Origin of the sequence: Mycobacterium sp. KBS0706, from assembly GCF_005938675.2 — a bacterium.
In the GTDB taxonomy this organism is placed as follows: domain Bacteria; phylum Pseudomonadota; class Alphaproteobacteria; order DSM-16000; family Inquilinaceae; genus Inquilinus.
The window spans coordinates 55,477-111,270 of record NZ_VCCH02000001.1 but is presented as its reverse complement, the minus strand read 5'-3'; the positions used below and the strand labels follow the sequence as shown (position 1 = coordinate 111,270).

Annotated in this window: 50 protein-coding genes (2 of these 50 cut by a window edge); 25 read left to right on the top strand and 25 right to left on the bottom strand. The window is 69.7% G+C overall.

Annotated elements, in window-relative coordinates; genetic code table 11:
• Both FFK22_RS00500 and FFK22_RS00495 read left to right on the top strand, forming a co-directional pair.
• Positions 1 to 588: the 3' portion of a DUF4893 domain-containing protein gene (locus FFK22_RS00500; RefSeq protein WP_186002234.1), read on the top strand. It extends 6 nt beyond the left edge of the window; 588 of the gene's 594 nt are visible here — the last part of the coding sequence; its start codon lies off the left edge, out of view; it ends in the stop codon at positions 586 to 588.
• 80 nt (positions 589 to 668) lie between these two features.
• Positions 669 to 2,789, top strand: coding sequence for a mechanosensitive ion channel domain-containing protein (locus tag FFK22_RS00495; RefSeq protein WP_138887671.1), 2,121 nt, complete (start codon positions 669 to 671; stop codon positions 2,787 to 2,789).
• Between the two features lie 23 nt (positions 2,790 to 2,812).
• Here the strand turns inward: FFK22_RS00495 and FFK22_RS00490 are convergent, their stop codons facing one another.
• The 4 genes from FFK22_RS00490 to FFK22_RS00475 are packed head-to-tail and all read right to left on the bottom strand — an operon-like array spanning position 2,813 to position 8,123.
• Positions 2,813 to 3,244, bottom strand: coding sequence for a DUF4279 domain-containing protein (locus FFK22_RS00490; protein WP_138887672.1), 432 nt, complete (start codon positions 3,242 to 3,244; stop codon positions 2,813 to 2,815).
• Positions 3,245 to 3,302: 58 nt separating this feature from the next.
• Positions 3,303 to 4,841: a SpoVR family protein gene (locus FFK22_RS00485; RefSeq protein ID WP_138887673.1), complete on the bottom strand. Its 1,539-nt coding sequence runs from the start codon at positions 4,839 to 4,841 to the stop codon at positions 3,303 to 3,305.
• On the bottom strand, positions 4,838 to 6,151 hold the full coding sequence (locus tag FFK22_RS00480; RefSeq protein WP_221938278.1) for a YeaH/YhbH family protein: 1,314 nt from the start codon (positions 6,149 to 6,151) through the stop codon (positions 4,838 to 4,840). The genes FFK22_RS00485 and FFK22_RS00480 overlap by 4 nt, the downstream gene beginning before the upstream one ends.
• A 25-nt stretch (positions 6,152 to 6,176) precedes the next feature.
• Positions 6,177 to 8,123, bottom strand: a complete 1,947-nt coding sequence (locus FFK22_RS00475; RefSeq protein ID WP_138887674.1) for a PrkA family serine protein kinase — start codon at positions 8,121 to 8,123, stop codon at positions 6,177 to 6,179.
• A gap of 593 nt (positions 8,124 to 8,716) precedes the next feature.
• Between FFK22_RS00475 and FFK22_RS00470 the strand changes: the two genes are divergently transcribed.
• From FFK22_RS00470 to FFK22_RS00460, 3 genes are all read left to right on the top strand, one after another.
• Entirely contained in the window at positions 8,717 to 9,598 is an 882-nt protein-coding gene (locus FFK22_RS00470) for a LysR family transcriptional regulator (protein ID WP_138887675.1), read from the top strand.
• A gap of 80 nt (positions 9,599 to 9,678) precedes the next feature.
• Complete coding sequence (locus FFK22_RS00465; RefSeq protein WP_186002233.1) at positions 9,679 to 10,353, top strand: AzlC family ABC transporter permease; 675 nt, start codon at positions 9,679 to 9,681, stop codon at positions 10,351 to 10,353.
• A gap of 48 nt (positions 10,354 to 10,401) precedes the next feature.
• Positions 10,402 to 10,728, top strand: a complete 327-nt coding sequence (locus tag FFK22_RS00460; RefSeq protein WP_138887677.1) for an AzlD domain-containing protein — start codon at positions 10,402 to 10,404, stop codon at positions 10,726 to 10,728.
• Here FFK22_RS00460 and FFK22_RS00455 read toward each other — a convergent pair.
• A complete protein-coding gene (locus FFK22_RS00455; RefSeq protein ID WP_138887678.1) occupies positions 10,725 to 12,395 on the bottom strand; it encodes a thiamine pyrophosphate-binding protein in 1,671 nt (556 codons plus the stop codon). The genes FFK22_RS00460 and FFK22_RS00455 overlap by 4 nt on opposite strands.
• 133 nt (positions 12,396 to 12,528) lie before the next feature.
• Between FFK22_RS00455 and FFK22_RS00450 the strand changes: the two genes are divergently transcribed.
• A complete protein-coding gene (locus FFK22_RS00450; RefSeq protein ID WP_138887679.1) occupies positions 12,529 to 13,539 on the top strand; it encodes a serine hydrolase in 1,011 nt (336 codons plus the stop codon).
• A 143-nt stretch (positions 13,540 to 13,682) separates the two neighbouring features.
• Positions 13,683 to 14,132, top strand: a complete 450-nt coding sequence (locus tag FFK22_RS00445; RefSeq protein ID WP_138887680.1) for a Dps family protein — start codon at positions 13,683 to 13,685, stop codon at positions 14,130 to 14,132.
• Between the two features lie 60 nt (positions 14,133 to 14,192).
• On the opposite strand, the gene FFK22_RS00440 is transcribed toward FFK22_RS00445, so the two are convergent.
• Entirely contained in the window at positions 14,193 to 15,767 is a 1,575-nt protein-coding gene (locus FFK22_RS00440; protein WP_138887681.1) for a calcium-binding protein, read from the bottom strand.
• Between the two features lie 170 nt (positions 15,768 to 15,937).
• Positions 15,938 to 16,837 carry a LysR family transcriptional regulator gene (locus FFK22_RS00435; RefSeq protein WP_138887682.1) on the bottom strand — a complete coding sequence of 300 codons (900 nt, stop codon included), beginning with the start codon at positions 16,835 to 16,837 and terminating at the stop codon, positions 15,938 to 15,940.
• Between the two features lie 124 nt (positions 16,838 to 16,961).
• On the opposite strand from FFK22_RS00435, the gene FFK22_RS00430 reads away from it, so the two are divergent.
• Together FFK22_RS00430 and FFK22_RS00425 are read left to right on the top strand one after the other, a co-directional pair.
• Entirely contained in the window at positions 16,962 to 17,792 is an 831-nt protein-coding gene (locus FFK22_RS00430) for an oxidoreductase (protein ID WP_138887683.1), read from the top strand.
• A 237-nt stretch (positions 17,793 to 18,029) separates the two neighbouring features.
• On the top strand, positions 18,030 to 19,442 hold the full coding sequence (locus tag FFK22_RS00425) for an APC family permease (RefSeq protein WP_138887684.1): 1,413 nt from the start codon (positions 18,030 to 18,032) through the stop codon (positions 19,440 to 19,442).
• Here FFK22_RS00425 and FFK22_RS00420 read toward each other — a convergent pair.
• From FFK22_RS00420 to FFK22_RS00395, 6 genes are all read right to left on the bottom strand, one after another.
• Positions 19,439 to 19,774, bottom strand: coding sequence for a helix-turn-helix transcriptional regulator (locus FFK22_RS00420; RefSeq protein ID WP_138887685.1), 336 nt, complete (start codon positions 19,772 to 19,774; stop codon positions 19,439 to 19,441). The genes FFK22_RS00425 and FFK22_RS00420 overlap by 4 nt on opposite strands.
• Positions 19,775 to 19,810: 36 nt before the next feature.
• Positions 19,811 to 20,623, bottom strand: a complete 813-nt coding sequence (locus tag FFK22_RS00415; protein WP_138887686.1) for an ABC transporter permease — start codon at positions 20,621 to 20,623, stop codon at positions 19,811 to 19,813.
• Between the two features lie 5 nt (positions 20,624 to 20,628).
• Complete coding sequence (locus FFK22_RS00410; protein WP_138887687.1) at positions 20,629 to 21,861, bottom strand: ABC transporter permease; 1,233 nt, start codon at positions 21,859 to 21,861, stop codon at positions 20,629 to 20,631.
• A gap of 209 nt (positions 21,862 to 22,070) precedes the next feature.
• Positions 22,071 to 23,108: an ABC transporter substrate-binding protein gene (locus FFK22_RS00405; RefSeq protein WP_138887688.1), complete on the bottom strand. Its 1,038-nt coding sequence runs from the start codon at positions 23,106 to 23,108 to the stop codon at positions 22,071 to 22,073.
• A 48-nt stretch (positions 23,109 to 23,156) separates the two neighbouring features.
• A complete protein-coding gene (locus FFK22_RS00400; protein WP_138887689.1) occupies positions 23,157 to 23,912 on the bottom strand; it encodes an SDR family NAD(P)-dependent oxidoreductase in 756 nt (251 codons plus the stop codon).
• A 123-nt stretch (positions 23,913 to 24,035) separates the two neighbouring features.
• Complete coding sequence (locus FFK22_RS00395; protein ID WP_138887690.1) at positions 24,036 to 26,006, bottom strand: bifunctional DedA family/phosphatase PAP2 family protein; 1,971 nt, start codon at positions 26,004 to 26,006, stop codon at positions 24,036 to 24,038.
• A gap of 168 nt (positions 26,007 to 26,174) precedes the next feature.
• Here FFK22_RS00395 and FFK22_RS00390 point away from each other — a divergent pair, with 168 nt between their 5' ends.
• The gene (locus FFK22_RS00390; protein WP_186002232.1) at positions 26,175 to 26,927 is read left to right on the top strand and encodes a ChaN family lipoprotein; all 753 of its coding nucleotides are present in this window, start codon (positions 26,175 to 26,177) and stop codon (positions 26,925 to 26,927) included.
• 393 nt (positions 26,928 to 27,320) lie between these two features.
• On the top strand, positions 27,321 to 28,481 hold the full coding sequence (locus tag FFK22_RS00385; RefSeq protein ID WP_138887692.1) for a hypothetical protein: 1,161 nt from the start codon (positions 27,321 to 27,323) through the stop codon (positions 28,479 to 28,481).
• A gap of 10 nt (positions 28,482 to 28,491) precedes the next feature.
• Here FFK22_RS00385 and FFK22_RS00380 read toward each other — a convergent pair whose 3' ends face one another.
• The 3 genes from FFK22_RS00380 to FFK22_RS00370 form a co-directional block, all read right to left on the bottom strand.
• Positions 28,492 to 28,839 carry a VOC family protein gene (locus FFK22_RS00380; RefSeq protein WP_138887693.1) on the bottom strand — a complete coding sequence of 116 codons (348 nt, stop codon included), beginning with the start codon at positions 28,837 to 28,839 and terminating at the stop codon, positions 28,492 to 28,494.
• A 61-nt stretch (positions 28,840 to 28,900) separates the two neighbouring features.
• Entirely contained in the window at positions 28,901 to 29,233 is a 333-nt protein-coding gene (locus tag FFK22_RS00375; RefSeq protein ID WP_138887694.1) for a hypothetical protein, read from the bottom strand.
• A 70-nt stretch (positions 29,234 to 29,303) separates the two neighbouring features.
• A complete protein-coding gene (locus tag FFK22_RS00370; protein ID WP_138887695.1) occupies positions 29,304 to 30,209 on the bottom strand; it encodes a LysR family transcriptional regulator in 906 nt (301 codons plus the stop codon).
• A gap of 117 nt (positions 30,210 to 30,326) precedes the next feature.
• On the opposite strand from FFK22_RS00370, the gene FFK22_RS00365 reads away from it, so the two are divergent.
• Both FFK22_RS00365 and FFK22_RS00360 read left to right on the top strand, forming a co-directional pair.
• On the top strand, positions 30,327 to 30,959 hold the full coding sequence (locus FFK22_RS00365; RefSeq protein ID WP_186002231.1) for a glutathione S-transferase family protein: 633 nt from the start codon (positions 30,327 to 30,329) through the stop codon (positions 30,957 to 30,959).
• Positions 30,960 to 31,114: 155 nt separating this feature from the next.
• On the top strand, positions 31,115 to 31,444 hold the full coding sequence (locus tag FFK22_RS00360; RefSeq protein ID WP_138887697.1) for a multidrug efflux SMR transporter: 330 nt from the start codon (positions 31,115 to 31,117) through the stop codon (positions 31,442 to 31,444).
• On the opposite strand, the gene FFK22_RS00355 is transcribed toward FFK22_RS00360, so the two are convergent.
• The gene (locus FFK22_RS00355; RefSeq protein WP_138887698.1) at positions 31,441 to 32,289 is read right to left on the bottom strand and encodes a LysR substrate-binding domain-containing protein; all 849 of its coding nucleotides are present in this window, start codon (positions 32,287 to 32,289) and stop codon (positions 31,441 to 31,443) included. The two genes, FFK22_RS00360 and FFK22_RS00355, sit on opposite strands and share 4 nt — an antisense overlap.
• Positions 32,290 to 32,392: 103 nt before the next feature.
• Between FFK22_RS00355 and FFK22_RS00350 the strand changes: the two genes are divergently transcribed.
• Genes FFK22_RS00350 through FFK22_RS00340 form a run of 3 tightly spaced genes read left to right on the top strand, consistent with a single transcriptional unit; the run spans position 32,393 to position 34,997 of the window.
• Complete coding sequence (locus FFK22_RS00350) at positions 32,393 to 33,025, top strand: FMN-dependent NADH-azoreductase (protein WP_138887699.1); 633 nt, start codon at positions 32,393 to 32,395, stop codon at positions 33,023 to 33,025.
• A 42-nt stretch (positions 33,026 to 33,067) separates the two neighbouring features.
• The gene (locus FFK22_RS00345; RefSeq protein ID WP_138887700.1) at positions 33,068 to 33,895 is read left to right on the top strand and encodes a class I SAM-dependent methyltransferase; all 828 of its coding nucleotides are present in this window, start codon (positions 33,068 to 33,070) and stop codon (positions 33,893 to 33,895) included.
• A gap of 58 nt (positions 33,896 to 33,953) precedes the next feature.
• Entirely contained in the window at positions 33,954 to 34,997 is a 1,044-nt protein-coding gene (locus FFK22_RS00340) for a DMT family transporter (RefSeq protein ID WP_138887701.1), read from the top strand.
• A gap of 43 nt (positions 34,998 to 35,040) precedes the next feature.
• On the opposite strand, the gene FFK22_RS00335 is transcribed toward FFK22_RS00340, so the two are convergent.
• A complete protein-coding gene (locus tag FFK22_RS00335; RefSeq protein ID WP_138887702.1) occupies positions 35,041 to 35,961 on the bottom strand; it encodes a LysR family transcriptional regulator in 921 nt (306 codons plus the stop codon).
• 107 nt (positions 35,962 to 36,068) lie between these two features.
• On the opposite strand from FFK22_RS00335, the gene FFK22_RS00330 reads away from it, so the two are divergent.
• From FFK22_RS00330 to FFK22_RS00310, 5 genes are all read left to right on the top strand, one after another.
• Positions 36,069 to 36,698, top strand: a complete 630-nt coding sequence (locus FFK22_RS00330) for a glutathione S-transferase family protein (RefSeq protein ID WP_138887703.1) — start codon at positions 36,069 to 36,071, stop codon at positions 36,696 to 36,698.
• Positions 36,699 to 36,897: 199 nt separating this feature from the next.
• The gene (locus FFK22_RS00325) at positions 36,898 to 39,000 is read left to right on the top strand and encodes a pyridoxamine 5'-phosphate oxidase family protein (protein ID WP_138887704.1); all 2,103 of its coding nucleotides are present in this window, start codon (positions 36,898 to 36,900) and stop codon (positions 38,998 to 39,000) included.
• 90 nt (positions 39,001 to 39,090) lie between these two features.
• Positions 39,091 to 39,696 carry a hypothetical protein gene (locus FFK22_RS00320; RefSeq protein ID WP_138887705.1) on the top strand — a complete coding sequence of 202 codons (606 nt, stop codon included), beginning with the start codon at positions 39,091 to 39,093 and terminating at the stop codon, positions 39,694 to 39,696.
• Positions 39,693 to 40,280 (top strand): DUF4352 domain-containing protein, encoded by a 588-nt coding sequence (locus FFK22_RS00315; RefSeq protein WP_138887706.1) that lies wholly within the window; start codon positions 39,693 to 39,695, stop codon positions 40,278 to 40,280. The genes FFK22_RS00320 and FFK22_RS00315 overlap by 4 nt, the downstream gene beginning before the upstream one ends.
• Positions 40,277 to 40,864 carry a hypothetical protein gene (locus tag FFK22_RS00310; RefSeq protein WP_138887707.1) on the top strand — a complete coding sequence of 196 codons (588 nt, stop codon included), beginning with the start codon at positions 40,277 to 40,279 and terminating at the stop codon, positions 40,862 to 40,864. Before FFK22_RS00315 ends, FFK22_RS00310 begins: the two co-directional genes overlap by 4 nt.
• A gap of 13 nt (positions 40,865 to 40,877) precedes the next feature.
• Here FFK22_RS00310 and FFK22_RS00305 read toward each other — a convergent pair whose 3' ends face one another.
• Positions 40,878 to 42,185, bottom strand: a complete 1,308-nt coding sequence (locus FFK22_RS00305) for a hypothetical protein (protein WP_138887708.1) — start codon at positions 42,183 to 42,185, stop codon at positions 40,878 to 40,880.
• A 173-nt stretch (positions 42,186 to 42,358) separates the two neighbouring features.
• Here FFK22_RS00305 and FFK22_RS00300 point away from each other — a divergent pair, with 173 nt between their 5' ends.
• The 3 genes from FFK22_RS00300 to FFK22_RS00290 all read left to right on the top strand — a co-directional run bounded on the left by FFK22_RS00300 (position 42,359) and on the right by FFK22_RS00290 (position 50,347).
• Entirely contained in the window at positions 42,359 to 43,690 is a 1,332-nt protein-coding gene (locus FFK22_RS00300; RefSeq protein WP_138887709.1) for an MdtA/MuxA family multidrug efflux RND transporter periplasmic adaptor subunit, read from the top strand.
• 274 nt (positions 43,691 to 43,964) lie between these two features.
• On the top strand, positions 43,965 to 47,078 hold the full coding sequence (locus FFK22_RS00295; protein WP_138890004.1) for an MdtB/MuxB family multidrug efflux RND transporter permease subunit: 3,114 nt from the start codon (positions 43,965 to 43,967) through the stop codon (positions 47,076 to 47,078).
• Complete coding sequence (locus FFK22_RS00290; RefSeq protein WP_138890003.1) at positions 47,075 to 50,347, top strand: efflux RND transporter permease subunit; 3,273 nt, start codon at positions 47,075 to 47,077, stop codon at positions 50,345 to 50,347. Before FFK22_RS00295 ends, FFK22_RS00290 begins: the two co-directional genes overlap by 4 nt.
• An 81-nt stretch (positions 50,348 to 50,428) precedes the next feature.
• Here the strand turns inward: FFK22_RS00290 and FFK22_RS00285 are convergent, their stop codons facing one another.
• The 4 genes from FFK22_RS00285 to FFK22_RS00270 all read right to left on the bottom strand — a co-directional run bounded on the left by FFK22_RS00285 (position 50,429) and on the right by FFK22_RS00270 (position 53,977).
• On the bottom strand, positions 50,429 to 51,118 hold the full coding sequence (locus FFK22_RS00285) for a DUF1326 domain-containing protein (RefSeq protein WP_138890002.1): 690 nt from the start codon (positions 51,116 to 51,118) through the stop codon (positions 50,429 to 50,431).
• 378 nt (positions 51,119 to 51,496) lie between these two features.
• On the bottom strand, positions 51,497 to 52,639 hold the full coding sequence (locus tag FFK22_RS00280) for a lactonase family protein (protein WP_138890001.1): 1,143 nt from the start codon (positions 52,637 to 52,639) through the stop codon (positions 51,497 to 51,499).
• Positions 52,640 to 52,793: 154 nt separating this feature from the next.
• Positions 52,794 to 53,540, bottom strand: a complete 747-nt coding sequence (locus FFK22_RS00275; protein ID WP_138890000.1) for an SDR family oxidoreductase — start codon at positions 53,538 to 53,540, stop codon at positions 52,794 to 52,796.
• Positions 53,541 to 53,566: 26 nt separating this feature from the next.
• Positions 53,567 to 53,977, bottom strand: a complete 411-nt coding sequence (locus tag FFK22_RS00270; protein WP_306770055.1) for a DUF2255 family protein — start codon at positions 53,975 to 53,977, stop codon at positions 53,567 to 53,569.
• A 103-nt stretch (positions 53,978 to 54,080) separates the two neighbouring features.
• Here FFK22_RS00270 and FFK22_RS00265 point away from each other — a divergent pair, with 103 nt between their 5' ends.
• Positions 54,081 to 54,974: a LysR family transcriptional regulator gene (locus tag FFK22_RS00265; protein ID WP_138889999.1), complete on the top strand. Its 894-nt coding sequence runs from the start codon at positions 54,081 to 54,083 to the stop codon at positions 54,972 to 54,974.
• A 16-nt stretch (positions 54,975 to 54,990) separates the two neighbouring features.
• Here the strand turns inward: FFK22_RS00265 and FFK22_RS00260 are convergent, their stop codons facing one another.
• Together FFK22_RS00260 and FFK22_RS00255 are read right to left on the bottom strand one after the other, a co-directional pair.
• The gene (locus FFK22_RS00260) at positions 54,991 to 55,371 is read right to left on the bottom strand and encodes a putative quinol monooxygenase (protein WP_186002230.1); all 381 of its coding nucleotides are present in this window, start codon (positions 55,369 to 55,371) and stop codon (positions 54,991 to 54,993) included.
• A 5-nt stretch (positions 55,372 to 55,376) separates the two neighbouring features.
• Positions 55,377 to 55,794, bottom strand: partial view of a carboxymuconolactone decarboxylase family protein gene (locus FFK22_RS00255; RefSeq protein WP_138889998.1) — the 3' portion only. The gene runs 338 nt beyond the window's last position; the window shows 418 of its 756 coding nt (coding positions 339-756); the start codon falls outside the window, past its right edge — the gene reads right to left on this strand; the stop codon is at positions 55,377 to 55,379.

Here is a 55,794-nt window from a genome sequence, read left to right as displayed (position 1 = left end):
CGTCGCGCATGGCTTCCGCTGGTCCTGGTCCTGGCCGGCATCGGTCCCGCCTGGGCCGACGGCACGCTTTCGGGCAAGCTGTCGGCCGATGACCGGCAGCGGCTCGAAACCTTCGACTCCGTGCGCGGCGAGGCGATCGGCGCCGCCCGCGAGAGCGACGACAAGGCGGCACTGGCCACGCTGGGCCAGATCCTGTCCGGCAAGCCGGAGACGGTCCGCGGCGCCACCGACCTCGCCGGCGACTGGCGCTGCCGGGTGGCGAAGCTGGGCGGCAACCTGCCGCTCGTGGTCTATGACTGGTTCCGCTGCCGGATCACCGACGACGCGGCCGGGCTGCGGCTCGACAAGGTCTCCGGCTCGCAGCGCACCGCCGGCACCTTCTACGACGACGCCAATGCCGAGCGGCTGACCTATGTCGGTTCGGCCTATTACGGCTATGAGGGCAAGCCGAAGCCCTATGGCCGCGACGCGGAGCGCGACCAGGTCGGCTATCTGGTCCGGGTCGGGCCCGACCGGCTGCGGCTCGAATTCCCGTCGCCGCGCTTCGAATCCCAGTTCGATATCATGGAGCTCGAGCGCGCCCGCTGACGATCCCGATCGATGCGGCTGTCGCTTCGTTGCATGTGGGCCCTATCATCGGCCGAAATCGGCTGAAGGTCTGTCCCGCCATGCGTCGCCTTGTGACCCTGTTCGTCCTCCTGCTCGGGCTGGGCGCCGCCGCTCCCGCCCTGGCCCAGGCACCGGCCCAGCCCAGCCCGGACAAGCTGCGCAGTCTGGCCGAGCTGCTGCAGGATCCGGAGATCCGTGGCTGGCTGCAGGCCCAGGTCGCGGCGCCCGCCGCGGCCCCGGCAGAGGCCGGGCCGGTGGCCGCCCCGGCGATGGCGGCGGGGATGCAGCAGGGCATGGCCGGCGGCATCGAGGCGACGCGCGGCTTCCTGCGGTCGCTGATCGCCGCCTCTCCGACGCTGCCGGCAGAGCTCGCCGCCGCCTGGCGGACCCTGACGGGGCAACTGATGGAGCGGGGGCTGGCCTGGACGGTCCTGTCCCTGGCCGTGTTCATCGGCCTCGGCTTCGGCGCCGAGAAGCTGTACTGGCGCCTGTCCGCCCGGTTCCGGCGGCGTCTGATCGGCACCCAGCTCGACACCCTGCACGGCCGGCTGCAGGCGGTGTGGCTGCGCTCGGTCTACGGGCTCGGCCTGATCTTCGCCTTCGCCCTCGGCAGCATCGGCGCCTTCCTGCTGTTCGACTGGCCGCCGCTGCTGCAGGAGATCGTGCTGTCCTACCTGCTGCTGGTGCTGATCGTGCGGGTGACGCTGGTGCTGGGCCGCATCATCCTGGCGCCGGGGGCGGAGAAGTTCCGGCTGGTGCCGATGGCGACGCCGACCGCGCATTACTGGTTCATCTGGTCGGCGATCCTGGTCGGCTGGTTCTTCTTCGTGCAGTTCACCCTAGGCGTGCTGGCGATGCTGGGGCTGCGGCTGGAATCCTGGTACCTGGTCGGGCTGGCCTGCGGCGTGGTGCTGCTGGGGCTGACCCTGACCGCGCTGTGGCGCGCCCCGACCTTCGACGGCCGCGACCGCATCGGCCATGACCACCGGATCGGCACCTGGCTGCTGACCCTCTACATCGTCGGGGTGTGGCTGGCGCTGTTCACCGGCTCGGTCGCGCCGTTCTATGTCGGCGTCATCCTGCTGCTGCTGCCGATCGCCATCCGCGGCACCCATCTCGCGGTCAAGCATGTGCTGCGCCCGCCGGGAGCGGCGGCGGCGGAGGAGGTGCCGTCGATGCTGGCAGTGTCGCTCGAGCGCGGGCTGCGCGCCCTGCTGGTGATCGGCGGGGCGCTGACGATCGCCGGCGTGCTCGGCCTCGACCTCAGCACCCTGACCATGCGCGACACGCTGGCGACGCGGTTGCTGCGCGGCGCGATCAACGCCGCGATCGTGTTCCTGGTGGCGGATTTCGCCTGGCACCTGCTGCGCGCCTGGCTGGACCAGCGCATCGTCGCCGCCAACACGGCCGGGCTCGGCTCCGGCGACGACGCTCGGCGCAGCGCCCGGCTGCGCACCCTGCTGCCGATCCTGAAGAACGTGCTGTTCGTGGTGCTGGCGGTGATGGCCGGGCTGATCGCCCTGGCGGCGCTGGGGGTGGAGATCGGGCCGCTGGTCGCCGGCGCCGGGGTGGTCGGCCTCGCCGTCGGCTTCGGCGCCCAGACCCTGGTGAAGGACGTCATCTCCGGCATGTTCTTCCTGTTCGACGATGCCTTCCGCATCGGCGAGTACATCGAGAGCGGCAGCATCCGCGGCACGGTGGAGGGGTTCTCGCTGCGCTCGCTCAAGCTGCGCCACCACCGCGGCGCGCTGCACACCATCCCGTTCGGCGCGCTGGACAAGATCACCAACTACTCGCGCGACTGGGTGATCGACAAGATGACGGTCTCGGTCACCTACGACACCGACCTCGACCGCATCAAGCCGATCGTCAAGGAGATCGGCAAGACGCTGCTGGCCGATCCCGAGATGGCGCCGCACATCCTGGAGACGCTGAAGATGCAGGGGGTGGAGCAGTTCGGCGACTTCGCCGTCCAGATCCGGCTGAAGATGATGACCAAGCCGGGCGAGCAGTTCGTGATCCGGCGCCGGGCCATGGCGATGCTCAAGAAGGCCTTCGACGCCAACGGCATCGCCTTCGCCTTCCCAACCGTCACCGTCGCCGGCGGCGGGGCGGCTGCGACCTCGGCCGTGGCCCAGCACGCGCTGGACCGGGCCAAGCCGGCGGGGGAGGCGGGGTAGGGGCGCTCGGCTCCAGCTGACGGTTACTCCTCGTCGTTATCGGGTTCGGGATTTCCGTAGATATCGAAGTCGAGGATCAGGCCCCGGGAGCCGACCAGCACCAGGGTCTCGGGCTGGAGCTCGATCCCTTCGTTGGACTTGTCGAGGAACAGGCCGCAGAAGATGTCGGCCTGGAAGCGGGCCGACAGGTCCCGCCACACAGCGAGGTCCTGGCTCAGGGGCGACAGCAGCTCGGCGATCTGACCGTCGAGATCGCCGGGGCTCCGTTTCTCCGTCCAGAGACGCCAGGAGCCGGTGCGCTCAACCTTCTCGGCTTGGGCGCCCCTGCTCCAGTAGCTCTCTCCCTTTCTGCGGCCGATGCTCGGCTCTGATCCGAGCAGGCGGGTCAGCTTTTCCGGATCGAGGTCGTCACCGAAGAACCGCAGCGAGGCGGCGGATTCGCTCAGCCGGGCCATGTCCGGCGCTCTCGTCTGGCGGTTCGCATATCCTGGGGACGCAGCGTCGCGGGCATCCTCAGAAGAACGTTGGCCGGGCGCTGGCGGAATGCTCCTTCAGCACGGCGTTGCTGGCCGGGTCGATCTCCTTCAGCAGCACGTCGTAGCCCCACAGGTCGGCCAGATGCTGCAGCACCTGCCTGGTGTCGCTCTCGGCCAGCAGGATGCCGTTGACGACGCTGTGATGCACGATCAGGCGGCGGTCGCCGGCGAGGTCGACATCCACCACCTGGACGTCCGGATCGACCCAGGCGACATCGTAGTGCCGGGCCAGCGCCCGGCGGATCCGGCGGTAGCCGCCCTCGTCGTGGATCGCGTCGACCCGCAGCTCCGGCTGGCCGGAATCATCCAGCAGGTGGAACATCCGCCACTGCCGGATCAGCCGGGGGCTGAGGAACTGCGAGACGAAGCTCTCGTCGCGATAGTTCGCCCAGACATCCTGCAGCACGCCGGCGGCGTCGCCCTTCCCGGCGATGTCCGGGAACCATTCGCGGTCCTCGTCGGTCGGGTCGACGACGATCCGCTCGATGTCCTGCATCATCCCCAGGCCGAGGGCGTAGGGGTTGATGCCGTTGTAGTGCTGGTCGTTGAATTCCGGCTGGTACACGACGTTGGTGTGCGACTGCAGGAACTCCAGGAAGGCGCCGTCGTTCAGGGCGCCCTGCTCGTGCAGCGTGGTCATGATCTTGTAGTGCACCCAACAGGCGCAGCCCTCGTTCATCACCTTGGTCTGCGACTGCGGGTAGAAATACTGCGCCACCAGCCGGACGATGCGCAGCAGCTCGCGCTGCCAGGGCTGCAGCCGCGGCGCCGATTTCTCCAGGAAGTAGAGGATGTTCTCCTGCGGCAGCTCCAGCAGGGCGCGGCGGCGTTCCTCGCTCAGCACCGGCCCGGAGGACTTGGCCGGCGCGTTCGGCAGGGTCCGCCACAGGTCGTTGAACACCTCTTCCTGATACTGCAGGCGCTCCTTGGCCCGCCGCTCCTCGGTCTTCAGGTCCGGCCGGCGCGGCCGCGGATAGCGGTGCACGCCATGGCTCATCAGCGCATGGGCGGCGTCCAGCAGCTGCTCGACCGCCATCTGGCCGTAGCGCTCCTCGCATTGCGCGATGTAGCTCTTGGCGAATTCGAGATAGTCGAGGATGCCTTCGGCGTCGGTCCACTGCTTGAACAGGTAGTTGGTCTTGAAGAAGGTGTTGTGGCCGAAGGCGGCATGGGCGATCACCAGCGTCTGCAGGGTCGCCGTGTTCTCCTCCATGATGTAGCTGATGCAGGGGCTGGAATTAATCACCAGCTCATAGGCCAGGCCGCGCAGCCCCTTGCGGTACAGCACCTCGTTCTGGGCGAACTGCTTGCCGAAGGACCAGTGCTTGTAAAACAGCGGCATGCCGATCGAGGAATAGGCGTCCAGCATCTGCTCGGCGGTGATCACCTCGATCTGGTTGGGGTAGGTGTCGAGCTTCAGCTCCTTCGCCGTCCGTTCGACCCGGTCGTAGATCCGCTGGATGGTGCCGAAGTCCCAGTCGGTGCCGGGATAGAGCAGCGCATCATCCGCCATCATTCGGCCCCCACGCCGACGTCGCGACGCTGGAACAGCTCGCGGAACACCGGATAGATGTCGCGGCGGTGCCAGACCTTGCGCATGGCGAAGGGCGCATCGGCCTTCCGCACCCGGTCGTAGGTCTGCCACAGGTCGGTCTGCCGCGGCACCACGCCGGAGGACATCGGGTCCTCATCTCGGCCGACCTCGAGATAGGCGAAGTACTGGCACAGCGGCAGGATCCCGTCGCTCAGCAGGGCGGCGGATTTGGCGCTGTCGCTCGACAGGTTGTCGCCGTCCGAGGCCTGGGCGGCGTAGATGTTCCAGTCCTCCGGCCGGTAGCGCTGGGCGACGATCGACGCCATCATCTCGAGCGCGGTGGAGACCACCGTGCCGCCGCTCTCGGTCGAGTAGAAGAACGTCTCCTCATCCACCTCCTCGGCCTGGTGGGTGTGGCGGATGAAGACGATCTCGACATGCTTGTAGCGGCGCTTGAGGAACAGGTGCAGCAGCGCGAAGAACCGCTTCGCCAGGTCCTTCATGTGCTCGGTCATCGAGCCGGAGACGTCCATCAGGCAGAACATCACCGCCTGGGCCACCGGCTTCGGCGTTGCCTCCAGCCGGCGGTAGCGCAGGTCGACCGGGTCGATATAGGGGATGCGCCGGGTGCGCTGCAGCAGGTGGTCGAGCTGCTCCTGCAGCTGGTCGATCCTGTCCTGATCGGCGTCGGCCTCGCCCTCCAACGCCGTAATCTCGGTCTCGATATCCTTGATCTCGCCGGATTTCGGTCGGCGCAACGCGATCCGCCGGGACATCGCCCGCTGCATGGTGCGCGTCACCGCCAGGCTGGCGGGCGGGCCGCTGGTGGAATAGCCGGCGCGCCGCCAGCCGACGCTTTCGGACGCGACCAGCTTGCGCTTGGCCAGGTCGGGCAGCTCCAGGTCGTCAAGGAAGAGCTGGAGATACTCTTCCTGCGACAGCACGAAGCGGAACTCGTCCTGGCCGTCGCCGTCAGGTGCGCCCTCGCTGCCGCCACCGCCGCCGCCGCGCTTCGGCCGCTGGATGGTGTCGCCCTCGACGAACTCCTTGTTGCCGGGCAGCACATGGTCGCGCATGCCGCCGGAGCTGGAGCGGTGCAGCCGCGGCTCGTTCACGCCGGTGACCGGGATCGCGATCTCGCCGCCCTGCTCCAGATCCTTGATGCTGCGCTCACGCGAACTGTCCCGGACCGCCCTCTGCACCAGGGCTTTGGCCCGGCGCAGGAAGCGCTGGCGGTTGACGAGGCTCTTGCCGCCCGGATTGAGCCGCCGGTCGATGATGTGCATGGACATCGTGCGTCGCTTCCGACCTCCGTCCTCAGCCTGCTTGCTTCACCCGCATGTACCATTCGACCAGGCGCCGGACCTGCCGCTCGGTGTAGCCGCGGCTGACCATGCGCAGGACGAACTCCTCGTGCTTCTTCTCAGTGTCGCCGTCCTTCTTGGAGCCGAAGCTGATCACCGGCAGCAGCTCCTCCACCTGGCTGAACATCCGCCGCTCGATCACGTCGCGGATCTTCTCGTAGCTGGTCCAGCTCGGGTTGCGGCCCTCGTTCCCGGCGCGGGAGCGCAAGGCGAACTTGACCACCTCGTTGCGGAAGTCCTTCGGGTTGGCGATCCCGGCCGGCTTCTCGATCTTGGTCAGCTCCTGGTTCAGCAGGTCGCGGTTCAGCAGCTGGCCGGTGTCCGGGTCCTTGAAGTCCTGGTCCTCGATCCAGGCGTCGGCGTAGTCGACATAGCGGTCGAACAGGTTCTGGCCGTAATCGTGATATGATTCCAAATAGGCCTTCTGGATCTCATGGCCGATAAATTCGGCGTAGCGCGGCGCCAGATCGGCCTTCAGGAACTCCAGGTAGCGCTTCTCGGTCTCGGCCGGCAGCTGCTCGCGCCGCACCATCTGCTCGACCACATAGATCAGGTGCACCGGGTCGGCGGCGACCTCGCTTGTGTCGTGGTTGTAGGTCGCGGCCAGCGCCTTGAACGCGAAGCGGGTGGAGACCCCGTCCATGCCCTCGTCGACGCCTCCGGCGTCCTTGTATTCCTGCAGGCTGCGGGCGCGGGGGTCGACCTCGCGCAGGCTCTCGCCGTCATAGACCCGCATCTTGGAATAGAGGTTGGAATTCTCGTGCTCGTGCAGCCGCGACAGCACCGAGAAGCGGGCCAGCATCTCCAGCGTGCCGGGGGCGCAGGGGGCGTCCGCCAGCTTGGAGCCGCGGATCAGCTTGTCGTAGATCTTCTGCTCCTCGGTCACCCGCAGGCAATAGGGCACCTTGATCACGTAAATCCGGTCGATGAAGGCTTCGTTGTTCTTGTTGTTCTTGAAGCCCTGCCACTCGGACTCGTTGGAATGCGCCATGATGATGCCGGTGAACGGCAGGGCGCCGATGTTCTCGGTGCCGACGTAGTTGGCCTCCTGCGTCGCCGTCAGCAGCGGGTGCAGCATCTTGATCGGGGCCTTGAACATCTCGACGAATTCGAGCAGGCCCTGGTTGGCCCGGTTCAGGCCGCCGGAGTAGCTGTAAGCGTCCGGGTCGTGCTGGGGCAGGGTCTCCAGGCTGCGGATGTCGACCTTGCCGACCAGCGAGGAGATGTCCTGGTTGTTCTCGTCGCCCGGCTCGGTCTTGGCGATGCCGATCTGGCGCAGCCGCGACGGCTGCAGCCGCACCACCTTGAAGCGCGAGATGTCGCCGCCGAACTCGTCCAGCCGCTTCAGGCACCAGGGGCTGACCAGCCCGGTCAGGCGCCGGCGGGGGATGCCGTAGCGCTCCTCGAGCTCGGCACCCATCGTCTCCGGGTTGAACAGACCGAGCGGGCTCTCGAAGATCGGGCTGATGTCGTCGCCGGCCTTCAGCGCATAGATCGGATGGATCTCCATCAGCGCCTTGAGCCGTTCGGCCAGCGACGACTTGCCGCCGCCGACCGGCCCGAGCAGGTAGAGGATCTGCTTGCGCTCCTCCAGCCCCTGGGCCGCGTGCAGCAGGAAGCTGACGATCCGCTCGATCGTCTCCTCCATGCCGTAGAACTCGGAGAAGGCCGGGTAGACCCGGATGGTGCGGTTCATGAAGATCCGCCCCAGCCGGGCATCGCGAGCGGTGTCCACGATTTCCGGCTGGCCGATGGCGGCGAGCAGCCGTTCCGGCGCGCTCGCATACATCATCGGGTCGCTGCGACACCCTTTCAGGAAGTCTTCGAGCGACATCTCCGCCGCGCGGCGGGCCTCGTAGGACTTCGCATAGCTGGTGAAGAGATCGTCGGTCGGTGCCATTGCCACCCGCCAAAGGTTGGAGGATCGAGATTCACCATCCGCAGCTTCTGGACGTCTGTTTCCGGCTCATGATGCGTTGGAATTTGCGGCGAGAATCAGGTGGTTGCCGGGGTGCAGCCTCGCCGCCGCTGCTCACAGACCCGACAGGGGCTGCGCAGTTCGGACTCCGGTGAGGCGTAATATCTGGCACTACCCCTTCTCCACCGCTCGCTCTGGTTATCAATATAGGACTGAACCTGACCGATAATACTACTGCTTTGAATTTTATCTGGGCCCGGTGCCTCATTCGTCGAGGTCTTGAAGCGGCCTGCCATCCGGACCGTATGATACCGTCGATGGTACCAGGGTATGCCCAGTTCCCGAGAAAGGCGATGCGGCTTTTCGGCCGACTCGCCTTAAGCACGATATAAGCCATTTTATAATCGAGAATCGCGATTGTTTGGCTTGAAATCAGTCGCTCGACCGATCGATAAGGTGGGCATGGAGGATCGGGTGGAAGCTCCCATGGCGCTCACGGCGGCTGTGACGCCGAGTTCCCGAGTCGCATCGCTCCGGTCTTCCGGTCGCCCGTCCCGCTGCGCTGGGGTGGGCGCATGACCCTGGAGCAGCTCCGGATCTTCGTCGCGGTCGCCGAGCATCTGCATGTCACGCGTGCGGCGCAGGCGCTGAACCTGACCCAGTCGGCCGCCAGCGCCGCGGTCCAGGCGCTGGAGGCGCGCCACGCCACCAGGCTGTTCCACCGGGTCGGGCGCGGCATCGCCCTGACCGACGCCGGCGCCGCCTTCCTGCCGGAAGCGAGGGCGGTGCTGGCCCGCGCCGCTTTGGCCGAGCGCGCGCTGGACGATCTCTCGGGGCTGCGCCGCGGCGTCCTGGCGCTGCACGCCAGCCAGACCATCGGCAATTACTGGCTGCCGCCGCTGATGCACAGGTTCCGGACGGTGCATCCCGGCCTCCAGCTCGACCTCGTCATCGGCAACACCACCCAGGTGGCCGAGGCGGTGCGCGAGGGCCGGGCCGATATCGGCTTCGTCGAAGGCGACCTCGACCTTGCCGGCTTCGAGCATTCCAGCGTGCCGGGCGACCGGCTGGTGCTGGTGGTCGGCACCGGCCATCCCTGGGCTAGCGAGAGGATGGTGGCGCCGGCCCGCTTCGCCGACAGCCCCTGGGTGCTGCGCGAGCGCGGCTCCGGCACCCGCCAGGTGTTCGAATCGGCGCTCGAGCGGCTCGGGGTCGACCCCACGACGCTGCCGGTGGCACTCGAGCTGGCCAGCAACGAGGCGGTGCGGGCGGCGATCGAGGCCGGGGCCGGGGCGGGGGTGCTGTCCAGCCTCTCGGTCGAATCGGGGTTGCGCTTCGGCACGCTGCACCAGCTGGACCCGCCATTCCCGGCCCGCCGCTTCCGGGTGCTGCGCCATCCGGACCATTACCGCAGCAAGGCGGTGGAGGCCTTCCTGAAGATGCTGGAGCTGGACTAGGGCCGGCGGCGTCGCGCCGCAGACCCTCCATGCTGGATCGACATGCCGGCGGCGGGGATGGCCGTCCTAAAAGCGAGTCCATGCCCGACCGGACCCGTGCCTATGCCTCGCCCCGCGCCGCCTTCCGCGGCGGGATGCGGGACGTGCTGGGCGCACCGCTGCTGGTGCTCGGCGCCTCCTATCTCGGCTTCGGCTCGCTGGTGCGGGCCAGCGGGCTCGGCCTGCCGGTCGGGCTGCTCTCGACCCTGACCGGCTGGGCCCTGCCGGGCCAGATGGTGCTGATCGAGGCCTATGCCGTCGGCGCCTCTCTGCTGGCCATGGTCGCGGCGGTGGCGCTGGTCAATGTCCGGCTGCTGCCGATGACGCTGGTGCTGCTGCCCGGGCTGCGCGTGCCGGGCCGGCCGCGCTGGTGGGACTATGCCGCCGCCCATCTCGTCGCCGTCACCGGCTGGGTCCAGGGAATGCGGGTCTGCCCGACCCTGCCGCCGGAGCAGCGGCTGCCCTATTTCGTCGGCTTCGCCGGCATCCTGTGGGCGTCCTGCGTCGCCTGGACCGTGGTCGGCTTCTACCTGGTCACGGCGGTGCCGGCCGCGGTCTCGCTCGGCCTCGTCTTCCTCAACCCGCTCTACTTCATCCTGGTGCTGACCGCCGATCTCAGGAACCGGGCCCGGCTCGGCGCCATGGTGCTGGCGCGGCGCTGGGGCCGCCGCTGTACCGGCTCGATCCGGAATGGGGGCTGCTGGCCACCGGGCTGATCGCCGGCACCGTCGCCTTCCTGGCCGACCGGCTGTGGCGGCGCCGCCATGGCTGAGGCTCTGCCCTGGCTGATGCTGCTCGGCGCCGCGCTCGCCACCTATGTCTGGCGGGCGCTCGGGGTCTATCTCGGCGGCCGGGTGCGCGAGGGCGGGGCGCTGCTCGACTGGGTCGGCTGCGTCGCCTACGCCATCCTGGCCGGGCTGATCGCGCGCATGATCCTGCTGCCGGCCGGGCCGCTGGCCGCGACCTCGATGGCGGAGCGGGCCGGCGCCACCGCGCTCGGCCTCGCCGTGTTCCTGCTGTTCCGCCGCAACGTGCTGCTCGGCGTCGGCGCCGGGGCAGGGGCGCTGACGCTGATGGCCGGCTGGGCCTAACCCTTCGCCTGCTGCGCGGTCGCGCGGATCTGACTCAGGCTGGCGCGCGGCGTGATCGCCTCGGGGTCCAGCTTGATCCAGATCAGGGCCGGCCGGCCGGCGGCGACTGCCCGCTCGAAGGCCGGCGCGAAGTCCTCGGTCCGCTCCACCGTTTCGGCATGGGCGCCATAGGCCTGGGCCAGCTGCGCGAAATCCGGGTTCTGCAGGCCGGTGCCGCTGATCCGGGCCGGGTATTCCCGCTCCTGATGCATGCGGATCGTGCCGTACATGCCGTTGTCGATCACCAGAAACACCACCGCGGCGTTGTACTGGGCCGCGGTCGCCAGCTCCTGCCCGTTCATCAGGAAGCAGCCGTCGCCCGCGGCGGCGATCACCACGCGCTCCGGATGCTGCAGCTTGGCGGCGACGCCGGCCGGCACGCCGTAGCCCATCGAGCCGTTGGTCGGCGCCAGCTGGGTGCGCCAGCCGCGGTAGCGGTAGAAGCGGTGGAACCAGGTGGCGTAGTTGCCGGCGCCGTTGCAGATCATGGCGTCGGCCGGCAGCCGGCCGACCAGCCAGCGTACGATCTCCGACATCTGCACCGAACCGGGCGACACCACCGGCTGCTGCCAGGCCTCGTAATCGGCGCGGGCGCCGCGCACCCAGTCCTGCCGGGCCTGGATGTCGCCGGCCGGGGCCAGGCCGGCCAGCGCCGCGGCGACGGCGGCGGAGTTGGCGTTGATCGCCAGCTCCGGCTGGTACACCCGGCCCAGCTCCTCCGCCCCAGCATGGATATGCACCAGCCGCTGCGCCGGCACCGGCAGGGACAAAAGGGTGTAGCCGCCGGTGGTCATCTCGCCCAGCCGGGCGCCCAGCACCACCAGCAGGTCGGTGGTCTTCACCCGTTCGGCCAGCTTCGGGTTGGGGCCGATGCCGACATCCCCGACATAGTGGGTATGGTCGTTGTCGACATAGTCCTGGCAGCGGAAGGACACGGTCAGCGGCACCTCCCAGGCCTCGGCGAAGGCCTGGATGTCGGCGCGGGCCTGCTCGCTCCACCCGCCGCCGCCGATCAGCAGCAGCGGCCGCTTCGCTTCGGACAGCAGGTCGCGCAGCCGGGCCAGGACCTCGACGCCGATGCCGGTCTCGACCGGGGTGCCGGGGCGAACATCCGGCGCATCGGTCTGCTCGACCAGCATGTCCTCCGGCAGCGCCAGCACCACCGGGCCGGCCCGGCCGGAGGTGGCGGTGTAGAAGGCGCGGGAGACGAATTCCGGCACCCGGTCGGCATCGTCGATCTGCGCCGCCCATTTGGTCATCGAGCCGAACACCTTGCGGACATCGACCTCCTGGAAGGCCTCGCGCTCGAACATGTCGCGGCCGACCTGGCCCATGAACACGATCACCGGCGACGAGTCCTGCTGCGCCACATGGATGCCGACCGAGGCGTTGGTGATGCCGGGGCCGCGGGTGACGAAGCAGATGCCGGGCTTGCCGGTGGCCTTGGCATAGGCGTCGGCCATGTAGGCGGCGCCGCCTTCCTGGCGGCACACCACCAGCCTGATCTCCGGCACGTCGTGCAGCGCGTCGAGCACGGCCAGGTAGCTCTCGCCCGGGACGCAGAAGATGGTGTCGACGCCGTTCAGGCGCAGGGTGTCGACCAGGGCGCGGGCGGCGGTGCGGGACATGATGGCGACCGTTTCTTATGGGCGTTGCGCTGCCGGTCTAGCATGCGGCTCGCGGTCGTCCAACCCGCCCCGGTCTTGCCGCCCCGCCGCCCCCGTGCTCTAACGACGCCGTCCGCCCCGACGAGCCGTGTCCATGAGCCTCGAGACCCTCGCCGACCATGCTTTCGCTCCCGTGGCCCTGGCCCTGGAGGATGGCCGGATTCCGGGTGCGGCTCTCGGCATCGCCACCGCCGACGGCCAGCGCGCCCTGCGCTGGGGCGGCGTCGCCACCACTCTGCCGAAGCCCGAGGCGCTGCAGCGCGACACCTCGTTCGACCTGGCCAGCCTGACCAAGGTCATCGTCACGGTGACCGAGATCCTGCGGCTGGTGGAGGAGGGGGTGCTGGATCTCGACGACCCGCTGGCCAAGCACCTGCCGGATGCAGCGCCGCTGCATGGCGCCATCCCGCTGCGCCGGCTGATCGACCATTCCAGCGGCCTGCCGGCGCAGGAGCGGATCTATCTCTGGCCCGGCCCGGCCGACCAGCGCCGCACCGCGGTGATCCGCAAGCACTGGCCGGTGAAGACCGAGCCGGTCTATTCCGACATCAACTACATGCTGCTCGGCTTCGTGGTCGAGCGCTGGCGCGGCGTCGCCTTCGGCCAGCTGCCGGTCGGCACCGGCCTGTCCTTCGCGCCGGTGCCGGCGCAGTCGGCGGCGACCGAGGTGTGCGCCGTGCGCAACCGGCTGCTGCGCGGCGAGGTGCATGACGAGAACGCCTGGTCGCTGGGCGGCGCCGCCGGCCACGCCGGGCTGTTCGGCACCGTCCGCGGCGTGCTCGACTTCGCGCTGGAGCTGCTGCGCGGCCGGCTGCTCAGCCCGGCGGCGATGGTCGAGCTGAGCGCGCCGCAATCGACCCCCGGCCGGGCGCTGGGGTGGGAGCGGCGCCATCCCGGCTGGAAGGGCGGCAGCCTGTGCTCGCCGCGCACCATCGGCCATCTCGGCTTCACCGGCACCGGCCTGTGGATCGACCTCGACCGCGGCATCGCCTGGACGCTGCTGACCAACCGGGTGCATCCCAGCCGCGAGGTCGAAACCGGCATCCAGGACCTGCGCCTGTCGGTCGGCAACCGCATCGCCGCGCGCTGGCGCGACTGGGCCTGACGGTCCTGCAATTTCCGATCATCAGGATCCCTTCCCCCAAACCAACGGATAGGTTGGAACTCGCGGCGGGGGATTCCATTCTATGAACCGTAGCGCCGGACCCGAGTCAGGGCCGATCGCTTCCCAAAACGAGGAGAAGGGTGATGAGCAAGGCCTCCAATACACCGGTCGTGGACGCGCTGAAGCAGGTGCTGGCCGATACCTACGCCCTCCAGATCAAGACCCAGAACTATCACTGGAACGTGGAAGGCCCGCAGTTCCGCTCGCTGCACCTGATGTTCGAGGATCAGTACAAGGAGCTGTTCGCGGCGGTGGACGACGTGGCGGAGCGGATCCGCGCCCTCGGCGAATATGCGCCTGGCAGCTTCAAGGCCTTCTCGGAGCTGACCAAGGTGTCGCCGCCCAAGGACGGGATCGACGGCCCGGCCATGGTCAAGGACCTGGTCAAGAGCCACGAGCTGCTGTCGGAGCAGGCCAAGGCCGCCCTGGCGGTCGGCGAGAAGGCGGGCGACGATTCGACCGTCGACCTGCTGACCGACCGGATCACCTATCACGACAAGACCGCCTGGATGCTGCGCGCCACTGCGGCGTAAGCGGCTCCGGCATCCGTCGGACAGAAAAGGCCCGGACCGGGAGGTCCGGGCCTTTTCCGATCAGAGCACGAAGTCGGCGGCGGTCAGCGCGGTGGCGGTGACCACGTCGATCGCCATATCGGCGACCCGGTCGCCATCGCGGTCGCCGTAGACGCTCGACAGACTGTCCCCGGCGACGATGATCAGCTCGCCGGCGAGGCCGGTGAAGGCGCCGCCCGCGGTGAAGCTGAACTTCCCGTTCCAGGAGCCGTCGGCACCGATGCTCCGCAGGTTGATACAGTCCCCCTCGGCCGCGGAGAAATCCTCGATCCGGTCGCGGCCGGCGGCGTCCACGGTGCTGTCGCTGAACACCCGGTAGACGAAGGTGTCGGCGCCGGCACCGCCGGTCAGCACATCCGCACCATACTCCGCGTCCAGGCGGTCGTTGCCGCTGCCGCCGAGAAGCGTGTCGTCGCCGCCGGCGGCGACCAGCCAGTCCGCGCCGTCCCCGCCTTCCATGCGGTTGGCGTACCCGGTACCGCCGAGCGTGTCGTCGAAGGCGGACCCGATCAGGTTCTCGACGTCGCGGATCTCGCAGGTCCGATAGGTCGGCTCGCCGTCGATCCGGACATGCACCCCGGCCGCCGCGTCGGCGAAGGTGACCGTGTCGATGCCGTCCCCGCCGATGAGCAGGTCCTTCCCACCATGGCCGTTGAGCAGGTCGTCCCCGGCCTGGCCATAGAGGATGTTGATCCCGGCATCGCCGGACAGCACGTCGTCATGGGCCGACCCGCGGATATTCGCGATCCCGGCATAGGCGTCGCCCGCCGCATCGCCGCCCGATGTGGCGCCGGTCGCGAGATCGATCGTCACCGCGGCGGCCGAATGCCGGTAGGACGCCGTGTTGCTGCCGGCGCCGCCGTCGAGCCTGTCGGCCCCCGCGCCGCCCTCGAGGATGTCGTTCCCGGCCTCGCCCGACAGGGCATCCGCGCCGGTGCCGCCATAGAGCGCGTCGAGGCCGTCCCCGCCGGCGAGCGTGTCGTCGCCCTCAGCACCTTGGAGCCGGTCGTCGCCGCCGCTGCCGGTCAGGATGTCGTCATGGGCCGATCCGAGCACCCTCTCGATTCCGGTCAGGACGTCGCCGAGCGCGTCACCCGCACTGCCCGTCCCGGTCGCGAGATCGACGTTCACCCCGGTCGCGCTGGTGTGGTACGAGGCCCAGTCCGCCTGGTCGGCGCCGCCGACCAGCGTGTCGGCGCCGGGGCCTCCGACCAGGATGTCATCGCCCCAGCTGCCGTCGAGGTGGTCGTCGCCGCTGTGGCCGTAGAGCACGTCGGCGCCGACGCCGCCCAGGAGCGTGTTCGCCCCGCTGTCGCCGGCCAGCCTGTCGTCGAAATAGGACCCCGTCAGTCCTTCGATGCCGCTGAGACTGTCGCCCTCGGCATCCCCGCCGGTCGCGGTCCCGAGCAGCAGGCTGACGGAAACGCCGCCGCCGGACTGCTGATAGGACGCCGTGTCGATCCCGGCCCCGCCCTCGATCCGGTCGGCGCCGGCGCCGCCGTCGAGCGTGTCATCGCCGCCATAGCCGTAGATCGAATCGTCGGTCTCGGTGCCGGTCAGGACATCGTCCTGCTCGGTTCCTTCGATAATCGCCATGTCGTTCCCCCTTCGCAGGGCGGCACCGGATATCGTGAGCGGTCGGCGCCGCTGAAATCTTCCGAGAGGATTTTGCAGAAGATTCTACCAGGAGTCCTGAGCTTAAATTCTATCCAAGGGATCAATAATTCTGCAATGAAACGGTTTCATAGCGGCTGTCCCCGGGTTCGTCAGGCTTCCGGCCATTCCTCGCGCGCCATGTCGATGAACGCCCGCAGCCCCAGCGGCAGCTGCCGCCGGCTGGGGTAGTAGAGGAAGAAGCCGGGGAAGTCCGGGCACCAATCCTCCAGCAGGCGGACAACCCGCCCGTCGGCCAGGGCCGGGGCCGCCACCGCCTCGAACACGCAGGCGATGCCGGCGCCGTCCACCGCCGCCCGCAGCATCAACTCCTGGTCGCCCAGCGTCAGCGGACCGTCGGCCTCGACCTCCAGCGCCTCGCCATCCTTCTCGAACTCCCAGCGGAAGAAGGCGCCGCTGTGGAAGCGGTAGCGGATGCAGTCGTGCCCCTTCAGCTCATGCGGAGTCCGGGGCCGCTCGCGGCCATCGAGATAGTCCGGCGCGGCGATGATGGCCCAGCGCTGGCGCGGGCCGAAGCGGACGGCGATCATGTCCTGCTCCAGGCTCTCGCCGAAGCGCAGCCCGGCGTCGAAGCCGCCGGCGACGACGTCGACCAGGTCGTCATCGGCGACGATCTCCAGCCGCATCTGCGGATAGGTCCGGACGAAGCGCGCCATGATCGGCGCCAGCACCATCCGCGCCGCCTGGTGGGCGGCGTTGAGGCGCAGCGTGCCGGCCGGCACGTCGCGGAACGCGTTGACCTCCTCCAGCGCGTCGCCCAGGTCGCGGAACATCGGCTGCAGCCGCTGCAACAGCCGCGCCCCGGCATCGGACGGCGCGACGCTGCGGGTGGTGCGGTTCAGCAGGCGCACGCCCAGCCGCTCCTCCAGGTCGCGCAGCAGGTGGCTGACGGCGGAGGGCGAGACGCCCAGCTCGGCCGCGGCGCGGCGGAAGCTGCGATGGGTCGCCACGGCGACGAAGGCGGACAGGCCGGGGAAGTCGATCCGGGCCATGCATTGCTGACCTTTTCTCAATGACCAATGGAAGATTGAGCGGGTTATTGTTCAATCCGCCAGCCCTTAAATTCGAAACCACGGACGGCCCGCGGGGCGGTCCGGCATCTCGAAGGAGGGCATCATGAAGGTCTGGTTCATCACCGGGGCGTCGCGCGGCATCGGCGCCGAAATCACCCAGGCGGTGCTGGACGGCGGCGACGCCGTGGCGGCGGCCGCGCGGGACGCCAAGGCGATCACCGGGCGCTTCGGCGATCATCCCAGCCTGCTGCCGCTGGCGCTCGACGTCACCGACGAGGCCCAGGCCCAGGCGGCGGCGAAGGCGGCGGTCGAGCGCTTCGGCCGGATCGACGTCCTGGTCAACAATGCCGGCTACGGCCTGCTCGGCGCTGTCGAGGAGGCGGATGCCGGGGAGGTCGAGCGGCTGTTCGGCACCAATGTCTTCGGCCTGCTGGCCGTGACCAGGGCGGTGCTGCCGCAGCTGCGCCGCCAGCGCTCAGGTCACATCCTCAACATCTCCTCGGTCGGCGGCTACCAGGCCTATCCGGGCTGGGGCGTCTACGGAGCCACCAAATTCGCGGTCGAGGGGCTGACCGAGGCGCTGGCGGCGGAGCTGGCGCCGCTCGGCATCCACGCCACGGTGGTCGAGCCCGGCTTCTTCCGCACCAACTTCCTGGACGGCAGCTCGCTGATCCGGACCCGGGCCGAGATCGCCGACTATGCCGAGACGGTCGGCCGGATGCGCGACTTCGCGGCCGGGCACAACTACCAGCAGCCAGGCGACCCGAAGAAGCTGGCCCAGGCGCTGCGCCAGGTGGTCGCCGCCGACGCCCCGCCGGTGCGCCTGCCGCTCGGCCGCGACACGGTCGAGCGGATCGAGGCCAAGAACGCCTTCGTCGCCCAGGAGCTGGGGCAGTGGCGCAGCCTGGCGGAATCGACCGGCTTCGAGGATTGAACACAGCGCAGTCGAACTGAGGAATTGCCACCTCACTTCCTGTCATTGCCGGGCTTGAGACGGCAATCCAGAGGGTCTCGACAGCTTCTGGATGCCTGGGTCGAGCCCGGGCATGACAGTAAGGGGAGAATCCTTCTTCTTCTCTTCTGTCCTGGAGATCATCGGCTTCCACGGCGACATTCCTGGGGAAATGCTGTTTCATGCATATCCGCATACGATCGTCGGAAGGGGGAATTGATGGTCGATATCGCCAAGGACGCCGGCAGAACGCCGGCCGTGGAGCCGAGCCTGCACCGGGTGATGGGCCCCTGGCTGCTGCTGCTGTTCATCGTCGGCGACATTCTCGGCACCGGCATCTACGCCCTGACCGGGCAGGTGGCGAAGCAGGTCGGCGGCGTCGTCTGGCTGCCCTTCCTGGTGGCCTTCGCCGTCGCCCTGGTCACCGCCTTCAGCTATCTCGAGCTGGTGACCAAGTACCCGCGTGCCGCCGGCGCCGCGCTGTACACGCACAAGGCGTTCGGCATCCATTTCATCACCTTCATCGTCGCCTTCGCGGTGATGTGCTCGGGCATCACCTCGGCGTCGACCGCCTCGCGCGCCTTCGCCGCCAACCTGTCCAACGCCTTCGCCCTCGGCCTGTCGCCCGGCGGCGTCACCCTGATCGGCCTGGCCTTCATGGCGGTGGTGGCGATCGTCAACTTCCGCGGCGTCGGCGAAAGCGTGAAGGCCAATGTCGTGCTAACCCTGGTCGAGCTGACCGGCCTGCTGATCATCATCTGCATCGGGCTGTGGGCGATCGGGGCCGGAGAGGGGGACGTGTCGCGCGTCACCCAGTTCGGCACCACCGACCGCGGCGTGTTCTGGTCGGTGATCGCCGCCACCACCCTCGCCTTCTTCGCCATGGTCGGCTTCGAGGATTCGGTCAACATGGCCGAGGAGTGCCGCGAGCCGAGCAGCATCTTCCCGAAGGTGCTGCTGGCCGGGCTGTGCATCACCGGCGTGATCTATGTGCTGGTGTCGATCTCGTCGATCACCCTGGTGCCGCCGGAGCAGCTGGGCGAGGGCGAGACGCCGCTGCTGAAGGTGGTGCAGGCCGGCGCGCCCGGCTTCCCGCTGGAGATCTTCGGCTTCATCACCATGTTCGCGGTCGCCAACAGCGCCCTGATCAACATGCTGATGGCCAGCCGGCTGGTCTATGGCATGAGCCGCGAACGGGTGCTGCCCAATGTGCTCGGCCGGGTCCATGCCGGGCGGCGCACGCCCTATATCGCCATCGGCTTCACCACGCTCCTGGCCTTCGGCCTGATCGGCTTCGTCGGCGGCGTGCCGGCGCTGGGCGGCACCACGGCGCTGCTGCTGCTCTGCGTCTTCACCGTGGTCAATGTCGCCGTGCTGGTGCTGCGCCGCGACCCGGTCGAGCACAGCCATTTCCGCACCCCGACGGTCCTGCCGGTGGTGGGCGCCGCGACCTGCGCCTTCCTCGCCGGTCCCTGGACCGGGCGCAACCCCGAGCAATACGTCATCGCCGGCATCCTGCTGGCGATCGGCGTCGGCCTCTGGGTCGTCACGGTGCTGATCAACCGCGCCACCGGCCAGACGGCCGGCGACCCGGCAATGGAGGATATCGGCGGGGTCGGGCCGGTGAACTAAGGGGAGGGCTCGTCCGGCGCGGCGGCGAGGAAGTCGCCGAGCCGGTCCAGCTTGTGCTCCCAGCTCAGCCGCCGGTCGCTGAGCCATTGCTCGGCCGATTGCAGCGCCGCCGGCTCGATCCGGCAGGTGCGCACGCGGCCGATCTTCTCCGACCGCACCAGGCCGCTGGCCTCCAGCACCGCCAGATGCTGGACCACGGCCGACAGCGACATGGCGAAGGGCCTGGCCAGCTCGCTGACCGAGGCCGGGCCGCGGCTCAGCCGCTCCACCATCACCCGCCGGCTGGGGTCGGCCAGGGCCTGGAACATCAGGTCGAGGGGATGCTGAAGCATGCGCTTCAGTACTCCCGACGCTACGGGGCCGGCAAGTCAGCGCCGGGCCCGCAGCCTTTCGCCGCGGCGGCGCAGCGCCTCGATCGCGACCAGCATCAGGGTCGAGACCACGATCAGCACGCTGGCGGCGGCGGTGATGGTCGGGGTGATGCTCTCGCGGATGCCGTTGAACATCTCGCGCGGCAGGGTGCGCTGGCCCGGCCCGGCCAGCAGCAGCGCCACCACCACCTCGTCGAAGGAGGTGACGAAGGCGAACAGCGCCCCCGACACGACGCCGGGCAGGATCAGCGGCAGCGTCACCCGGTAGAATACGGTGGTCGGCCGGGCGCCGAGGCTGGAGGCGGCGCGCGGCAGGTTGCGGTCCAGCCCCTGCAGCGTGGCGCCGACGGTGATGACGACGAAGGGCGCGGCCAGCGCGGTGTGCGCCAGGATCAGCCCGGCATAGCTGTTGGTCAGCCCGACCGCGGCGAAGGCGAAGTAGAGGCCGACGGCCACGATCACCACCGGCACGATCATCGGCGACAGCAACAGGCCGGTCAGCAGGCCGCGGAAGCGCAGCGGCGCGTGGTTCAGCCCCAGCGCCGCCGGGATGCCCAGCGCGGTCGCCAGCACCGTGGTGGCGCCGCCGACGATCAGGCTGTTGGCCAGCGCCCCCATCCAGCGCTCGGACTCGAAGAACTCCTCGAACCAGCGCAGCGACACGCCGTCCAGTGGATAGACCAGGAAGGAGCCGCCATTGAAGGACAGCGGCATGATCGCCAGGATCGGCGCGATCAGGAACAGCAGCGTGGTGCCGCCGGTCAGCCACAGCAGCGCGCGCCAGAAGCGCAGGCTTTCGAAGATCCGCATGGCGGTCAGCCCAGCCGCATGCGGTCGGCGCCCACCAGCCGGGCATAGACCGCGTAGAGGGCGAGGGTGGCGACCAGCAGCAGGAGGCCGAGGGCCGAGGCCATGCCCCAGTTGACCGTGCTGGTGGTGTAGAAGGCGATGAACCAGCTGATCATCTGGTCCGCCGGCCCGCCGACCAACGCCGGGGTGATGTAGTAGCCGAGCGCCAGGATGAAGACGAGCAGGGCGCCGGCGCCGATCCCCGGCAGGGTCTGCGGCAGGTAGACCCGCAGGAAGGCGCCGACCGGCCGGGCGCCGAGCGAATAGGCGGCGCGCAGATGCGCCGGCGGGATCGAGCGCATGACACTGTACAGCGGCAGGATCATGTAGGGCAGCAGCACATGGGTCATGGCGACCAGCACGCCGACCCGGTTGTAGACCAGCTGCAGCGGCTCCCCGGCCAGGCCGAGCCCGGTGATGATCTCGTTGACCACGCCGTTGGTCTGCAGCAGCACCACCCAGGCGGTGGTGCGGACCAGCAGCGAGGTCCAGAACGGCAGCAGCACCAGGATCATCAGGATGTTGGCGATCCGCGGCGGCCGGGTCGCCAGCAGATAGGCCACCGGGAAGCCGATGACCAGGCACAGCGCGGTGACCGACAGCGCCACCAGGAAGGTGCGCAGAAACACGTCGCGATAGATCGCCTCGTCGGGCGGGGAGGCGAGGACCGTCCCGGCGGCATCGCGGCGCAGGTCCAGCGCCGCCAGCAGGTAGAAATCGGTGGTCGGCCCGGCGGCGCGGGCGATGGCGCCCCAGATCTCGGGGCTGCCCCAGGCCGGGTCGAGGGCCGTGAAGGTCTCCTGCCAGCTGCCTTTGGGTGAGTCGGGCAGCTTGCGCGCGGTGTTGGTGATGACCGTGCGGTAGCCGTTGCGGTCGTAGTTCAGGCGGCGCGCGGCCGTCGGCAGGGTCTTGTCGGCGCGCGCCTGGGCCAGGTCGGCGGCCAAGGCGGCGAAGGCGTCCTCGCCCGGCAGCCCGTCGCCGTGCCAATCGGCCAGGGCGGCGACGGTGCGTGGCATCACCGGGCCCACGTCGCGGTCGTCGATCGCGCGCCACAGCATGCCGGCGATCGGCGCCACGAAGACCAGCAGCAGGAAGGCGATCAGCGGCGCCAGCAGCAGCCACGCCTCGATCCGCCGCCTGCGCCCGGCCCGCCGCAGCGACCGCCGGATGGTAGTGCCGTCTTCGGCGAGGGCGGTCATGACAGCATCCCTGCGACGAGCGGAACGTATTGCCTCTCCCGCCTGGCGGGAGAGGTCGGGCTCGCGCAGCGAGACCGGGTGAGGGCTGGCCCAGGCCTCGACGAACTCCCCTCACCCGGAGCCGCTTGCGCGGCTCCGACCTCTCCCGCAAGCGGGAGAGGCAATGTGAGCTTCACGACGGAGGTCTTCACCGATCTTCGACCGGCCACCTACTTCGCAGCCCAGGTGTTGAAGCGCTCGGTCAGGCTGTCGATGTTCTCCAGCCAGAACTCGGCGTTCAGCTCGACCGCCTGGGACATGTTGGCCGGGTTGGTCGGCAGGCCGGGCAGGTATTCCGCCGCGATCAGCGGCGTCGCCGCCTTGTTGGTGACGCCGTAGGTGATCTTGGTCGGCAGCTTGGCCTGGTTCTCCGGCTTGCCCATATAGGCCAGGAACTTGGTGGCGGCGTCGACATTGGGCGAGCCCTTCAGGATCACCCAGCTGTCGATGGTGAACAGGCTGCCGGTCCAGACGATCTTGAAGTCCTTCTTGTCGGCGGTGTTGGCGGCGGCGATGCGGCCGTTATAGGCGGTGGTCATCGCGACGTCGCCGGCCGCCAGCATCTGCGGCGGCTGGGCGCCCGCGGTCCACCAGATCAGGTTCGGCTTCAGCTCGTCGAGCTTGCGGAAGGCGCGGTCCACGCCCTCCGGCGTCGCCAGCACCTTGTAGACATCGGCCGGGGCGACGCCGTCGGCCATCAGCGCGATCTCGAGATTGGTCTTCGGCCCCTGGCGCATCGCCCGCTTGCCCGGGAACTTCTTGACGTCCCAGAAATCGGCCCAGCTCTTCGGCCCGTCTTTGAACTTGGCGCCGTCATAGGCGAGGATGAAGTTGTAGACGATGGCGCCGACGCCGCAATCGTTCACCGCCGCCGGCAGATAGGCGTCGCGGCCGCCGATCGCGTCCCAGTTCAGCGGCTGGAACAGGCCTTCCTCGCAGCCCAGCGCCAACTCCTCGGATTCGACCTGGACCACGTCCCAGCTCGAATCGCCGCCCTCGACCTTGGCGCGCAGCACGCCGATGCCGCCGTCCCAGCTTTCGTCATGCATGGGGTTGCCGGCGGCCTTGAACGGCTCGAAATACAACTCGCGCTGTGCATCCTGATAGGCGCCACCCCAGGACACCACGGTCAGGTCGCGGGCCATGGCGGGCGCGGCAATGCAGGCCGCCAGCACTGCCGCGGGCAGGAGGCGGGTGAAACGGATCATGACGGACACTCCCTGTTTTCTTGTTCCGCCGAGGCGGCGGCTTAGCGCTCAGACATGCTGGCCGCCGTTGATGTGCACCTCGGCCCCCGTAATGTAGGACGACCCGGAGGTGCAAAGGAACATGATCGTTGCGGCGACCTCCTCCGGCTTGCCCAGCCGCTTCATCGGGATCTCGCTGTCGACCATCGCCTCGGTGCCCGGCGACAGGATCGAGGTGTCGATCTCGCCCGGCGCGATCGCGTTCACCCGCACGCCATGGGCGCCGAACTCATGCGCCATCTCGCGGGTCAGGGCGGCCAGCGCCGCCTTCGAGGTGGAGTAGGCCGGGCCGGCGAAGGGATGCACCCGGCTGCCGGCGATCGAGGTGACGTTGATGATCGTCCCCTTGGCCGCGCGCAGCGGTTCGAACAGGCCGCGGGCCAGGAGGGCGGTGGCGAACAGGTTGACGTTGAACACGTGGGTCCAGGTCGCATAGTCGGTGGTCAGCACGCCCATGCGCTTGCCGCCCGCCAGCTTGGGCGAGATGCCGGCATTGTTGACCAGGGCGTCCAGCCGCCCATGGGGCAGCCGCGACCGCAGGGCGGACAGGCCCTGCTCGATCCCGTCCAGGTCGGCGAGGTCGAGCTGGACGTGGTCCTCCTCGCCCGCATGCCACGGGCAATCCTTGGAGAAGGCTTGGCGCGAGACGGTGATCACCCGCCAGCCGGCGGCGCTGAAGCGCTTCACCGTGGCATGGCCGATGCCGCGGCTGGCGCCGGTCAGGATCAGGGTCTTCGGCTCGTCCGTCTGGGCCGTGCTGGACATGACTGTACCTGGAGTGATGAGGTCGATCCCTGAGAACGGATCGCATCGCAATCATGCGGCGCGGCGCCGCATCCGTCCAGGGGCGGGGAGGCATGGCTGCCGCTACCGCATGCCGCAGTCCGATCAGGGCTGGGCCAGCACCAGCCCAGGCGCCGGCTCCTGCGCATTCGGCAGGCGCGACAGCTCGGGCAGCTCCGGCAGCGGCGCCTCGTCCTCGGCGTCGATGGCGCTGACCAGGCCGAGCGGGTGGTGGATCATCTCGATCCCGGGCGCCGCCAGCAGGATCGGCCCGCCGCCCTCCAGCGCATAGCCCGAGCGCCACAACCGCAGCACCTGGCGCCCGGCGCCGTCCGGCTCCGGCCGGATCAGGGTCAGCACCGGCATCCGCCCGTCTTGCAGCACCGGCGGCACCGGCAGGGCGCGGGCGTCGGCGGCGTCGTCGAGGAAGCGGGCCGCGGTGGCGACGCTCCAGCCCGGTGGGGCGATCCAGCCGGCGGGTGCGAGGGCGGCGGCCAGCGCATCCGGCGGCCCGGCCCATTGCAGCAGGAAGGGCTGCTCGGCCTCGCCCCCCAGGTCGATGCGGTGCGGCGGCAGGCGGCGCCAGCCCTCGGCCCGCCAGTCCGCGGCCGGGATCGTCACGGTCGTGTCGCGGATGACATACATCGCCGCGGCGCCGTGGTAGCCGGTGGCGACATGGGCGCCGCCGGCGACGATGAGGGCCAGCAGCAGCGCGACGGCGAAACGGCGCGGCCGGATCCGCTGGGGGTCCGCCCGGCGGAAGGCCATGGCGAAGGCGATCGTCATGCCCAGTCCGAAGATCAGCCCGGCCGCGACGTCGGACGGCCAATGCGCCGCCAGATAGACGCGCGAGGCGCAGACCAGCCCGATCAGCGCCGCGGCGATGCTCAGCGGCACCAGCTGCCAGCGCCCGGGCAGGCCGCGCGCCACCAGCCAGCCCAGGATGCCGAACAGCACGGCGGAGAAGGCGGCGTGGCCGCTGGGGAAGCTGAAGGCGTCGGCACCGTTGTACAGGTCGGTCGGCCGGGGGATCTGCAGCCGGCCCTTCACCAGCGGCACGAAGCCGGCGGTGACGGCGATGGCGATGGCGACGCCGCCGGCCCGGTGCCAGGCCCGGTGCAGCAGCAGCCAGGCGATCGCGGCGATCACCAGCGCGGTGACGGTGGTGCCGTCGCCCAGCATGGTCACGACGGTCAGCGCCGCATCGCCCCAGGGCGTGCGCAGCGCCTGGACGAAGCCGCTGATCGCGCCGTCGGCCCGGGCCATCCCGCCATGGGCGGCGACCAGGCGCAGCAGGTTGACGAAGCCGGCGACCAGCACCAGCACCACGAGGCCCAGCGCCGCCATGACTCGCAGGTCCGGCTCCTCCGGGTCGGCGAGCCGGGCCAGCAGGCGGGCCGGGCGGCTGCCGCGGGCCACGGCCCAGCGGTGGACCGCATGCTGGGCCCAGCCGAGCAGCGGCACCAGCCGGCGCCAGACCCAGCGGGTGACGACGACCAGCAGCCACAGGCTCAGCGCCAGCACCGCCAGCATCGCCACCAGCCGGCCGCTGACCGCACCGAGCGCGCCCAGCGACGCTCCCAGCAGCGCGCCGCCCAGGATATGGGCCGGCGCCCAGACGATCGCCGAGGCGATGTTGACGACGTAGAACAGCCGCGGCCTCAGGCCCAGCGCGCCGGCCACCATTGGGATCATCGGCCGCAGCATCGGCAGGAAGCGGCCCAGCGCAATGCTCTTGCCGCCGTGCCGGTGGAAGAACGCCTCGCCGCGGGCGATCAGTGCCGGGTACCGGCTCATCGGCCAGGCGCCGAGGATGGTGCCGCGATAGCGCCGTCCCAGCTCGTAGGACACGCCGTCGCCGACGATCGCCCCGGCCGTTGCCCAGACCAGCATCGGCGCCAGCGGCAGGTGGCCGAGCCCGACCACGGCGCCGATGCCGATCAGGATCGGCGAGCCGGGGATGAACAGCCCGATCACCGCCACCGATTCGGTCAGGGCGATCAGGAAGATCAGGAGGCCGGCCCAATGCGGGTGCTGGCCGATGAACTCGATGACCGCCTGCGCGATATCGGTCATGCCTCTGCCGTTCGAATCGTCATCCCGACTCCTTGCCTCGAACCGGTGTCATAGCTCGCGATTCCGACGGCCGGACGCAACCCCGCCGGTCGTCATGGCGAAGCGGTTGCCGTCGGCGGCGAAGGCTGCCACATGAGACGGGTGTCGGAGGGAGCGGAAGAAATGGCGATGAGGGGGAGGATCCAGGCCCTGGCGCTGGTCGGGCTGCTCGGCTGGTCCGTGGCCGGCTGCGCCACGCCCGCCCCGGCCCGGCCTGACGGCGGCGTCGTGCTGCTCGGCGAGACCCATGACCGCGTCGCCGATCATCATTGGCAACTGCAGCGGATCGCGGCGCTGCGCGAGGAGCAGCCGGGCCTCGCCATCGGGCTGGAGATGGTGCCGCGCAGCCGCCAGGCTGCGCTCGACGCCTGGATCGCGGGCGAGCTGGACGAGGCCGCCTTCCTGCGCGAGGTCGACTGGGACCGGTCCTGGGGTTTCGATTTCGGCCTGTACCGGCCGATCTTCGCCTTCGCCCGGATGCACCGGATCCCGCTGATCGCGCTGAATGTCGACCGCGACGTGGTGCGCGCGGTCGGGAAGGAGGGGTGGTCGGCGCTGCAGGCCTGGCCGGACCTCGATCTCGGCCGGCCGGTGGCGCCGTCGCCGGACTACAGTCGGTATCTCGCCGCCGCCTTCGCCGGCCATGGCCGGGCGGCGGAGGGCGATGCCCTCAACCGCGGCTTCCGCCGCTTCGTCGACATTCAGCTGCTGTGGGACCGGGCGATGGCCGCGCGCATCGCCGAGGCTCGGGCGACGGGGACCCCGCTGGTCGTGGTGCTGGCCGGCAGCGGCCATGTCCGCGACGGCATCCCGCGCCAGCTGCGCGACCTCGGCTACGCCAGCACCGCTCTGGTGGCGCCGGACGCCGCGGCCGGGATCTGATCTCAGTTTGCGCCGATCGGAACGAATGCCCCTTCACCGTCATGGCGAGCCCCGGAGGGGCGTGGCCATCCAGCCGCACGGAACCCTGGATGGCCACGTCGCTGCGCTCCTCGCCATGACGGCTTTGGGTTGGCCAAGAGCCGTTCTTCACGAAATCCGGTATGCGTCCACATCCCCCATACTGCCCGAATTGTGACATGAAGTTAGGGGATCGTCTGGTCCGGTTGCTGTGAATATTGAAAGGCGACTGGCTTGATTATCCTCCGTCAAAGTGAATCCGGTTCACTTTTCAGCAGGACGACTGTCTCAATTTGGCCGAAGGGTCTGGCCTTTCTGGCCGCCGCCGCCCTGGCCCTGCACCTCGCGGCCGCGCCGGCCCTGGCCGCGACGCCGTTGGAGCTGACGCAGAAGCACCTCTATGCCGGCTCGATCGCCGAGGGCGAGAAGGCCCTGGCCGCGATCCTGGCGAAGAAGCCGGACGATGCCGAGGCGATCGCCGGGCTCGGCCTGGTCCGCCTGGCCAAGGCGACGGAGCGTTTCAGCCAGACCCTGTACCGCTACGGCTTCCGGCCGCCGGAAGATTCGATGGTGTCGGTGCCGCTGCTGACCATGCCGGTGCCGCCGAATCCGAACCCCGAGGTGATCCGCTACCAGGACGCCCGCGCCATCCTGCAGGCGCTGGTCGACGATCTCGACGCGGTCGACCGTACGCTGCAGCCGTTGGGCGACCGGCCGGTGAAGCTGTCCGTCGCCATGGGGCGGGTGAAGCTCGACCTCGCCGGCAACGGCCGGGGCGAGGCCACGCTCTACGACGTGTACAGCGCCGTGCTGCTGGGCGGCCAGGGCGACCCCGCCAATGCCGGCAAGCTGGTGATCGCCTTCGACACCGGCGACGTGCTGTGGCTGCGCGCCTATACCCATGTGCTGCGCGCCGGCGCCGAGTTCCTGCTGGCGCGCGACTGGCACCGCAGCTTCGACGCCGCCGCGCATCTCCTGTTCCCGCGGCCGGAGTCGCCGCTGGCCGCGGCACTGACTCTGCCCACCCAGGGCATGTTCCTGGGGGCGGAGGACGGGCGGATCGCCGACATGATCGCCTGGGTCCATCTCTTCAACTGGCCGGTGGTGGAGCCCGACCGGCTGCCGCGGGCGCGCGAGCATTTCCTGGCCGCGGCGAAGCTGAGCCAGGAAATGTGGGCGTCGATCCGGGCCGAGACCGACGATGACCGCGAATGGCTGCCGAACGCCAGGCAGGCCAGCCTGATCCCGGGCATGAGCATCACCGATGAGCGCATCGACACCTGGCTGGCGCTGATGCAGGAATCCGAGGCGATCCTGAACGGTGACAAGCTGCTGCCGCATTGGCGCTTCGACCAGGGCTTCAACCTGCGCCGCCTGCTGGAGTCTTCGCAGCCCTTCGACCTGGTGCTGCTGCTGACCGGCACCGACATGGTGCCCTATCTCGAGGACGGCCCGGTCAGCGACCGCTCGTTCTGGGAACAGGCGACCGGCGCCTTCGAGGGCGAGTTCCTCAGCTTCGCGGTGTGGATCAACTGAGCCCGCGGGCTCAGTGCGTCAGGATGTTGACCAGCCGGCCGAACGGGTCGCGGACATAGAAGCGGCGCACGCCCCAGGGCTCGTCGGCCGGGCCGTATTCGATCGCCAGGCCCATCGCCAATGCCTTTCGGTGTGTGGCGTCGACGTCGTCGACCTCGATCGAGATGTCCGGCACCGGGGTGCCGGAGCCGCCCTCGCTCATCACGCTGAGCTGCGGCGTCATCGTTGCGTCGGCGGTGAAGGTCAGGATCCAGCCCATGTCCATGGCCAGTTTCAGGTCCAGCAGGTCGCCATAGAAGGCCTGCGCCCGGCCGACGTCGCCGGCGGCGATGTTGGTGACGATCCGCTTCACGGCCATGGGATTTCTCCGAATTTGATGCTGCAGGTGAAGACTCTTAACGACTGGGCGTTCGCAGCTATCAGATGCGGGGAACGCCCGGTTGGCGGTCATTGCGTGTCTCTCCGTCGATGATCTGATCGAGCATCATGTCGAAATCATCTGCCCAATGAATCTGCCCGCGCACCTCAGGTAGGTATTCTGCCCGGCTTCGGATTGCTTCTGCGGCGCTCCGAATACTGAGCAGAATTTGCTTTGATATATAGTACTCGTTCCGAAGCCCTTCGGCCTTCCGCCAAAGATGATCTTTGAAGGCCTCGAATGCCGAGAGATCGAACACATCCGCGGATAGGAGGCGATCGACCGATCGTTCTTTCAGTTGCTCCAAGACCAGGTCGAAGTGATTTTCCGACATGTCTCAGCCTCAGCCCTGTTGAATCAACCGCACAGCGCGATTCGCCGAGCTGCCCACAGCCGGGCGAACTCTACTCTGCCACGGCCGGCCTTCGTCCTTCCAGCAGGTCGCGTTGGCGGGCCAGGGCGGCGGCCATGAATTCGGTGAAGGCGCTGACCCGGGCGGTGCGGCGCAGATCCTCATGCGTCAGCACCCACAGCGCCGCGTCCTCGGGCACCGTCGGCGTGGCGATCCGGACCAATCCCTCGGTGGCGTCGCCGAGATAGCAGGGCAGGGCGGCCAGGCCGATCCCGGCCCGGGCCGCACGGCAGACCTCGACCAGGGAATCCGTCCGCAGCGCGATCGCCGCGTCCGGCAGGGCCCGGCGCATCCAGCGGGCGACCGAGGTGCCGGCCAGGGTGTCGTCCGGCGCCACCCAGGGATGCGCGGCGACCGTGCCGGACCGCGCCGCCGGGTGGCTCGCCGCGGCATAGGCGGCGAAGGCGATGCCGGCGACGCGGCGGCCGACCAGCGTCTCCGGCGGGTCCAGCACCGGCCGGATGGCGACATCGGCGTCGCGCCGGGTCAGGTTCACCATCAGGTTGGTGGTGGTGACCTCCAGCACGATGCCGGGATGCAGCTCGCGGAACTGGGCCAAGAGCGGCGGCAGCAGCGACGCCGTCAGCGTGTCGGCCGTCGCCACCCGCAGCGTGCCCTCGAGCCGAAGATCCTGGCCGGCCAGGCGGCGCTCCAACGCGTCGACCGTCGCCGCCATGCCGCGGGCCGCCGCCGCCAGCTCCTCGCCGCCCGCGGTCAGGGCGTAGCCGCCCGGCAGCCGGTCGAACAGCCGCAGCCCCAGCCGCTGCTCGAAGCCGCCGATCCGGCGCAGCACCGTGGTGTGGTTGACGCCGAGCCGCCGCGCCGCCCCGGCCAGCGAGCCGCAATCGGCCACCGCCAGCACGGTGTGCAGGTCCTCCCAATCAAGCCGGCTATCCATGACGGGCCCTGTGCATGAACGCAGATGATTGCTGCAGTATCACAGATCGAACTGCGTCTGTGCACTCGTCATCTTCTCTCCAGCGGCGGGGCTGGCCCGCCTTCCGGAGAGACAGAGATGACCCCGATCCAGCTCTACACCTATCAGACGCCGAACGGGCACAAGGCCTCGATCATGCTCGAGGAGGCCGGCCTGCCCTATGAGGTGCATGTCGTCGACATCGAGCGCGGCGAGCAGCGCGAGCCGGCCTTCCTGGCGCTGAACCCGAACAACAAGATCCCGGTGATCACCGACCCGGACCGCGGCCGCACCGTGTTCGAGAGCGGCGCCATCCTGACCTATCTCGCCGAGCGCTCCGGCAAGCTGCTGCCGGCCGATGCCGGGGAGCGGCTGACGGCGCTGCAATGGACCCTGTTCCAGGCCGCCCATCTCGGCCCGACCCTCGGCCAGCTGTGGAATTACAAGATCTTCGCCGCGGAGAAGATCCCCTATGTCATCGGCCGCTTCGAGGCCGAGGCGGCGCGGGTGTTCCGGGTGCTGGACGGCACGCTCGGCCGGCGCAGCCATCTGGCGGGCGAGGCCTACGGCATCGCCGACATCATGAGCTGGCCCTGGATCCATGCCGGGCTGGTGCATATCGGCCTCGACCTCGAGGCGAGCCCCAACCTGCGCCGCTGGTACGACGCCATCGCCGCCCGTCCCGCCGTGCAGCGCGGCCTGCGCGTGCCTGTCCTCGGCAGCCGGGATTGACCGAACGATCGGTCGGAGAATTCGCAATGGAAACCCTGTTCGTCCGGATCTCGCTCCTGGCCGGCGGGCTGCTCGCAGTCCAGGCCGGCGCCATCTACGTCACCACCGTGCTGGCCGGCGTCGCCGTGATCAAGCTCGGTTGAGGGGAGGCGGCGATGTCGAACTCCCTCGCCTGGGCGATGCTGGTCCTGTCCGGCATCGCCGACGTGGTCTGGGCCGTGACCACGAAATACTCCGACGGCTACAGCCGCCTCGGCTGGACCGCGGCGTCGGTGGCGGCGCTGGTGGTCTTCCTCGGCCTCCTGACTCAGGCGCTGAAGGTGCTGCCGCTCGGCACCGCCTATGCGGTCTGGACCGGGATCGGCGCGGTCGGGTCGGTCACCGCCGGGCTGCTGCTGTTCGGCGAGGCGATGGGCCCCGCCCGCCTCGCCGCCATCCTCGCCATCCTCGGCGGCGTGGTCGCGCTCAAGCTGCTGCCGGCTTAGGGCCGTCCCAATTGGCCAACCGATTGCCGCAGCGTCTCGGCCAGCGCCCGGGCCGGCTCGGACGGGCCCGCGGTGCAGACCACGAACTCGATCTCCGGCAGCGGCGGCAGCCCGTCCTCCGGCTCCAGTATCCGCAGCCCGGGCCCGATCGCGCTCAGCGGCAGCGGCGTCACCGCCAGCCCGGCCAGGGCCGCGGCGCGGACACCGGCGACGCTGGGGCTGACATAGGCGATCCGCCAGGGCCGCCGGGCCCCGGCCAGCCCCGCCAAAGCCGCCTCGCGGTACGGGCAGGGCTCCGGGAAGAAGGCCAGGGGGATCGGGTCGGGCAGGTCACCCAGGTCCGCCGCGGCGGCCCAGGCCAGCGGCTCGCGCCACAGCGTCCAGCCGCGGCCGTCGCCATGGCAGCGGCTGCACAGGATCAGGTCCAGCCGGCCGCCCTCCAGCGCCCGGAACAGCGTGGTGGCGATGCCGACCTCGACCTCGATCCGCACAGCCGGATGCTGCGCCCCGAAGCGCCGCAGGATCTCCGGCAGGCCGGAGCCGGCGACATCCTCCGACGCGCCGATCCGAATCCCCCCGGCCAGCGAGGATGCCGACAGGCTGGCCCGGGCGTCCTGGTTCAGCCGCAGGATGCTGCGGGCATAGCCCAGCAGCGTCTCGCCGGCCTCGGTCAGCGCCACGCTACGGGTGCTGCGCCGCAGCAGCGGCCGGCCGGCCTGGTCCTCCAGGCGGCGGATCTGGGCGCTCACCGTCGACTGGGTGAGGTGAAGGTGCTCCGCGGCGCGGGTGAAGCCCTGCAGCTCCGCCACCGCCACGAAGCTGCGCAGCAACTCGGTCTCGAACATGATGTCAATATATCGCGGCTCGCCATCAATCTCATAGAATCTATTCGCTTATCCTCTGAACGGCGAGCCGCTAGCCTGAGCCCATCCCAGCAGGAGAATCGCCATGGCACGGCTGCTCTATGTCGAAGCGTCCCCCCGCAAGCAGCGCTCGGCCTCGATCGAGGTCGCGCGCGCCTTCCTCGCCGCCTACCAGTCGACCCATCCCGACGACGAGGTCGAGACGCTCGACCTCTGGGCCGTCGACCTGCCGGAATTCGACGGCGCGGCGATGGAGGCGAAATATGCGGGGCTTTCCGGCACGCCGCTGACCGAAGCGCAGGAGACCGCATGGCGCCGGGTCCGCGAGCTGGCGCGGCCCTTCCATGAAGCCGACCGGCTGCTCTTCGCCGTGCCGCTGTGGAATTTCGGCATTCCGTACAAGCTGAAGCACCTGATCGACGTGGTGTCGCAGAAGGACGTGCTGTTCTCCTTCACCGAGCAGGGCTTCTCCGGCCTGCTGCCGGGCCGGAAGGCGGCGGTGATCTACGCCCGCGGGCTCGACTATGGCCCCTCGGCCTTCACTCCCGCCGCCGGCTTCGACTTCCAGAGGCCGTATGTGGAGATGTGGCTGCGCTTCATCGGCATCACCGACATCACCGCGATCACGGTCGAGAAGACGCTGTTCGGGCCGGAGGTGGACACGCAGGCGCGGGCCGAGGCGAAGCGCCGCGCGGAGGCGGTGGCGAAGACGTTCTGATCTCGCCTGCGATAGGATGGGATTGAACCACAGGAGATCGCCATGGAGGCCGAGCATCAGGTCGCGCGGCATTACGGCCGCAGCGGCATCGAGCAGGCGTTCCTCGACGCGCTGCGGGCCGCCGGCAAGGACATCGATCATCTCCAGCCCGGCGACCTGTCCGGCGCCGACGAGTTCCATCTCGGCGGGCCAGCCGCGACGGCGGAGCTGGCGCGGGATCTCGGCCTCGGGCCGGAACTGCATCTGCTCGATGTCGGCTGCGGCGTCGGCGGCCCGGCCCGGCACATCGCGGCGGCGCAGGGCTGCCGCGTCACCGGCATCGACCTGACGGCCGAGTTCGTCGAGGCCGCCGAGGCCCTGACGCGCCGCTGCGGCTTGGCCGGCCGAGCTTTGTTCTACCAGGGCAGCGCCCTGGCCATGCCATTCCCGGACGGCGCCTTCGACGCGGCCACGCTGATCCATGTCGGCATGAACATCGCCGACAAGGCGACGCTGTTTGCCGAGGTGCGACGGGTGCTGAAGCCGGACGCGCGCTTCGCCGTCTACGACGTGATGCGGACGGGGGAGGGCGATCTGCCCTATCCGATGCCCTGGGCGGCCGAGCCGGGCACCAGCTTCGTCGAGCCGCCCGAGACCTATCGCCGGCTGCTGCGGGAGGCCGGCTTCACGATCGAGGCGGAGCACGACCGAAGCGACCTGGCGCTGCGTCTCGGCCGCGAGATGCGCGAGCGGGCGGCCGCCCGCGGGCCGTCGCCGCTCGGCCCGCATCTCCTGATGGGGCCGGGGGCACCACAGCGCGTCGGCAACGTCATGGCGGCGGTGGAGCGAGGCCTGATCGCGCCCGTGGAGATGGTGGCGCGGGCGGGGTAAGACGCGGGCGCCGCGGTTCGTCGTGACCACAGGCCGGCCGCCGGGCTAGAGTCGTGCTATGACCCGCATCGGCATTCCCCTCGCCCTGCTGTCCGCTGTTCTGTTCGGCGCCAGCACGCCGCTCGCCAAGCTCCTCTTGGGCTCGGTCGATCCCTGGATGATGGCCGGCCTGCTGTACCTCGGTGCCGGGATCGGCCTGGCGGCCGTCCATCTTTCCCGGGCGGCTCTCCGGCTGCCTGAGATCGAGGCGCCGCTGCGGCTCTCGGACCTGCCCTGGCTGGCCCTGGTGATCCTGGCAGGGGGCATCGGCGGGCCGCTGCTCCTGATGTTCGGCCTCGCCCGCACGGATGCTGCCAGCGCCTCACTCCTGCTCAACCTCGAGGGTCTGGCGACGATGGCGCTGGCCTGGCTGGCGTTCCGCGAGAATGTCGACCGCCGCCTGCTGCTGGGGGCTTTCACGATCCTGGCGGGCGCGGCACTCCTGTCCTGGCAGGGGAGGGCTGCGGTCGAGTGGGGCGCCCTGCTGGTCGCGGGAGCCTGCCTGTGCTGGGGTATCGACAACAACCTGACGCGCAAGCTCTCTTCGGCCGACCCGGTCCAGATCGCCATGGTCAAGGGACTCGTCGCCGGCACGGTCAATTTGGCCCTGGCCTTCGCCAGTGGCGCGACGCTGCCGCCCCCGGGCACCGTCCTGGCCGCCGCGGTCGTCGGCTTTCTGGGCTATGGCGTCAGCCTCGCCCTGTTCGTCCTCGGGCTGCGCCATCTCGGCACCGCCCGCACCGGGGCGTATTTCTCGCTCGCGCCCTTCGTCGGGGCGGTCCTGGCCGTCGCACTCCTCGGGGAGCCGCTGTCGACCACTCTGCTGGTCGCCGGGTGCCTGATGGCTGTCGGCCTGTGGCTTCACCTGTCCGAGCGGCACGACCACGAGCATGCTCATGAGGCAATTGGCCACGAACATCGCCACCGGCACGACGAGCACCACCAGCACGAGCATGGGCCGGAAGCTCCTCCGGGCGAGCCGCACACGCATTGGCACCGGCATGCGCCTCTGGTGCACCGGCACCCGCACTACCCCGACCTCCATCATCGACACGGGCACTGAGGCGCCGCGGCATCCTCTGCGGCAGCATACTGGTGCGGCGCGGCTAGCCCCGCAGCGTCGGGTCGGCCCGCAGCCCCTCGGCCAGAAAGTCGACCAGGGCCCGCACCCGGGCGGAGGCGCGGCGGCCTTCCTGGTGCACGACATGGATCGGGATCGGCGGCGGCTCGAATTCCTCCATCAGCACCACCAGCTCCCCAGCCCGGATCGCCGCCGCCGCCTGGTAGGACATCACCCGGGTCAGGCCATGCCCCGCCACCGCCGCCGCCACCGCGACATCGGCCTGGTTCACGATCAGCCTCGCCCGCGGCGTGATCGTCTCGGTCTGGCCGACCGCCCCGGTCGGGTCGCCGCGGTGGAACACCCAGTCCCGCGTCGCCGAGCCCTGGCTGAACGGGATCGCCTCGTGCTCCGCCAGCTCGGCCGGGCTGCGCGGCGTGCCATGCGCCGCCAGATAGGCGGGCGCGGCGCAGACGATGCGCCGCACCGAGCCGACGCGGACGGCGCTGAGGCCGGAATCCGGCAGCTCGGCGATGCGCACGGCGACGTCGTAACCCTCCTCGGCCAGATGGACGATGCGGTCGATGAAGAAGCTGCGCACCACCAGCCCCGGATAACGGCCGGCAACCGCGAACAGCACCGGCGCCACATGCAGCCGGCCGAACAGCACCGGCGCGGTGACCGCGACCGGGCCGCGCGGCTCGGCATGCAGTCCGGCTGCGGCGGCCTCGGCCTCCTCGAGCTCGGCCAGGATGCGGCGGCAATCCTCCAGGAAACGGGTGCCGGCCTCGGTCAGCCGGACCACCCGGGTGGTCCGGTGCAGCAGGCGGGCGCCGATCCGCTCCTCCACCGCCGCGACGGCACGGGTCACGGCGGGCGGCGACAGGGCCAGGCGCCGGGCGGCGGGGGCGAAGCCGCCGGCCTCGGCCACGGCGACGAAGATGCGCATGCTGTCCAGCCGGTCCATCGGATTATTCCGCTGATTGAAATGGTGATCTGTCAAGCACGTGCATTCTCCATGAATGGAGGAATGGGCATCTTGGTGACAGCAACACTTCCTGAAAGGCCGCCGCCATGCCCGTCCCCGCCCAGCCCATCCGCCTCTACCGCTTCGGCCTGTCAGGGCATTCCCATCGGGTCGAGCTGTTCCTGTCGCTGCTGGGGCTGCCTTTCGAGGCGATCGACGTCGACCTGCCGGGCGGTGAGCACAAGACCCCGGATTTCCTGGCGCGCAGCCCCTTCGGCCAAGTGCCGGCGATCGAGGACGGGGACGTCGCCCTGGCCGACAGCAATGCCATCCTGGTCTATCTCGCCGGCCGCTACGACGAGGCCGGTCGCTGGCTGCCGCGCGACCCGCTGGCTGCGGCGGAGGTGCAGCGCTGGCTATCCGTGGCCGCCGGCTTCCTGGCCTATGGCCCGGCAGCGGCGCGCCTGGTCACCGTGTTCAAGGCCCAGCTCGACCATGAGCGCGCCAAGTCGATCGCCGCCCGCCTCTACGGGGTGATGGAGGCGCATCTGGCCAAGGGCGGCTTCCTGGCCGGCCCGCAGCCGACCATCGCCGACGTCGCGAACTACACCTATACCGCGGTGGCGCCGGAGGGCGGGGTCTCGCTGCAGGCCTATCCGAATATCCGCGCCTGGCTCGCCCGGGTCGAGGCGCTGCCCGGCTTCGTGCCGATGCCGCGCACCGCCGTCGCCGCTTGATCCGGTTCGCACCGATAGGCCGGAGCCACCCCCTCACCCGAAATCGCTGACGCGATTTCGACCTCTCCCCAAGGAGAGGTGAACGGGCGCCATCTCAATCCCTCTCCTCGGGGAGAGGGAGGGGCCCGACGCCGAAGGCGGCGGGAGGGTGAGGGGGCTGGGGCCTATCCGATCAGCACAGCCTCTCTTGAGGTGCATCATGCCCGAGACCGTCACAATCCCCGCGCCGCTGCCCGGCTGGCCGCATGACGCGCCGCCCTTCCATCCCGGCGAGCTGGCCGCCCAGGCCCGCGCCGGAGTGCGCGAGCGGATGGCGCCGGCCGGCCGCCGGGCGATCCGCGGCATCATGCCGGACCAGCATCGCGATTTCTTCGCCATGCTGCCCTTCATCGTGGTCGGCAGCCTCGACCGGCAGGGCCGGCCCTGGGCCTCGATCCTGTCCGGCCGGCCGGGCTTCCTGCGCTCGCCCGATCCGCGCACCCTGACGGTGGCGGCGCGGCCGGCCTATGGCGACCCGCTGGGCCACAACCTCGCCGCCGGCGCGCCGGTCGGGCTGCTCGGCATCCAGCTGGAGACAAGGCGGCGCAACCGGATGAACGGCACCGTCAGCGAATGGGCCGATGGCCGCTTCGCCGTCACGGTCGGGCAGAGCTTCGGCAACTGCCCGCAATACATCCAGGCGCGCAGGCCCAGCTTCGTCGCCGAGCCGGACAGCCTGGGCGAGGCCCGGCCGGTGCATGCCGAAGGGCCGGTGCTCTCCTCGAGGGCGGCGGCGCTGGTCGCAGCGGCTGACACGTTCTTCATCGCCACCCGCTCGGCTGAAGCGAGGGCGGGCGACGCGCCGTCCGAGGGCGTCGACGTCTCCCACCGCGGCGGCCGGTCCGGCTTCGTCCGGGTGGTGGAGGAGGGCGGGCGCACGGTGCTGACCGCGCCGGACTTCGTCGGCAACTTCTACTTCAACACCTTCGGCAACATCGAGGCCGACCCCCGCGCCGGCCTGGTCTTCGTCGATTTCGACACCGGCGGCGTGCTGCTGCTGACCGGCACCGCCGAGGTGGTGTGGGACGGACCGGAGGTCGCGTCCTTCGCCGGGGCGGAGCGGCTGCTGCGGTTCCAGCTGGAGGAGGGGCGGTGGATCGAGGATGCGGTGCCGCTGCGCTGGTCGGCGCCGGAACAGGCATCGCAACTCGCCGCCACCGGCACCTGGGAGGAGGCAGGGCAGGCGGTAAAGGCCGAGGCTTCGCGCAACACGCTGCGCCCCTTCACCGTGACCCGGATCGCGGACGAGAGCGCGACCATCCGCTCCTTCGTGCTGACGCCGGCGGATGGCGGCAGCGTCGTTGCCCACCAGCCGGGCCAATTCCTGCCGATCGCGCTGGACATCCCCGGCCGCGACCAGCCGGTGCGGCGCACCTACACCTTGTCCGACGCGGCGGATGGCCGAATCTACCGGATCAGCGTCAAGCGCGAGACCGGACCCGGTTTGGCCAGCCATTGGCTGCACGACCAGGTCCGGGTGGGCGACACGATCCGCGCTTTGGCGCCGCGCGGCGACTTCGTGCTCGATGCCGACAGCCGCCGGCCGGTGCTGCTGCTCTCGGCCGGCGTCGGGGTGACGCCGATGATCGCGATGCTGAACCACCTCATCGGCCGCAACCCCGACCGGCTGCGCCACCCCGGCCGCGGCCTATGGTTCGTCCACGCCGCGCGCGACGGGGCCGAGCACGCCTTCGCCGCCCATCTGGGGACGCTGGCGGCGCGGGCGCCGACGCTGACCACCCATATCCGCTACAGCCGGCCGCGGCGGCAGGACGTCCAGGGCCGGGATTACGACGATACCGGCCATATCGATGCCGCGCTGCTGCGCCGGCTGCTGCCGCTCGACGACTACGACGTCTATCTCTGCGGTCCAGCCGGCTTCATGCAGGCGATGCGAGAGATCCTGGCCGGCCTCGGCGTGCGGCCGGAGCGCATCCGCAGCGAGGCCTTTGCCGTGGGCTCGGTGGAGCCGGCAGAAGCGGCGACGCTTCCGCCCGCGGTCGCCGCCGCCGAGGTCGAGTTCCGCGCCTCCGGCCGCACCGTGGCCTGGGAGCCGTCAAAGGGCTCGCTGCTCGACCTCGCGGAGGCGGCCGGGATCGAGGCGCCGTGGAGCTGCCGCTCCGGCCTGTGCGGCACCTGCGCCGCGCGGGTGGTGGAGGGCGCCGTGACCTATGCCGAACCACCGGCCGGCACGCCCCGCCCGGGCGAGGCGCTGGTCTGCTGCGCCATGCCCGCCAGCGGCCGAGTGGTGCTGGAGCTGTAGGCGAGGCATTCCTCTCAGACACGGAACCAAATCCTGCCCTCATGCGTTCGATCGGTCCTGTGGGTGGGGGAGCGCCTTCGGCGCATCGGCATGTCGCTCGGACAAAGCTTCGGCGGATTGAAGAGCAGGACCGTGGTCTGGCTGACCACGGGCGCCGGCGGCTTCCTGGCCGCCGGGGTGGCGGGGCTGATCGCCGTCGCCGGCATGCTGCCGAAGCAGGAACTGCCCCGCTTCGCCCCGGGTGTTCCGATCGAGGCGGGGCAGTGGCGGTTCGTGGCGATCGGCGCCTCGGTCGGCCAGGCCACGCCGGACGGCCGCCCCGCCAAGCCCGGGCGCAAGGTGCTGACCATCGAGCTCGACATGACCAACCGCACCGGCAGCAGCCGCAACGACTATGCCGATCCGTTCCGGCTCGATCCGGCGCTGGCGAAGGTTGCGGACCGGCCGATCGGCTATCTGGAGCGCGACCGCGCCATCCTCTTCAACCTGCATCCCGACCTGCCGGAGCGTGTGGCGATCGCGTGGGAGATGCCGGCCGACACGCCGGTGCCAGACATGCTGCCGGTCTCCATCTATGCCGAGGTCTACAAGGCGCAGAACAACCTCCAGGGTGATTCCGGCTGGTACGCCCCGCATGAGGTCGGCACCCTGACCCTGCCGGTCGCAGCAGCCACCCCGGCGCCGGACCCGTCATGATCCGGCGGCTCGCCCAACTCGCAGCCATGGTCGTCGCCGCGATGCTGCTGATCGCGATGCAGCGATCGACGCCCAGCTACGACACGCTGACCGGCCCGATCCCGGTCTCCGGCGTCAGCGGCGAGACGGTGACGGCGCGGAGCTTCACGGTGCGCGTCGACCGAGTCGAATTCGCCCGGCGGCTGCAGTTCGGCTCGCCCGGCTTCGAGAAGCAGCGGGACACCGGCGGGGTCTGGGCCATCGTCACCGCCACCCTGGCGGCGCGGGACGCGACGGTCACGGTCGCCGGCGCCGAATGGGAAGGGCCGACCGGCACCCGCTATTCCACGAGCGACCGCCTGAGCGGCGCCCGGGCACTGTTCCCCGGCCAGACGCTGCAGCCGGGCACGCCGGTCCGCGGCCGGTTCGTCTTCGAGATCCCGGCCGACCAGATGCAGGGCGCCACCCTGCGTGTCTCGCAGGCACAATTCCCGCGCTTCGATTCCCTGCTCCGGATCAGCCTCGACCGTGGCGACGGCCGGGCGCTGCAGATCCGCGACACACTCGATCTGGCTCGCCCGCCGCTGGGACTGGGCGAACCATGACCCAGCCTGCGGTCGGCGATGACCTGCTCCACGCCGGCGGCGACGAGCGCCGCTGGCGCCGGCGCAGCCTGTGGGCCCTGCTCGTTGCGATCCCCGCGACCCTGATCCTGACCGGCTATGAGGATCTCGGCGACTTGGCGCATGGGCGAGAATGGTTCGGGTCTGCCGTCGCCCCGGGCGAGGCGGCGCGCTACGGCGGCGCCGACTGGCAGCTGGAAGAGATCCAGGCCGTGCCGGAGCGGGCGGGGCGGATGGGAATGCCGGCCTCGGCCCTGCCGATCCGGGTCCGCTTCCGCGTGACGATCCGTGAGGGCTGGACAGGCGAGCTCTGGCTGCCCTGCAGGATCTCCCTGATCGATGCCGACGGACGGCGCTGGCGCTCGATGGGCTTCGGCGGCCTGCCGGCGTCGAGCGACACGGTGAAGAGCTGCGGCGGGGCGACACTGGAGCCGCACCAACCGGGCGAGGTCCTGGCGATCGAGGAGAGCTTCGCGGTGCCGAAGGCGCAGGCCGGCGCGTTGGAGCCGACCGTCAGCGTGGCCGCCGAGCGGCCATGGTACCTGCGCTTCCGCCGCGGGCCCTAGGCCTCGTGGCCGGCTAGGACGCCGGCGCCTCCACCTCGGCCTGTGCCGCCGGCGGCTCCTTCGTCTGCGACAGGGCGAAGGCCGTCTCCAGCACGGCGGCGACCAGGCAGAAGCGCAGCGTCTCCGGCAGCAGACCGGGTTGGGTGCCGGCCACCACACTGCCGAACAGCAGCGCGGGAACCTGGTTGATGACGACCCACAGATCGACATCGTGCGGCCCGATCAGATGTGAGATTCCGAGCCGGGCCCAGATCGCGGCCCAGCCGATCGCTCGCCAGGCCACGATCAGCATCAGGATCAGCAGCAGGCCGGAGCCGAGCGTCAGCCGCACGCTGTTGGCGATCGGCAGGTAGCGGCTGCGATAGCCGCTGACGAAATGGTCGATGAAGTCCCGCAGCGCGCGGGGCAGCGCGCTGTAGCGGCTGCCGACCCGCTCCAGCCTCCGGTGCCGCATCCAGCCCGGATCGGCGGCGATGTCGTGGCCGTAGATCACCGCCGCCATCATCAGCCAGACCACCGGCAGGATGGCGTAGTAGAATAGGCTGGTGAGGACGTCCGAGGCGGCGGGCGGCGCCTGCTCGACCGGGGCCATGGCGGCATAGGCAGCCCGGGCGGAGGGGATGATCGCCTCCCACAACCGGCGCAGCGCGTCCCACACGGGCGTGCTTTCGACCCACGCCCAGGCTTCGTCCTTCCATTGCGACAGGACGTAAAGGCCGATGAAGGCCCAGTTCGTCTCGCAGACGATGATCAGGATCCGCCAGACCGGCGCCCCTGTCCGCTTGTGCATCGTCTTGAACAGGCGGCGCAGCAGCCAGGTAACGAGGACCGAGATGATCACGACGGAGGAGGTGGCGACGTCGAGCGGGTTGCCGCTGCCGCCGAAGGCGGCGAGGTGCAGGTACAGCATCGAGTATTCGCGCACGGTGTTGCTGAGCAGGCCCCAGCCCGCGTAGTAGGCGAAGAAGGGCAGCAGCGTGATGGTCAGCGCCGCCGCGAGCGAAGACAGGCGGGGAAAGCGGATCCGCCGGTCGGCGGCCGTCGCTCCGTTGCCCAGCGCCGCCGCATGTGCCGCCGCGAGGGCCGGCAGCGCCGGGCGCATCACCAGGAACATCGTCACGGTGACGATCAGCTTGGTCAGCACCACCAACGTCAGCGTGCTGAGGCCCAGCAGTCGGTCGGCATAGCCTGCCTGCACCGAAGCCCATAGCAGCTGGTCGTTCAGCAGGATGCCGATCAGCACCAGCAGCGTCAGCTGCGGCCAGAACCGCCACCACAGCTTTCCGGTCAGCACCAGCGGTGCCAGCAGCTCGCGATACATCCGTTCCCCACCCACGCTCGCGGCGCGGCCCCACACCATCCCGACGGGCAGAGTAACGCGCGACCTGCGTCTTTGTGCCCCATTCGATCCGTCGACCGACGGAACCTGGACCGTCCGGTCGTGTAGCACGGGCGAGGGGGGACCGCCGGACGCAGACTCAAGGTGACGGATCCATGGATGCTCGCGTCGAGGACCGACAGCGGCCGGTCGAGCAGAAGGACAGGCCGCGCCGCGGGCGGCTGGTGTGGGGGACCCTCGGCCTCGTGGCTGCCGCGCTGATCGCGGTCGCCACCTGGCATGTCGTCACCACGCCCGGCACGCCGGCCCCGGCCCGGGGAGGCCGCTTCGCCGGCCCGGCGCAGCCGGTCGGCGTCGTCACCGTCGGCAAGGGCGACATCCGCGTCACCCTCGATGCGCTCGGCACCGTCACCCCGCTCGCCACCGTCACCGTCAAGCCGCAGGTCGCCGGCCAGCTGACCGAGGTCGGCTTCCAGGAGGGCCAGATGGTCAAGAAGGGCGACTTCCTGGCCCAGATCGACCCGCGCCCCTACCAGGTGGCGCTGGAGCAGGACCAGGGCCAGCTCGCCAAGGACCAGGCCGCACTGGACCAGGCGCAGAGCGACCTGGCCCGCGACCAGCAGATGGTGAAGCAGAACGCTATCTCGCGGCAGCAGGTCGACGACCAGGCCTTCCTGGTGCAGCAGGACCAGGGCACGATCCAGTCCGACCAGGCGCAGATCGACGCCCAGAAGCTGAACCTCGCTTATGCCCATATCGTCTCGCCGGTCGATGGCCGGGTCGGGCTGCGCCAGGTAGACCCCGGCAACTATGTCCAGGTCGGGGACGCGCTGGTCATCGTCACCCAGCTGCACCCGATCTCGGTGGTGTTCTCGCTGCCGGAGGACGACCTGCCGCAGATCCAGGCCCGGCTGCATGCCGGCGCCAGCCTGCCGGTGATCGCCTTCGACCGCTCCGGCACCACCCAGATCGCCACCGGCACGCTGTCGACCCTCGACAACCAGATCGACACCACCACCGGCACGGTGAAGCTGCGCGCCGGCTTCGACAATGCCGACGAGACGCTGTTCCCGAACCAGTTCGTCAACGCCCGGTTGTTGGTCGAGACGCAGCAGGACGTCATTACCGTCCCGACCGCCGCGGTCCAGCACGGTGCACCGGGCGCCTTCGTCTACCTGGTCGGCGCCGACGGCACCGTGGCGGTCCGGCCGATCAAGACCGGCGCCTCGGATGGCGGCATGGTCGCGGTCACGGATGGGTTGCAGCCCGGTGACCGGGTGGTGGTCGACGGCACCGACCGCCTGCGCGACGGCGCCCATGTCACGGTCGCCGGCCAGGACGGCGCGGCGGCGCAGGGCGCTCCCGCCGCCGCGGCAGATGGGCAGGCAGGCGGCCAGCGCCATCGCCAGGGCACGGGCGAGGGCGGCGGCCAGGGCCGGCACCGCCGCCGCGACAACCAGACCCAGCAGCCCGCGGCGAACCCATGAGCGCGCTCGCGTTGTGGGGCGCTCCAACGGGTACGACCGTTGGACGCCCGCTCCTTCCTTGTCCCCCCTCCCCTTGCGGGAGGGGGGTAGGGGGAGGGGTCTGCGCGCGTCCGCGCGCGAATGGGCAAGGGGTGCAAGAGGCGAGCAGATGGCTCAGTCTCGGTCCAGGCCGAGCCCGGCTGAGAGAACCCCCTCCCCCTAGCCCCCTCCCGCAAGGGGAGGGGGGACTCTATAAGCTTCGTAGGCCATCCTCCCACCCCGCCGGAGGCCGGCGATGAATCCGTCCCGTCCGTTCATCCTGCGGCCGGTCGGCACCTCGCTGCTGATGGCGGCGATCCTGCTGGTCGGCGCCGTGGCCTACCGCTTCCTGCCGCTGTCGGCCCTGCCGGAGGTCGACTACCCGACCATCCAGGTGCAGACCTTCTATCCGGGGGCCAGCCCGGAGGTGATGACCTCTTCCGTCACCGCGCCCTTGGAGAAGCAGTTCGGCCAGATGCCGGGGCTGAACCAGATGACCTCGGCCAGCTCGGCCGGCGCCTCGGTCGTCACTCTGCAGTTCAACCTCGACCTCAGCCTCGACGTGGCGGAGCAGGAGGTGCAGGCCGCGATCAACGCCGCCGGCAACCTGCTGCCGGGCGACCTGCCGGCGCCGCCGATCTACGCCAAGATCAACCCGGCCGATGCGCCGATCCTGTCGCTGGCCGTCACCTCGAAGACGATCCCGCTGACCGAGTTGCAGAACCTGGTCGACACAAGGCTGGCGCAGAAGATCTCGCAGCAGCCCGGCGTCGGCCTGGTCAGCCTCAGCGGCGGCGCCCGGCCGGCGGTGCGCATCCAGGTCAACCCGCAGGCGCTGGCGGCGTACGGCCTGGCCATCGACGACATCCGCACCACGCTGGGCAACGTCAACGTCAACACGCCGAAGGGCAATTTCGACGGGCCGACCCGTTCGTCGACGATCAACGCCAACGACCAGATCACCCAGGCGCAGGACTACAATGACGTGGTCGTCGCCTACCGCAACGGCGCCCCGATCCGCCTGTCCGACGTCGCCACCGTGATCAGCGGGCCCGAGAACGGCAAGCTCGCCGCCTGGGCAGACACCACCCCCGCGATCATCGTCAATATCCAGCGCCAGCCCGGCGCCAACGTCATCGCGGTGGTCGACGGCATCAAGGCGATCCTGCCGCAGCTCGAGACCGCCCTGCCGGCGGCGGCCGAGGTCGCGGTGCTCAGCGACCGCACCGTCACCATCCGCGCCTCGGTCGCCGATGTCGGCTTCGAGCTGATGCTGGCGGTGGCGCTGGTGGTGATGGTGATCTTCCTGTTCCTGCGCACGGCCGCCGCCACCATCATCCCCAGCCTGTCGGTGCCGCTGTCGCTGGTCGGCACCCTGGCGGCGATGTATCTGCTGGGCTTCAGCCTCGACAACCTGTCGCTGATGGCGCTGACCATCGCCACCGGCTTCGTCGTCGACGATGCGATCGTGATGATCGAGAACATCGCCCGCTTCGTCGAGGAAGGGGAGCCGCCCATGCAGGCGGCGCTGAAAGGGGCCGAGCAGATCGGCTTCACCATCATCTCGCTGACCGTGTCGCTGATCGCGGTGCTGATCCCGCTCCTGTTCATGGGCGAGGTGGTGGGCCGCCTGTTCCACGAATTCGCGGTCACCCTGGCCGTCACCATCGTGATCTCGGCGGTGGTGTCGCTGACTCTGGTGCCGATGCTGTGCGCCAGGCTGCTGCGGCACCGGCCGCAGGCCGAGCGCGGCCGCTTCGACCGCGGCGCCGAGCGCGCCTTCGACTGGATCATCGCCCAGTACGGACGGGCGTTGGGCTGGGTGCTGGACCACCAGCCCCTGACGCTGCTGGTCGCGGTGGCGACGCTGGCGCTGACCGTCGCGCTCTATGTCGTCATCCCCAAGGGCTTCTTCCCGGAGCAGGACACCGGGATGATCCAGGGGATCTCCGAGGCGGCACAGACCGTCTCCTATGCCGAGATGGCGACGCACCAGTCGGCCCTTGCCGAGGCCATCCTGAAGGACCCGGACGTCGAAGGCCTCAGCTCCTTCATCGGCGTCGACGGCACCAACACCACGCTGAACAGCGGCCGCTTCCTGATCAGCCTGAAGCCGCTCGGCCAGCGCAAAGCCACAGCCGGTGAGATCATCGACCGGCTGCGCCGCGAGACCGCCGGCGTGCCCGGCATCACCCTCTACATGCAGCCGGTGCAGGATCTGACGATCGATTCCACCGTCAGCCGCACCCAGTACCAGTTCGTGCTGCAGAACGCCGATCTCGGCCAGTTCCAGGACTGGGTGCCGAAGCTGATGCAGCGGCTGCAGCAGGTGCCGGAGATCGCCGACGTCGCCAGCGACTACGAGCAGCAGGGCCTCGCCGTCGACCTGGTGATCGACCGCGCCACCGCCGCCCGCTTCGGCATCACCCCGGCCACGGTCGACAACGCCCTCTACGACGCCTTCGGCCAGCGCATCGTCTCGACCATCTACACCCAGGCCAACCAGTACCGGGTGATCCTGGAGGCCGCGCCGTCGCTGCAGCAGTCGCTGGACGGGCTGAAGGCGCTGTACCTGCCGTCGTCGCTGTCCTCGGCCGGCCAGGTGCCGCTGTCGGCCATCGTCAAGGTCGAGCAGCGGGCCGGGCCGCTGCAGATCACCCATCTCGGCCAGTTCCCGGCGACGCTGATCTCCTTCAACCTGGCGCCGGGATCGTCGCTCGGCGCCGCGGTCGACGCGATCGGGAAGGCGGAGCAGGAGGTCGGCCTGCCCGACAGCTTCGTCACCGCCTTCCAGGGCTCCGCCGCCGCCTTCCAGTCGTCGCTGGCCAACGAGGCGCTGCTGATCCTCGCGGCCATCGCGACCATGTACATCGTGCTGGGCGTGCTTTACGAGAGCTTCATCCACCCGATCACGATCCTGTCCACCCTGCCGTCAGCCGGGCTCGGCGCGCTCATGGCGCTGATGGCGGCGGGGGACGGGCTGGATGTGATCGGGATCATCGGCATCATCCTGCTGATCGGCATCGTCAAGAAGAACGCGATCATGATGATCGACTTCGCGCTGCAGGCCGAGCGCGAGGAGGGCAAGCCGCCGCGCGAGGCAATCTTCCAGGCCTGCCTGCTGCGGTTCCGGCCGATCCTGATGACCACCATGGCGGCCCTCTTGGGCGCCCTGCCGCTGATGCTCGGCACCGGCATGGGGTCGGAGCTGCGCCGGCCACTCGGCGTCGCCATCGTCGGCGGGCTGGTCGTCAGCCAGTTGCTGACCCTGTTCACCACGCCAGTGATCTACCTGGCCTTCGACCGGCTGGCCGAGCGCCTCACCGGCCGCCGTCCGCGCTCGCGCTTCAGCGCGGAGGAGGGGGCGTGAACCTCTCCGCCCCCTTCATCGCCCGGCCGGTGGCGACGACGCTGCTGACCCTCGGCATCGTCCTGGCCGGCTTCTTCGCCTATCTGAAGCTGCCGGTGTCGCCGCTGCCGCAGGTCGACTTCCCGACCATCTCGGTCTCCGCCTCGCTGCCGGGCGCGAGCCCGGAGACGGTGGCGGCCACGGTGGCGAGCCCGCTGGAGCGGCATCTCGGCGCCATCGCCGACGTCACCCAGATGACCTCGCGCAGCTCGGTCGGCCAGGCCAGCATCACCCTGCAATTCGGCCTGGACCGCGACATCGACGGCGCCGCGCGCGACGTGCAGGCGGCGATCAACGCGGCCCGGGCCGACCTGCCGGCGGCGCTGCGTAGCAACCCGACCTACCGCAAGGTCAACCCGTCCGACGCGCCGGTGCTGATCCTGGCGCTGACCTCGAAGACCCTGACCCGCGGCCAGATCTACGACGCCGCCAGCAATGTGCTGGAGCAGCGGCTGTCGCAGATCGAGGGCATCGGCCAGGTCACCCTGGGCGGCGCCGCCCTGCCGGCGGTGCGGGTCGAGCTGAACCCCCAGGCGCTGGCGCAATACGGCATCGGGCTCGAGGATGTGCGCGCTGCGCTGGCGGCGGCCAACGCCAACAGCCCGAAGGGGTCGATCGAGGAGGCGGGCCGGCACTTCCAGATCTACAGCAACGATCAGGCCAGCCAGGCCGCGGACTACAAGCCGCTGGTGATCGCCGCCCGCAACGGCGCCACGGTGCGGCTGCAGGATATCGCCGACGTCCAGGATTCGGTCGAGGATCTGCGCAATGCCGGCCTGGCCGACGGCAAGCCGGCGGTGCTGGTGCTGCTGTTCCGCGAGCCGGGGGCCAACATCATCGACACGGTCGACCGGGTGAAGGCCGAGCTGCTGCATCTGCGCGCCGCCATGCCCCGGGACATCGACATCACCCCGGCCGCCGACCGCACCGGGACCATCCGCGCCTCGCTCAACGACACCCAGATGACCCTGCTGATCTCGGTCGCGCTGGTGATGCTGGTGGTGTTCGCCTTCCTGCGCGACCCGCGGGCCGCGATCATCCCGGCGGTGGCGGTGCCGGTCTCGATCATCGGCACCTTCGGCGCCATGTACCTGGTCGGCTACAGCTTGGACAACCTGTCGCTGATGGCGCTGACCATCGCCACCGGCTTCGTCGTCGACGACGCCATCGTGGTGCTGGAGAACATCTCCCGCCATGTCGAAGCCGGCATGCCGCGGCGCCAGGCGGCGCTGCGCGGCGCGCGCGAGGTTGGCTTCACCGTGCTGTCGATCAGCCTCTCGCTGGTCGCGGTGTTCATTCCGATCCTGCTGATGGGCGGGCTGGTCGGCCGCATCTTCCGGGAGTTCGCCCTGACCCTGTCGATCGCCATCGCCGTGTCGATGGCGATCTCGCTGACCACCACGCCGATGCTGTGCGCCCTGCTGCTGCGCCGCCGGCCGCGCCGGCCCGAAAGCGGGCCCGGGCCCCTGGCCCGGGTGATGGGGGTCTATGAGCGGACGCTGGGCTGGGCGCTGCGCCACAGCGGCTTCGTCATCCTGGTGCTGTTCGGCGTGGTCTGCCTCAACATCGCGCTGTTCGCGATCATCCCGAAGGGCTTCTTCCCGGAGCAGAGTACCGGCCGGCTGATCGGCGGCATCGTCGCCGATCAGAGCATCTCGTTCCAGGCGATGCAGCAGAAGCTGGCGCAGCTGATGGACATCGTCCGCGCCGATCCGGCGGTGGAGAGCGTGGTCGGCTTCACCGGCGGCGGGGGCGGCGGCCGGTCGCAGACCAACACCGGCCAGGTCTTCGTCACGCTGAAGCCGCTGTCGGAGCGCGGAGTCAGCGACGACGACGTCATCGCCCGGCTGCGCGGCAGGCTGGCGGTGGTGCCGGGCGGCCAGCTGTTCCTGGTCTCGGCCCAGGACATCCGCGCCGGCGGGCGGCAGAGCAACGCCGCCTACCAGTACACGCTGCAGTCAGACTCCTCGCAGGAGCTGCAGGAATGGGGGCCGAAGCTGACCCAGGCGCTGCAGGCCGACCCGGTGCTGGCCGACGTCAACTCCGACCAGCAGCAGAAGGGCATCGAGACCGACATCGTCATCGACCGCGACACCGCGGCGCGCCTCGGCATCACGCCGCAGCAGATCGACAACACCCTCTACGACGCCTTCGGCCAGCGCCAGGTCTCGACCATCTACAGCGCCATCAACCAGTACCACGTGGTGATGGAGGTGGCGCCGCAGTATTGGCAGAGCCCGGAGACGCTGAAGGACCTCTACATCAGCACTTCGGGCGGCAGCGCCAGCGGTACCGCCAACACCAATGCGGTGGCCCGCACCATCGGCACCGGCGCCGCCAGCCAGGCCGCGCAATCCGCCGCCAATGCCGCCACCAACGCGCTGGCCAATGCCGGCCGCAAGGGCACCTCCAGCGGCGCCGCGGTCAGCACGGCGCAGGAGACGATGGTGCCGCTGTCGGCGATCAGCCATGTCGGGCCGGGCAACACGCCGCTGTCGGTAAACCACCAGGGCCTGTTCGCGGCGACCACCATCTCGTTCAACCTGGCGCCGGGCAAGTCCCTCAGCGACGCCGCGGCGGCGGTGCAGCAGGCGATGGTCGCGCTGCACGTGCCGGCCACCATCCATGGCAGCTTCCAGGGCACCGCCCAGGTGTTCCAGAGCTCGCTGAGCGACGAACCGATCCTGATCCTGGCGGCGCTGGCCGCGGTCTACATCGTGCTCGGCATCCTCTATGAGAGCACGATCCACCCGATCACGATCCTGTCGACCCTGCCCTCGGCGGGGGTGGGGGCGGTGCTGGCGCTGATGCTGTTCGACACCGAGTTCAGCCTGATCGCGATGATCGGCGTCATCCTCTTGATCGGCATCGTCAAGAAGAACGCGATCATGATGATCGACTTCGCGCTGGAGGCGGAGCGCAGCCGCGGCCTGGCCCCGCGCGAGGCGATCCTGCAGGCCAGCCTGCTGCGCTTCCGGCCGATCCTGATGACGACGATGGCGGCGATCTTCGGGGCGGTGCCGCTGGCGGTCGGCTTCGGCAGCGGCAGCGAGCTGCGCCAACCGCTGGGCATCGCCATCGTCGGCGGGCTCGTGGTCAGCCAGGTGCTGACGCTCTACACCACCCCGGTGCTGTATCTGGTGCTCGACCGCTTCCGGCTGTGGATGCGCGATCGCTGGTCCCGGGCCTTCCCCCGCCTGGCCGGCCCCGCACCGGGGGCGGCAGAGTAGGGGGTAGGACAATTAACCGCTCGCGGCTCGATGCGGAAATTCCAGGAGCGCGGCCGAACGGGCGATCCGGGGCCTTTGCCGTCATTCTCGAGAACGCGGACTCATGCGCTCGAGCCATGCGGTGAGCCTCGATCTTTCTCGGACCAAGCCATGCTGATTGAAGTGGTGAACACAGAAATGCGCCCACGAGTCTTCGAACGCCATCTCCATATCCCCCGTGACCGAGGTCGTACCTAGCTCGATCTCTGCGTAGGTAAACTCGAAACTGCCACTCGGACGCGCCAACGCAATGTGGAACGGTTGACCATTAAACTCGTTGATCATCGGCCTGCCGCTGCTCCGCATGACGCCGGGTATCTCTACTCTGGCGGTTCTGAGTTCCAAGTCCGCTTCAAGATGAATCGGCAGGAACAATGTCTCGCAAAAATCCGAGCATGTGGACGCGAATACGGAGAAAAGATTGCTCAATGGTTCACAGGCCTCGCCTGAGATGATCGTTTCAAGCGCGATCCGTTGAGCATCATCCGCACACTCGTCGATGACGATCTGGCGCTGGCCGTTTCCGTCCTTGATTTCGCCGGGCCACTTGTACAGCGCCGCCCAGTTCAGGCCTGCGATCGGCGTATCGTCGAAGTGACCTTCAACAATGTTGCCGACAAAAGCCGACTGACAATAGCCATGGGTGCTCGGCAGGTTGAACTGGCAACCACAGTTCATGGCGCAACTGCAATTATCGTAAGTCTCGCTCTTGAATAGCCATTGATCAACCATCCCTGCGATCCTCCCTGGCTCGTCACGTTTGTCTATTTAAGAGCTGGCTCTTCACGATGAGCCCCTCTATGCCGCCATCGCGGTTGCCCCATCCTCTCGAAAACGCCGGCTCTAACCGACTCCGTCTGCGGCCAGAATGGCGGCGAGCCGACGCTCCACGCCCGCTTTGCTCACGGGACGAGCTTCACCTTTGGATGCGGAAGAAGCGAGAGGTCGGCTGGGGTTGACATGTGACTTCAACCTGGATGCCCAGACTTCCGATTATCGCACGTTCCGGGCGTTGGCACATCTGCGTTTGACGACCTCTTTTCCGCCTTTTGCGGTCGGCTCCGCCGCCTCCAGCCCGCGGCGGCGGCTCTCATGCCGGGCGGCCTGACACTACGGCAACTCAACGATCTCGACCCAGTTGGCGTCGCGGCCCACCGGATACCGGCCCAGCGGCGTCAGGGCGCCACTCGCCTGGTCGATCCGGTAGACCGCCAGCCGGTCCGACTTCTCGCCCGACGCGACGAGCCAGGTTCCGCTGGCATCGATCCGGATGCCGCGCGGCTGAGTCTCCGTCGGATAGTTGGCGACATAGGCGGGCTTCCCGGTGGCGGGGTCGACCGAGAGCAGAGCGATCCGGCTGGTCGTGCGCTCGGTGGCGTAGAGGAACCGGCCATCGGGTGTGGCCTGGAGGTCCGCGGCCCAGATCCTTGCCTTGCCGTCGGTGGCGGCCGGCGCCCCAGGCGGCAGGCCGGGCACCAGGCCGGCCTCCGCCGGCACCGTGCCGGTGCTGTCGAGCAGGGTCAGGGTGCCCTTGTCCGGGTCGACCGCGAAATGGAGGATGTTGCCGGACAGCTCGCACAGCACATAGAGCGTCTTGTCGTCCGGCGACAGCACCGGGTGGCGCGGGCCGTTGCCGGCCGCCACCTTCACCACGGGAGGATCGTTCGGCGTCAGCTTGCCGGTCGCGGCGTCGAACCGGAACTGGACGATCTGGTCGCTGCCGAGATTGGTGGCGTAGACGAAGCGGTTGGAACGGTCGGCGCGGATCGCATGGGCGTTCTTGCCGGTCGGGATCACCTGGCTCGCCTCCGCCTTCACCAGCCCGTCCGCCTCGATCGGGCTCACCGCCACCTTGTCGCCGCCATAGGAGGCGGTGAACAGGACGCGGCCGGTGGCGTCGGTCGAGGCATAGGCCATGCTGTCGGGCAGCGGCGCGGTCGCCTCCTGCCGCAGTGCGCCGCTGGCGGGGTCGATGGCATAGGTCAGGACCGTAAAGGGCTCCGACCGGATCACGGCATAGAGATGCCGCTTGTCCGGGCTCAGCGTCATCGGCATCACCTTCGGCCCGGCCTGGGTCTTGCCGAGCGGCGTCAGCGCGCCGGTCGTCTGGTCGAGGGCATAGCCGTCGATGTCGCCGTCATCCGCATTGGAGACGTAGACGAAGGTCTTCGCCGCCGCCGGCGCCGCGCCGGAAGCGGTGAGCGATGACGCCATGACGAACACTCCTGCCAGCACCCGCAACGCACTGTGCATGATCCCTCCCTGAAAGGCGACGGGCACCTCGGTGCCTCTATCTTCCCCCCTCGGCAGGGTCTTACGGCCTCGGCCCCGCCGTCCAAGCCGAAACGGGTATCGTTCGATGCGGTTTGCGCATCGAACGATCCGGATGCGCCGGCAGGCCCCGGCCTTACAGCTCCTGTGCGGTCGGCCGGAACAGGATCTCGTTGATGTCGACCTCGTCCGGCTGGCCGATGGCGAAGGCCACGGTGCGGGCGAAGGAGTCGGCGGGGATCGCGACCTTGTCGTAGAAGGCGCGGATCCTCTGCGCCGCGTCCAGGTCGGTGACGCTGCCCGGCAGCTCGGTCGCCACCGCGCCTGGCGAGATCACCGTGGTGCGGATGTTGTAGGGCTTCACCTCCTGGCGCAGCCCCTCGGACAAAGCGCGCACCGCGTGCTTGGTGGCGGCATAGACCGCGAAGCCGGGCCCCACCCTGTGGCCGGCCACCGAGGAGACGTTGATGATGTGCCCGGCCTTCTGCCGCTGCATCTGCGGCAGCGCCGCGGCGATGCCGTACAGCACGCCCTTGAGGTTGACGTCGATCATCCGGTCCCAGTCGTCGACCGTCAGCCGCTCCAGCGGCGCCTGCGGCATCAGCCCGGCATTGTTGATCATCACGTCGACCCGGTCATGGGCCTGGACCGCCACGTCGACCAGGGCCTGGACCTGCGCCCGGTCGGCGACATCCGTCACGACCGCGAGGGCCTTGCCGCCGCGCCAGCTCAGCTCGTCCGCCAGTGCCTTCAGCCGGTCGGCGCGCCGGGCGCCCAGCACGACGCTGGCGCCCTGTTCGGAGAGAAGCCGGGCCGTCGCCTCGCCCAGGCCGCTGCTGGCGCCGGTGATGACGACGACCTTGCCGTCGATATTGCTGCTCATGATGGTCTTTCCTTTGCGGGGGGCGTTCAGGCGGCGGGTCCGCGCGGCACGATCCTGACGGTGGCGGCGCGGGCGCGGGCGCCGATCATCGCGGCGAGATAGGGGCTGCTGCCGTATTTCGCCCGGTAGGCGTCGTCGATGCGGTCCTGGACCGGCCCGTCGACCGGCGCGAAGGCAACGTCCCGGGTCAGGCCGGCGGCGGTGATCCGCCCGGCCTTCTGGTGCATCGCCGCCTTGTGCCAGCGCGACGCCGTCCCGTTGTAGGCGCGGACATACAGGTCGTCGCCGACCGCGACGGACCAGATCCAGGTCGGGGTGCCATAGGTGGCCCCGTCCTCGCGGAAGGGCGCGATGTGCAGGTCGTCGGCGGTCGCGATCCGGCGCAACTCGTCGATCGGCCATGTCATGGCGGCGAGACTGTGCCTGCGTGTGATCATTGCGTCGTCCCCGGCGGCTGGTGTCGAGAGCCGAAATCTGGGGACGCCGCTTTTGCGGGATTAGGCGCTATAATCCGCATGAACCTATAAGCGGTGTCGATGAATGCAGCGCGGCAGCCTGGACGACCTCACCGCCCTCGTCGCCGTGGCGCGGGAGCGGAGCTTCACCAAGGCGGCGGCGAAGCTGGCCGTCTCGCAATCGGCGCTGAGCCAGACCATCCGCCAGCTCGAGACCCGGCTCGGCATCCGGCTCCTGACCCGCACGACGCGCAGCGTCTCGCTGACCGAGGCGGGCGAGCGGCTGCTGGGCACCGTGGCGCCGCGGCTGGAGGAGATCGAGGCCGAGCTGGCCGCGGTCAGCGAGCTGCGGGGCAAGCCCGCCGGCACCATCCGGATCACGGCCGGCGACCATGCGATCCGGTCGATCCTCTGGCCGAAGCTGGAGCGGTTCCTGCCGCGCTATCCCGATATCAAGGTCGAGCTCGCCATCGACTACGGGCTGACCGACATCGTGGCGGAGCGCTACGACGCCGGCGTGCGCCTGGGCGAGCAGGTGGCCCGGGACATGATCGCGGTGCGCATCGGGCCCGATATCCGCTTCGCCGTGGTCGGGGCGAAATCCTACCTCGCCGGGCGGCCGCCGCCGCAGACGCCGCAGGACCTGGTCGGGCACAGCTGCATCAATCTGCGCCTGCCGACCTATGGCGGACTCTATGCCTGGGAGTTCGAGCGCGACGGCCGCGAGGTCAAGGTGCGGGTCGAGGGGCAACTGGTCTTCAACGGCATCTTCGAGGTCCTCGATGCCGCCCTGGCCGGCTTCGGCCTGGCCTATGTGCCGGAGGATCTGGCGCGGCCCCACCTCGCCAAGGGCCGGCTGCAGCAGGTGCTCGAGGACTGGTGCGTGCCCTGGTCGGGCTATCGCCTGTACTACCCGAGCCGGCGCCAATCCTCCGCCGCTTTCGCCCTGCTGGTCGACGCGCTGCGCCATCGGGGCTGACGCCGCCGGGATCCCCTCACTTCGATTTTGCGCCGAGCATGATCGGCACGGCGTCGAGCAGCCGGCGGGACCGGATCATGGTCTCGGTGGTGGTTCTGAATCTCAGAAAATGGGGCGTCTGCAGATGCGTCCGGTAGGCGCCCTCGTCGGTGTAGATCTCGAACACCCTGACCCGGGCAGGGTCGTCCTTCTCGAACACGGCATGCAGCGCCAGGACTCCGGGCTCGACGCGGATTGCGGTCTCGATCCCGTCCCTGATCGCGGCACTGAATTCCTCCAGCCGGGCAGGGTCGATCTCGAGCTCCGCCAGGCGGATATAAGGGCCCTGCATCGGGTCGGCGGAAGCGCTGCTGCTGAGCGCCAGCAGCGATGCGGCGAGAACCGTCTTGGCGTTCATGTGCGCTACCTGGGGCGCTTCTCGAACACATCCTTCGCCACCGGCAGCGCCGAGAAGACGTTCGGCCAGCCGGCATAGAAGGCCAGCTGCGTCAGCACCTCGGCGGCCTGCGGCTGGGTCAGGCCGTTGTCCATGGCGCGGTTGAGGTGATAGGGCATCTGGGCGACCTGGCCGGCGGCGACCAGGGCGCTGACCGTGACCAGGCTGCGGTCGCGCGGCGCCAGGTCGGGGCGCAGCCACAGGTCGCGGAACAGGACATCCGTGGTGTACTGCACGACGCCCGAGGCCACCGTTCCGAACTGCTCCCCGACCCGCGTGGCGCGCTGCGCCTCGGCCGCCTCGTCGAGCGGCAGGAGGGCGGGCGAGGCGGCGGGCAGCTGGTCGCTGCCGATCCCGCGCGCGGCGAAGATATCCCTGGCGGCA

Coding starts and splice junctions, on each gene's coding strand:
- FFK22_RS00345 (WP_138887700.1), top strand. CDS start 33,068: ATGGAGGCCGAGCATCAGGTCGCGCGGCATTACGGCCGCAGCGGCATC.
- FFK22_RS00300 (WP_138887709.1), top strand. CDS start 42,359: ATGGATGCTCGCGTCGAGGACCGACAGCGGCCGGTCGAGCAGAAGGAC.
- FFK22_RS00325 (WP_138887704.1), top strand. CDS start 36,898: ATGCCCGAGACCGTCACAATCCCCGCGCCGCTGCCCGGCTGGCCGCAT.
- FFK22_RS00260 (WP_186002230.1), bottom strand. CDS start 55,371: ATGAACGCCAAGACGGTTCTCGCCGCATCGCTGCTGGCGCTCAGCAGC.
- FFK22_RS00420 (WP_138887685.1), bottom strand. CDS start 19,774: ATGCTTCAGCATCCCCTCGACCTGATGTTCCAGGCCCTGGCCGACCCC.
- FFK22_RS00360 (WP_138887697.1), top strand. CDS start 31,115: ATGTCGAACTCCCTCGCCTGGGCGATGCTGGTCCTGTCCGGCATCGCC.
- FFK22_RS00480 (WP_221938278.1), bottom strand. CDS start 6,151: ATGTCCATGCACATCATCGACCGGCGGCTCAATCCGGGCGGCAAGAGC.
- FFK22_RS00310 (WP_138887707.1), top strand. CDS start 40,277: ATGACCCAGCCTGCGGTCGGCGATGACCTGCTCCACGCCGGCGGCGAC.
- FFK22_RS00305 (WP_138887708.1), bottom strand. CDS start 42,185: ATGTATCGCGAGCTGCTGGCACCGCTGGTGCTGACCGGAAAGCTGTGG.
- FFK22_RS00405 (WP_138887688.1), bottom strand. CDS start 23,108: ATGATCCGTTTCACCCGCCTCCTGCCCGCGGCAGTGCTGGCGGCCTGC.
- FFK22_RS00370 (WP_138887695.1), bottom strand. CDS start 30,209: ATGGATAGCCGGCTTGATTGGGAGGACCTGCACACCGTGCTGGCGGTG.
- FFK22_RS00415 (WP_138887686.1), bottom strand. CDS start 20,623: ATGCGGATCTTCGAAAGCCTGCGCTTCTGGCGCGCGCTGCTGTGGCTG.
- FFK22_RS00475 (WP_138887674.1), bottom strand. CDS start 8,123: ATGGCACCGACCGACGATCTCTTCACCAGCTATGCGAAGTCCTACGAG.
- FFK22_RS00485 (WP_138887673.1), bottom strand. CDS start 4,841: ATGATGGCGGATGATGCGCTGCTCTATCCCGGCACCGACTGGGACTTC.
- FFK22_RS00440 (WP_138887681.1), bottom strand. CDS start 15,767: ATGGCGATTATCGAAGGAACCGAGCAGGACGATGTCCTGACCGGCACC.
- FFK22_RS00355 (WP_138887698.1), bottom strand. CDS start 32,289: ATGTTCGAGACCGAGTTGCTGCGCAGCTTCGTGGCGGTGGCGGAGCTG.
- FFK22_RS00375 (WP_138887694.1), bottom strand. CDS start 29,233: ATGTCGGAAAATCACTTCGACCTGGTCTTGGAGCAACTGAAAGAACGA.
- FFK22_RS00495 (WP_138887671.1), top strand. CDS start 669: ATGCGTCGCCTTGTGACCCTGTTCGTCCTCCTGCTCGGGCTGGGCGCC.
- FFK22_RS00380 (WP_138887693.1), bottom strand. CDS start 28,839: ATGGCCGTGAAGCGGATCGTCACCAACATCGCCGCCGGCGACGTCGGC.
- FFK22_RS00450 (WP_138887679.1), top strand. CDS start 12,529: ATGAGCCTCGAGACCCTCGCCGACCATGCTTTCGCTCCCGTGGCCCTG.
- FFK22_RS00460 (WP_138887677.1), top strand. CDS start 10,402: ATGGCTGAGGCTCTGCCCTGGCTGATGCTGCTCGGCGCCGCGCTCGCC.
- FFK22_RS00390 (WP_186002232.1), top strand. CDS start 26,175: ATGAGGGGGAGGATCCAGGCCCTGGCGCTGGTCGGGCTGCTCGGCTGG.
- FFK22_RS00335 (WP_138887702.1), bottom strand. CDS start 35,961: ATGGACCGGCTGGACAGCATGCGCATCTTCGTCGCCGTGGCCGAGGCC.
- FFK22_RS00470 (WP_138887675.1), top strand. CDS start 8,717: ATGACCCTGGAGCAGCTCCGGATCTTCGTCGCGGTCGCCGAGCATCTG.
- FFK22_RS00430 (WP_138887683.1), top strand. CDS start 16,962: ATGAAGGTCTGGTTCATCACCGGGGCGTCGCGCGGCATCGGCGCCGAA.
- FFK22_RS00280 (WP_138890001.1), bottom strand. CDS start 52,639: ATGCACAGTGCGTTGCGGGTGCTGGCAGGAGTGTTCGTCATGGCGTCA.
- FFK22_RS00465 (WP_186002233.1), top strand. CDS start 9,679: ATGCCCGACCGGACCCGTGCCTATGCCTCGCCCCGCGCCGCCTTCCGC.
- FFK22_RS00445 (WP_138887680.1), top strand. CDS start 13,683: ATGAGCAAGGCCTCCAATACACCGGTCGTGGACGCGCTGAAGCAGGTG.
- FFK22_RS00340 (WP_138887701.1), top strand. CDS start 33,954: ATGACCCGCATCGGCATTCCCCTCGCCCTGCTGTCCGCTGTTCTGTTC.
- FFK22_RS00400 (WP_138887689.1), bottom strand. CDS start 23,912: ATGTCCAGCACGGCCCAGACGGACGAGCCGAAGACCCTGATCCTGACC.
- FFK22_RS00410 (WP_138887687.1), bottom strand. CDS start 21,861: ATGACCGCCCTCGCCGAAGACGGCACTACCATCCGGCGGTCGCTGCGG.
- FFK22_RS00265 (WP_138889999.1), top strand. CDS start 54,081: ATGCAGCGCGGCAGCCTGGACGACCTCACCGCCCTCGTCGCCGTGGCG.
- FFK22_RS00330 (WP_138887703.1), top strand. CDS start 36,069: ATGCCCGTCCCCGCCCAGCCCATCCGCCTCTACCGCTTCGGCCTGTCA.
- FFK22_RS00435 (WP_138887682.1), bottom strand. CDS start 16,837: ATGGCCCGGATCGACTTCCCCGGCCTGTCCGCCTTCGTCGCCGTGGCG.
- FFK22_RS00315 (WP_138887706.1), top strand. CDS start 39,693: ATGATCCGGCGGCTCGCCCAACTCGCAGCCATGGTCGTCGCCGCGATG.
- FFK22_RS00295 (WP_138890004.1), top strand. CDS start 43,965: ATGAATCCGTCCCGTCCGTTCATCCTGCGGCCGGTCGGCACCTCGCTG.
- FFK22_RS00320 (WP_138887705.1), top strand. CDS start 39,091: ATGTCGCTCGGACAAAGCTTCGGCGGATTGAAGAGCAGGACCGTGGTC.
- FFK22_RS00425 (WP_138887684.1), top strand. CDS start 18,030: ATGGTCGATATCGCCAAGGACGCCGGCAGAACGCCGGCCGTGGAGCCG.
- FFK22_RS00350 (WP_138887699.1), top strand. CDS start 32,393: ATGGCACGGCTGCTCTATGTCGAAGCGTCCCCCCGCAAGCAGCGCTCG.
- FFK22_RS00365 (WP_186002231.1), top strand. CDS start 30,327: ATGACCCCGATCCAGCTCTACACCTATCAGACGCCGAACGGGCACAAG.
- FFK22_RS00270 (WP_306770055.1), bottom strand. CDS start 53,977: ATGATCACACGCAGGCACAGTCTCGCCGCCATGACATGGCCGATCGAC.
- FFK22_RS00275 (WP_138890000.1), bottom strand. CDS start 53,540: ATGAGCAGCAATATCGACGGCAAGGTCGTCGTCATCACCGGCGCCAGC.
- FFK22_RS00395 (WP_138887690.1), bottom strand. CDS start 26,006: ATGACCGATATCGCGCAGGCGGTCATCGAGTTCATCGGCCAGCACCCG.
- FFK22_RS00455 (WP_138887678.1), bottom strand. CDS start 12,395: ATGTCCCGCACCGCCGCCCGCGCCCTGGTCGACACCCTGCGCCTGAAC.
- FFK22_RS00285 (WP_138890002.1), bottom strand. CDS start 51,118: ATGGTTGATCAATGGCTATTCAAGAGCGAGACTTACGATAATTGCAGT.
- FFK22_RS00490 (WP_138887672.1), bottom strand. CDS start 3,244: ATGGCCCGGCTGAGCGAATCCGCCGCCTCGCTGCGGTTCTTCGGTGAC.